The 57,671-nt window shown below is 66.7% G+C and carries 48 protein-coding genes and 1 tRNA gene (1 of these 49 running past the window's edge); 31 read left to right on the forward strand and 18 right to left on the reverse strand.

Translation table 11 applies throughout. The features are described 5' to 3' along the window. Window positions 1-198 precede the first annotated feature (198 nt). Entirely contained in the window at window positions 199-714 is a 516-nt protein-coding gene (locus K9B35_RS17195; protein ID WP_224923229.1) for an RcnB family protein, read from the forward strand. Between the two features lie 107 nt (window positions 715-821). Here K9B35_RS17195 and pbpC read toward each other — a convergent pair whose 3' ends face one another. Both pbpC and K9B35_RS17205 read right to left on the reverse strand, forming a co-directional pair. Further along, window positions 822-2,918, reverse strand: coding sequence for a penicillin-binding protein 1C (pbpC, locus tag K9B35_RS17200; RefSeq protein WP_224923373.1), 2,097 nt, complete (start codon window positions 2,916-2,918; stop codon window positions 822-824). 234 nt (window positions 2,919-3,152) lie between these two features. Then, window positions 3,153-8,909: an alpha-2-macroglobulin family protein gene (locus tag K9B35_RS17205; protein ID WP_224923230.1), complete on the reverse strand. Its 5,757-nt coding sequence runs from the start codon at window positions 8,907-8,909 to the stop codon at window positions 3,153-3,155. Between the two features lie 173 nt (window positions 8,910-9,082). On the opposite strand from K9B35_RS17205, the gene K9B35_RS17210 reads away from it, so the two are divergent. The 3 genes from K9B35_RS17210 (at window position 9,083) to K9B35_RS17220 (ending at window position 10,940) form a co-directional block, all read left to right on the forward strand. Beyond that, a complete protein-coding gene (locus K9B35_RS17210; protein WP_224923231.1) occupies window positions 9,083-9,619 on the forward strand; it encodes an outer membrane protein in 537 nt (178 codons plus the stop codon). Window positions 9,620-9,762: 143 nt separating this feature from the next. Then, window positions 9,763-10,416 carry a hypothetical protein gene (locus tag K9B35_RS17215; protein ID WP_224923232.1) on the forward strand — a complete coding sequence of 218 codons (654 nt, stop codon included), beginning with the start codon at window positions 9,763-9,765 and terminating at the stop codon, window positions 10,414-10,416. After that, window positions 10,413-10,940 carry a DUF2846 domain-containing protein gene (locus K9B35_RS17220; RefSeq protein ID WP_224923233.1) on the forward strand — a complete coding sequence of 176 codons (528 nt, stop codon included), beginning with the start codon at window positions 10,413-10,415 and terminating at the stop codon, window positions 10,938-10,940. Before K9B35_RS17215 ends, K9B35_RS17220 begins: the two co-directional genes overlap by 4 nt. Before the next feature lie 180 nt (window positions 10,941-11,120). Here the strand turns inward: K9B35_RS17220 and phbB are convergent, their stop codons facing one another. The 3 genes from phbB to K9B35_RS17235 are packed head-to-tail and all read right to left on the reverse strand — an operon-like array spanning window position 11,121 to window position 15,102. Next, window positions 11,121-11,843, reverse strand: coding sequence for an acetoacetyl-CoA reductase (phbB, locus tag K9B35_RS17225; protein ID WP_224923234.1), 723 nt, complete (start codon window positions 11,841-11,843; stop codon window positions 11,121-11,123). A gap of 29 nt (window positions 11,844-11,872) precedes the next feature. Continuing rightward, window positions 11,873-12,877: a ferrochelatase gene (gene hemH / locus K9B35_RS17230; protein WP_224923235.1), complete on the reverse strand. Its 1,005-nt coding sequence runs from the start codon at window positions 12,875-12,877 to the stop codon at window positions 11,873-11,875. Further along, a complete protein-coding gene (locus K9B35_RS17235; protein WP_224923236.1) occupies window positions 12,877-15,102 on the reverse strand; it encodes a xanthine dehydrogenase family protein molybdopterin-binding subunit in 2,226 nt (741 codons plus the stop codon). The genes hemH and K9B35_RS17235 overlap by 1 nt, the downstream gene beginning before the upstream one ends. A 108-nt stretch (window positions 15,103-15,210) precedes the next feature. On the opposite strand from K9B35_RS17235, the gene lgt reads away from it, so the two are divergent. From lgt to K9B35_RS17285, 10 genes are all read left to right on the forward strand, one after another. Continuing rightward, window positions 15,211-16,101, forward strand: a complete 891-nt coding sequence (gene lgt / locus K9B35_RS17240) for a prolipoprotein diacylglyceryl transferase (RefSeq protein ID WP_224923237.1) — start codon at window positions 15,211-15,213, stop codon at window positions 16,099-16,101. 89 nt (window positions 16,102-16,190) lie between these two features. Beyond that, on the forward strand, window positions 16,191-17,252 hold the full coding sequence (locus K9B35_RS17245; RefSeq protein WP_224923238.1) for a class I SAM-dependent methyltransferase: 1,062 nt from the start codon (window positions 16,191-16,193) through the stop codon (window positions 17,250-17,252). Further along, window positions 17,249-17,758, forward strand: a complete 510-nt coding sequence (locus K9B35_RS17250) for a GNAT family N-acetyltransferase (protein ID WP_224923239.1) — start codon at window positions 17,249-17,251, stop codon at window positions 17,756-17,758. The genes K9B35_RS17245 and K9B35_RS17250 overlap by 4 nt, the downstream gene beginning before the upstream one ends. Further along, window positions 17,755-18,525 carry a peptidoglycan editing factor PgeF gene (gene pgeF, locus K9B35_RS17255; RefSeq protein ID WP_224923240.1) on the forward strand — a complete coding sequence of 257 codons (771 nt, stop codon included), beginning with the start codon at window positions 17,755-17,757 and terminating at the stop codon, window positions 18,523-18,525. Before K9B35_RS17250 ends, pgeF begins: the two co-directional genes overlap by 4 nt. Before the next feature lie 58 nt (window positions 18,526-18,583). Continuing rightward, entirely contained in the window at window positions 18,584-19,906 is a 1,323-nt protein-coding gene (locus K9B35_RS17260; protein WP_224923241.1) for a cystathionine gamma-synthase family protein, read from the forward strand. A gap of 184 nt (window positions 19,907-20,090) precedes the next feature. Continuing rightward, the gene (locus K9B35_RS17265; protein WP_224923242.1) at window positions 20,091-20,933 is read left to right on the forward strand and encodes a cupin-like domain-containing protein; all 843 of its coding nucleotides are present in this window, start codon (window positions 20,091-20,093) and stop codon (window positions 20,931-20,933) included. A gap of 55 nt (window positions 20,934-20,988) precedes the next feature. Beyond that, window positions 20,989-22,143, forward strand: coding sequence for a tetratricopeptide repeat protein (locus K9B35_RS17270; protein WP_224923243.1), 1,155 nt, complete (start codon window positions 20,989-20,991; stop codon window positions 22,141-22,143). Window positions 22,144-22,223: 80 nt separating this feature from the next. After that, window positions 22,224-22,571 carry an energy transducer TonB gene (locus K9B35_RS20380; RefSeq protein WP_224923244.1) on the forward strand — a complete coding sequence of 116 codons (348 nt, stop codon included), beginning with the start codon at window positions 22,224-22,226 and terminating at the stop codon, window positions 22,569-22,571. Window positions 22,572-22,798: 227 nt separating this feature from the next. Beyond that, complete coding sequence (gene thiL / locus K9B35_RS17280; protein ID WP_224923245.1) at window positions 22,799-23,674, forward strand: thiamine-phosphate kinase; 876 nt, start codon at window positions 22,799-22,801, stop codon at window positions 23,672-23,674. Between the two features lie 605 nt (window positions 23,675-24,279). Further along, on the forward strand, window positions 24,280-26,376 hold the full coding sequence (locus K9B35_RS17285; RefSeq protein WP_224923246.1) for a sodium-translocating pyrophosphatase: 2,097 nt from the start codon (window positions 24,280-24,282) through the stop codon (window positions 26,374-26,376). Window positions 26,377-26,447: 71 nt separating this feature from the next. On the opposite strand, the gene K9B35_RS17290 is transcribed toward K9B35_RS17285, so the two are convergent. Continuing rightward, a complete protein-coding gene (locus K9B35_RS17290; RefSeq protein WP_224923247.1) occupies window positions 26,448-27,302 on the reverse strand; it encodes an endonuclease/exonuclease/phosphatase family protein in 855 nt (284 codons plus the stop codon). 68 nt (window positions 27,303-27,370) lie between these two features. Here K9B35_RS17290 and K9B35_RS17295 point away from each other — a divergent pair, with 68 nt between their 5' ends. Together K9B35_RS17295 and K9B35_RS17300 are read left to right on the forward strand one after the other, a co-directional pair. Next, complete coding sequence (locus K9B35_RS17295; RefSeq protein ID WP_224923248.1) at window positions 27,371-28,381, forward strand: LacI family DNA-binding transcriptional regulator; 1,011 nt, start codon at window positions 27,371-27,373, stop codon at window positions 28,379-28,381. 171 nt (window positions 28,382-28,552) lie between these two features. Next, the gene (locus K9B35_RS17300; protein ID WP_224923249.1) at window positions 28,553-31,159 is read left to right on the forward strand and encodes a TonB-dependent receptor; all 2,607 of its coding nucleotides are present in this window, start codon (window positions 28,553-28,555) and stop codon (window positions 31,157-31,159) included. A 40-nt stretch (window positions 31,160-31,199) separates the two neighbouring features. Here K9B35_RS17300 and K9B35_RS17305 read toward each other — a convergent pair whose 3' ends face one another. Then, complete coding sequence (locus K9B35_RS17305) at window positions 31,200-31,910, reverse strand: aspartyl/asparaginyl beta-hydroxylase domain-containing protein (RefSeq protein ID WP_224923250.1); 711 nt, start codon at window positions 31,908-31,910, stop codon at window positions 31,200-31,202. A 128-nt stretch (window positions 31,911-32,038) separates the two neighbouring features. Here K9B35_RS17305 and K9B35_RS17310 point away from each other — a divergent pair, with 128 nt between their 5' ends. Continuing rightward, window positions 32,039-34,942, forward strand: a complete 2,904-nt coding sequence (locus tag K9B35_RS17310) for a M16 family metallopeptidase (RefSeq protein WP_224923251.1) — start codon at window positions 32,039-32,041, stop codon at window positions 34,940-34,942. Between the two features lie 173 nt (window positions 34,943-35,115). On the opposite strand, the gene K9B35_RS17315 is transcribed toward K9B35_RS17310, so the two are convergent. Both K9B35_RS17315 and K9B35_RS17320 read right to left on the reverse strand, forming a co-directional pair. Further along, on the reverse strand, window positions 35,116-36,915 hold the full coding sequence (locus tag K9B35_RS17315; protein WP_224923252.1) for an AMP-dependent synthetase/ligase: 1,800 nt from the start codon (window positions 36,913-36,915) through the stop codon (window positions 35,116-35,118). 92 nt (window positions 36,916-37,007) lie between these two features. Then, window positions 37,008-37,979, reverse strand: a complete 972-nt coding sequence (locus K9B35_RS17320) for a quinone-dependent dihydroorotate dehydrogenase (protein ID WP_224923253.1) — start codon at window positions 37,977-37,979, stop codon at window positions 37,008-37,010. 106 nt (window positions 37,980-38,085) lie between these two features. On the opposite strand from K9B35_RS17320, the gene K9B35_RS17325 reads away from it, so the two are divergent. The 9 genes from K9B35_RS17325 to K9B35_RS17365 all read left to right on the forward strand — a co-directional run bounded on the left by K9B35_RS17325 (window position 38,086) and on the right by K9B35_RS17365 (window position 45,145). After that, complete coding sequence (locus tag K9B35_RS17325; protein WP_224923254.1) at window positions 38,086-38,505, forward strand: SUF system Fe-S cluster assembly regulator; 420 nt, start codon at window positions 38,086-38,088, stop codon at window positions 38,503-38,505. Beyond that, window positions 38,505-39,968: a Fe-S cluster assembly protein SufB gene (gene sufB, locus K9B35_RS17330; protein WP_224923255.1), complete on the forward strand. Its 1,464-nt coding sequence runs from the start codon at window positions 38,505-38,507 to the stop codon at window positions 39,966-39,968. Before K9B35_RS17325 ends, sufB begins: the two co-directional genes overlap by 1 nt. Further along, entirely contained in the window at window positions 39,965-40,453 is a 489-nt protein-coding gene (locus K9B35_RS17335) for an energy transducer TonB (protein ID WP_224923256.1), read from the forward strand. The genes sufB and K9B35_RS17335 overlap by 4 nt, the downstream gene beginning before the upstream one ends. A 141-nt stretch (window positions 40,454-40,594) precedes the next feature. After that, window positions 40,595-41,347 (forward strand): Fe-S cluster assembly ATPase SufC, encoded by a 753-nt coding sequence (gene sufC, locus K9B35_RS17340; RefSeq protein WP_224923257.1) that lies wholly within the window; start codon window positions 40,595-40,597, stop codon window positions 41,345-41,347. A 29-nt stretch (window positions 41,348-41,376) separates the two neighbouring features. After that, entirely contained in the window at window positions 41,377-41,961 is a 585-nt protein-coding gene (locus K9B35_RS17345; RefSeq protein WP_224923258.1) for a 2OG-Fe(II) oxygenase, read from the forward strand. 61 nt (window positions 41,962-42,022) lie between these two features. Then, complete coding sequence (locus K9B35_RS17350; RefSeq protein ID WP_224923259.1) at window positions 42,023-43,120, forward strand: SufD family Fe-S cluster assembly protein; 1,098 nt, start codon at window positions 42,023-42,025, stop codon at window positions 43,118-43,120. Between the two features lie 5 nt (window positions 43,121-43,125). Then, on the forward strand, window positions 43,126-44,328 hold the full coding sequence (locus K9B35_RS17355) for a cysteine desulfurase (protein WP_224923374.1): 1,203 nt from the start codon (window positions 43,126-43,128) through the stop codon (window positions 44,326-44,328). Beyond that, window positions 44,325-44,789 (forward strand): SUF system Fe-S cluster assembly protein, encoded by a 465-nt coding sequence (locus K9B35_RS17360; RefSeq protein ID WP_224923260.1) that lies wholly within the window; start codon window positions 44,325-44,327, stop codon window positions 44,787-44,789. The genes K9B35_RS17355 and K9B35_RS17360 overlap by 4 nt, the downstream gene beginning before the upstream one ends. After that, window positions 44,789-45,145 carry a HesB/IscA family protein gene (locus tag K9B35_RS17365; protein ID WP_224923261.1) on the forward strand — a complete coding sequence of 119 codons (357 nt, stop codon included), beginning with the start codon at window positions 44,789-44,791 and terminating at the stop codon, window positions 45,143-45,145. Before K9B35_RS17360 ends, K9B35_RS17365 begins: the two co-directional genes overlap by 1 nt. 144 nt (window positions 45,146-45,289) lie before the next feature. On the opposite strand, the gene K9B35_RS17370 is transcribed toward K9B35_RS17365, so the two are convergent. Both K9B35_RS17370 and K9B35_RS17375 read right to left on the reverse strand, forming a co-directional pair. Beyond that, on the reverse strand, window positions 45,290-45,709 hold the full coding sequence (locus tag K9B35_RS17370; RefSeq protein ID WP_224923262.1) for a VOC family protein: 420 nt from the start codon (window positions 45,707-45,709) through the stop codon (window positions 45,290-45,292). Between the two features lie 2 nt (window positions 45,710-45,711). Further along, entirely contained in the window at window positions 45,712-46,707 is a 996-nt protein-coding gene (locus tag K9B35_RS17375) for a 2-hydroxyacid dehydrogenase (RefSeq protein WP_224923263.1), read from the reverse strand. A 98-nt stretch (window positions 46,708-46,805) separates the two neighbouring features. On the opposite strand from K9B35_RS17375, the gene K9B35_RS17380 reads away from it, so the two are divergent. Further along, complete coding sequence (locus K9B35_RS17380) at window positions 46,806-47,294, forward strand: SH3 domain-containing protein (protein ID WP_224923264.1); 489 nt, start codon at window positions 46,806-46,808, stop codon at window positions 47,292-47,294. Here K9B35_RS17380 and K9B35_RS17385 read toward each other — a convergent pair. Together K9B35_RS17385 and K9B35_RS17390 are read right to left on the reverse strand one after the other, a co-directional pair. After that, a complete protein-coding gene (locus K9B35_RS17385) occupies window positions 47,291-47,977 on the reverse strand; it encodes an RlmE family RNA methyltransferase (protein ID WP_224923265.1) in 687 nt (228 codons plus the stop codon). The genes K9B35_RS17380 and K9B35_RS17385 overlap by 4 nt on opposite strands. Further along, the gene (locus K9B35_RS17390; protein ID WP_412103479.1) at window positions 47,974-49,032 is read right to left on the reverse strand and encodes a Ppx/GppA phosphatase family protein; all 1,059 of its coding nucleotides are present in this window, start codon (window positions 49,030-49,032) and stop codon (window positions 47,974-47,976) included. The genes K9B35_RS17385 and K9B35_RS17390 overlap by 4 nt, the downstream gene beginning before the upstream one ends. Before the next feature lie 168 nt (window positions 49,033-49,200). Between K9B35_RS17390 and K9B35_RS17395 the strand changes: the two genes are divergently transcribed. After that, a tRNA-Gln gene (locus K9B35_RS17395) sits at window positions 49,201-49,274 on the forward strand. A gap of 57 nt (window positions 49,275-49,331) precedes the next feature. On the opposite strand, the gene K9B35_RS17400 is transcribed toward K9B35_RS17395, so the two are convergent. Continuing rightward, the gene (locus tag K9B35_RS17400; RefSeq protein ID WP_224923267.1) at window positions 49,332-50,519 is read right to left on the reverse strand and encodes an acetyl-CoA C-acyltransferase; all 1,188 of its coding nucleotides are present in this window, start codon (window positions 50,517-50,519) and stop codon (window positions 49,332-49,334) included. Between the two features lie 54 nt (window positions 50,520-50,573). Here K9B35_RS17400 and K9B35_RS17405 point away from each other — a divergent pair, with 54 nt between their 5' ends. From K9B35_RS17405 to K9B35_RS17415, 3 genes are read left to right on the forward strand one after another with little or no spacing between them, the layout of a single operon-like run. Beyond that, complete coding sequence (locus tag K9B35_RS17405; protein ID WP_224923268.1) at window positions 50,574-50,846, forward strand: hypothetical protein; 273 nt, start codon at window positions 50,574-50,576, stop codon at window positions 50,844-50,846. After that, window positions 50,839-51,582, forward strand: a complete 744-nt coding sequence (locus tag K9B35_RS17410; RefSeq protein WP_224923269.1) for a prepilin peptidase — start codon at window positions 50,839-50,841, stop codon at window positions 51,580-51,582. Before K9B35_RS17405 ends, K9B35_RS17410 begins: the two co-directional genes overlap by 8 nt. Before the next feature lie 2 nt (window positions 51,583-51,584). Then, window positions 51,585-52,991 carry a coniferyl aldehyde dehydrogenase gene (locus K9B35_RS17415; protein ID WP_224923270.1) on the forward strand — a complete coding sequence of 469 codons (1,407 nt, stop codon included), beginning with the start codon at window positions 51,585-51,587 and terminating at the stop codon, window positions 52,989-52,991. Here the strand turns inward: K9B35_RS17415 and K9B35_RS17420 are convergent. The 4 genes from K9B35_RS17420 to K9B35_RS17435 all read right to left on the reverse strand — a co-directional run. Further along, window positions 52,988-53,680, reverse strand: coding sequence for a glutamine amidotransferase (locus K9B35_RS17420; protein WP_224923271.1), 693 nt, complete (start codon window positions 53,678-53,680; stop codon window positions 52,988-52,990). The genes K9B35_RS17415 and K9B35_RS17420 overlap by 4 nt on opposite strands. Before the next feature lie 3 nt (window positions 53,681-53,683). Continuing rightward, a complete protein-coding gene (locus K9B35_RS17425) occupies window positions 53,684-55,087 on the reverse strand; it encodes an NAD(P)H-dependent flavin oxidoreductase (protein ID WP_224923375.1) in 1,404 nt (467 codons plus the stop codon). Window positions 55,088-55,149: 62 nt separating this feature from the next. Then, on the reverse strand, window positions 55,150-56,280 hold the full coding sequence (locus K9B35_RS17430; RefSeq protein WP_224923272.1) for a glycosyltransferase: 1,131 nt from the start codon (window positions 56,278-56,280) through the stop codon (window positions 55,150-55,152). Between the two features lie 692 nt (window positions 56,281-56,972). Further along, on the reverse strand, window positions 56,973-57,671 hold the 3' portion of the coding sequence (locus K9B35_RS17435) for an alpha/beta fold hydrolase (RefSeq protein ID WP_412103480.1). The gene runs 177 nt beyond the window's last position; only the last 699 of its 876 coding nucleotides appear in the window; the start codon falls outside the window, past its right edge; it ends in the stop codon at window positions 56,973-56,975.

The following is a 57,671-nucleotide window of genomic DNA, read 5'->3' on the forward strand; positions in this document are numbered from 1 at the left end:
CCCGCTCCCCCACCCGGCCACCCAACGACCGTGTATTCTATGGGTGGCCGGGTGGGGGAGCGGGCCGGTGCCGTCTTCAGCGCAGCTGAAAACGACTCCCTTTCACGCGGCTGAACTGTTCATTCCCGCGCCGTTCAGTCGCCGCTGCCTAATGTCCTCCCATACCGGCCAACAAGGCCGAGTCGAAGGAGGACGCACATGAAGAGATTTTTCGCAGCCGCGCTGATCGCCGCTGTCGCCATGCCGGTCATGGTTCCCGCCGCCAGCGCCCAGTCGCAGCGCGAAGTGCGCCGCGAGCGCCAGGATCTGCGTGAGGAGCAGCGCGACCTGCGCGACGCGCGCCGCTATGGCGACCGCCGCGACGTGCGCCGCGAACAGCGCGACGTGCGTGAGGCGCGCCGCGACTATCGCGGTGCCGTTCAGGATCGCAACCGCCGCTGGGGCGACAATGACTGGCGCACCCATCGCGGTTCGAATCGCGGTGTCTATGCCCGTGGCAACTGGCGCGCGCCGTTCCGCTATCAGGGCTTCCGCGCCGGCGTGCGCATCGCGCCGACCTATTATGGCAGCCGCTATTTCATCAGCGATCCGTGGCGCTATCGCCTGCCCCCGGCTAGCCGTTACCAGCGCTGGGTCCGTCACTATGACGACGTGTTGCTGGTCGACACCCGTCGCGGCACCGTCGTTCGGGTGATCCGCAACTTCTACTGGTAATACAAAATGGCCGCGCCGACGGATACGCTGTCGGCGCGGCCTATACTATGTACCGGCCCAGAAAGGGTAACGGACCGGCTGCGTCAACGCACCGAATCCATTTTGGTTCAGCGGACCGTAAACAACACCTGATCGACCACCCGACCGCCCGGCGCCACCAGCCGCAACTGGTGCCGTCCCGGCCCGGCGAGCACCAGCGGCCGCGCATCGGCAGTGCCAAGATCACGTCCGTCGAGCAGCAGCCGGTGGCCGATCACTTCCCCCGACACGCTGATCGCCATGCGTTGCCGCTCGATCGGAATATCGGGGTCAAGCGCATAGACGCTGCCCGCCACCGGGCTGACGATGCGCGGCCGCCGCGCCACCGCCGGCGCCGCCGCGACTTGCGTCATCGCCGTCCCGGCCAGAAAATACTCCCGACGCGGCTGTTCGATATTGCCGCCAAAGCTGACCTGCCGCGCCTCGATCCCCTTGGGCTGCTCAGGCGCGCGGCCCGGCTGCTCGGCGTGCAGCGCCATCATCACGTCGCGCCACACCGGTGCCGCCCCGCTGGTCCCCGACACCGCGCGCATCGGATCGCCCTCGAGATTACCGACCCACACGCCGACCGTGTAGCGATCGGAAAAGCCGATACACCAATTGTCGCGCATCGCCTTCGACGTCCCCGTCTTTACCGCCGCCCAGAACGGCAGGCGCAGCGCCGAATCCATGCCAAAGGTCGATGCCCGCGCGGCCGGATCGGCCAGCATGTCCGCGACCAGCCACGCGGCCTGCGGCGTCGTCGTCGGGCGCGCCTCGGCGTCCTTCGCCTCCGCGTCCACATGCAGCGGCGACCACCGCCCCCCGCGCGCGAGGCTGCGATAGGCCGCAACCTGCTCGACCAGAGTCACCTCCGCCGACCCCAGGGCGAGGCTGAAGCCGTAATAATCGCCGCTTTCGGTCAGCCCGCGATAACCGCTGTCCCACAGCCGGTCGCGAAACGCCTCCACCCCGGTCAGGATCAGGGTCCGCACCGCCGGCACGTTGAGCGACCCCGCCAGCGCCGATCGCGCACTCACCGGCCCCTTGAACGCGCGGTCGTAATTCTGCGGCACATACAGCCCCGACGCGGTGTCGAGCTGCACCGGACTATCGTCGAGGATCGATGCCGGGGTCAGATACCCCTTCTCGATCGCCTGCGCGTAAAGGAACGGCTTGAGCGTCGATCCCGCCTGCCGATAGCTCGCCGCGCCATCGACCGAGGGCGCGGTCGACGCCCCCCCGATCCCGCCGACCCAGGCGAGGATTTCGCCGGTTTCATTGTCCGCAACGATCACCGCCCCATCGCGCGCGCGCGTGCCGCCAAGGCCAACCAGTTGCCGCCGAAGCGCCCGGATCGCGACGCGCTGCACGTCGAGGTCGATCGTGGTCTTCACCTTCAGCCCCGGCTGGGTCAGCATCCGGTTGGACAGGTGCATCGCCAGCCCCGGGTCGAGCGTCAGGCTGCGCGCCGGCCCGAGCATCGACGCAGCGGCGCCGGCAAAGCGACTGCAATCATCGTCCCGCGACAGCGCGCACGCCCGCCGCGCCACCGCATCCGCCCCCGCCGACGGATCGGGTAGCAGCGCGGCGAGCAGCAGCCCGTCGTCGCGGGTCAGCGCATCGGGCGTCTTGCCGAACAGCCCCAGCGCCGCCGCCCCGATCCCCTGCGCCTCACCCCGAAACCCGGCAAGGTTGAGATAGGCTTCAAGGATCTGATCCTTGCTCCACCCGCGTTCCAGCGCCGCCCCGGCGCGCATCTGGCGCAGCTTGTCCATGAACCCGCGCGATCCCGGCGCGGCGAGATCGGGCGAAAGATAGCCCGCAACCTGCATCGACAGCGTCGACGCCCCGCGTGCGCGCTTGCCCTCCAACCGGTCGCGGATCGACCCGGCAACGGCCCACCAATCGACCCCGTCATGGTCGCGGAACCGGCGATCCTCGGCGTTCGCAATCGCCTCGACGGCCTCGGGCGCAATCTTGTCGAGCGGCGTCCAGCCCAACCGCCGCGCCTGAAAATCGACCCGCGAGCTGTCGAGCAGCCGCCCCTCACGATCATACAACCACGCCTCGGACGGCTTCCACCCCGCCACCGTCGCGCGATGCGACGGCAGCGGCGGCGGCAGCGTCGCCCAGTCCACCGCGACATGCACGCCGGCCAGCGTGAGAATCGCCGCAACCGCAATGCGCGGCCCGGTCCACCACGCGCGGTGCGTCGCGGCTTCAAGGCGGGTCCACAGGCCGTGAAGCCGGTGCCAGAGCTTTCCCACCATCGTCACCCCGGCCTTGTGCCGGGGTCCACCGGGAGGCGAGCGCGAAGCATGAGGCAGGAGCACCGGGCGTGCGGCGAAGTGGACCCCGGCACAAGGCCGGGGTGACGACTGAATGTCGGCTTACGCATCACACCGGACCCACAGATCTCACCGCTGCGCCACCACCATCGGCTGGTTCGGCACCGCCGCGCGGATCTCGGGCGAATACATCGCCTCGACCCGGCTCGGCGGCAGCTGCAGCCGGCCCGCCGCGTTCAGCCGCATCGCATAGCTCACACTGTGCGTGCCCCGCGGCATCCACGCGAAGTAACCGCGCCACGCATCGCGCCCACGCTCGACATAGCTGGTCCCGCCGCTGCTGGTGCCTTCCGCAAGCATCTCCGACTGGCCGCCCAGCGACCCGATCACCGTCGCGCCCGCCGGCACCGGATCGCTGATCACCACCCAGTTGCGATCCGCGCTCGCCTCGACCGTCAGCGTCACCTTGAGCACGTCGCCGCGCGTCAGCACGCCTTTGGTCTTGGCCTGCACCACCTCAACCGCGCGGGTCAGCTTGTAGCCGGCATTCAACGGCTGGGTCAGCGGCACCGCCGCCTTGACCTGCACGCTCGCCCACGGCCCCGCCCCGCCCGACTGGCTCAGCACCAAAGGCGTCTGGGTGCGCGGCAGCGCGAACAACAGGCTGCGCTGCGGTTCCGCCAGCGGCCAGCCGCGCGTCACCACCTGCGTGCCCAGCGTCGCGGTCGTGATTCCGGCCACCTGCGCGGCGGGATAGACCCCCTCAAACTTGCGCGCGGCGATCACGCCCCATGCGTTCGCGGTGGTCGTGTCCCAATGCCCGCGTTGCTGGCGCAGCGACGCGCCGACCATCATCTTCGGCCCCTCACCCTGGAATGCCGGACGGCCCAGCGTCGCCACCAGCGCCTTGAGCACCGATTCATCGCCCGACGCCATCAGCCACCACGGCGTATTGGCCTTGTCGGACAGGTCGATCCGCGTGCCTTCATAGACCAGCCGCGTCTTGAGCACGCCCTCCGCCGCCGCGCGCAGTTGCGCACCATTGGCAAGGCCGGGCACCCGGCCGAGCGCCGCGATATAATCGGCGAGCGTCGATGTCGGCATGTCCGCTGGCGTAATGCCCAGCTGCCCCAGCATCGCCGCCGACGCCGCGCCCTGGCGCGCCAGCGCCGCGAACGCCGCGACCTTTTGCAGCCGGACATCGCCATAATCGTCACGCCGCAAGCGCCCGTCGAGCACCGCCTTCAGCGCCTCGATCATCCGCCCGCGCGATGCCTCGGGGATCGGCAGCCCGGCTTCCGCCGTGATCGACAGGATATAGCTGGTCAGCGCCTCCGACCCGCGCAGGCTCTCCGACGGGAAGTATCGCAGCAACCCGTCGCGATCGAGATACACCGGCAGCTCACCCGCCAGCCGGTTCCACGCACCCACATCGCCCAGCACCACCGCCTGCGACGTGCGCTGCTCGAAACAGCCATAGGGATAGGCCGCCATATAATCGCGCACGCCCTGCAACGGCGGCACCAGCGTCTCGGTCAACCGCACCGTCACGCTGCCGACACCCGGCAGCGCGCCCGCGGGCGGCGCAATCGAAATCGGGCCGCCCTCGCCCACCCGGGCGAGCGTCGCGGCCCAGGTTTCGATCGGCACCGCCGGCGCAATATCCTGCACCACCGTCACCGCATCGACCGCCTTGCCCCCCGCATCGCGCGCGGTAACCTTCCACTGCAACTTGTCGAAGCCCTTGGGTGCGGTCAGGTTCCACGCGATCGGCACTGCGCCCCCGGCAGGAATCTCGACCGTCAGGTCGCGGCCCTGCGCCACATTGGGCGACAGCTCGACCTTCGCCGTCACCTTCATCGGCTTGTCCGACCCGTTGCGCAGCGTGAAGCCCGCCGAGAAGAAATCGCCGTCGCGCACCAGCGGCGGAATCCCGGCAAAGATGCTCAGATCCTGCGCCGTCCGCACCGCCGTCTCGCCCGTGCCGAACGTCTGGCCATTGTCGCCGACCGCCACCGCGACCAGCTTGAACGCGGTCAGCGCATCGCTCAGCGGCACATCGACCACCGCCTGCCCCTGCGCATTCAGCGGCACCGTTCCGCGCCACAACAGCACCGGCTGGAAATTCTCACGGTTCAGCGCCGACAGATCGCCGCCACCACCGCCGCCGGCCTCGACCGCCTTGCGCCCATAATGGCGCTTGCCGACCACCTGCGTCTGCGCGGTGGAGGTCAGCACCGACAACGACCGCTCGCCCATCATCGCCTTGAGCACATCCAGGCTCTCGTTCGGGGCAAGCTGCAACAGCGCCTCATCGACCGCGACAAACGCGACATCGGCCTTGGGCGCGACGCTGCCATCGGGGTTCTTGACCTGCAGCGACACCTTCGCAGTGTCGCGCGCGGCATAGCGTTCCTTGTCCGCCTTGACGGTCACCGCCATGCGGTGCCCTTCCCAGCCGACCTTGATCTTCGCGATGCCCATGCGGAAGCTCGGCTTGGCCAGATCGACCATCGCCGTCGGCTTGGCCCCCTCGCGCGAGAAGAACGGCAGGTTCCAGCGGCGCGCCAGATCGGACCACCACAATTTCCACCCGCCGACGCGCCCGCGCACCGCCATCACCGACACGAACACATCGGGGGCATAGACGCCCTGCAACGGCACCTCGACCACCGGATTGTCGCCCGACAATGTGGTGACAAAGCTCGACAGCACGCCCTCACGCTCGACCGTCACCAGCGCGGTCGCCTCCCGGAACGGCATCCGCACCTGGAAGCGCGCAGTGTCGGTGGACTTATATTCCTGCGCCTCGGCGATCACGTCCATCCGGTCGCCATTGTCGCCCCCGAACCACCAGTCATCCTCGCCCGCCAACCACACCGACGTCGTCGCGCGCGCGACATTGCCCGCGCTGTCGGTGGTGGTCGCAACGACATGCACCTCGCCCGACACGCCCGGGTCGATCGAACATTGCGCGAGGCCGAGTTCGTCGGTCTTCGCCGAACAGGATGCGCCGATCTTGGTCGTACGCATGTTGTTTTCATAAGCGTAGAAGCCGCCGATCAGCCGCCGCCGCGCGGTCAGGATTTCGCGGCTGTACACCGCGACCTGAACCTTCTGGCCCTTCAGCGGCTTGCCCTGCGTATCCAGCGCGACAAAGCGCAGGCGCAAGTCGTCCTCCTTCATCAGCCAGCCATCGGTCTTGACGCCCAGCTGCACGCCCGAGCCGAACAGCGGGATGCCGCGCGATGCCGTCAGCACCTCACCATTGGCATCCTGATAATCCATCTCGACCCGCATCCGGCTGTTGCCGGTCAGCGTCTGCGGGATATCGACGCTGGTCCGCGCGGTGCCATCGGCGCCCAGCGTGACGGGCAGTGTCTGCATCGGCGGCAGGCTGTTTGCCTCGTCCTCCTCGCCATCGCCGTTGAGCGGCTTGGTCCCCTCCTCGATCGCGCGCCCGCCGAACGTGTAGCCGTCCCAGCCATCGGGCGTGTCGCTCTCGTCATAATAGCCGATGCGCAATTCGACCGGCAGGTTCGACGCCCCGCCCCCCGACAGATAGCCGACAAACAGGTCGAGCGGCAGCGTCTTGGGCCGCACCGCCGCTTCCTTCGGCCCGGCGACCGACGCCTTCATCGTCGGCAGCTTATACTCGTCGACCTTGATCGACTGGCTGGTCCAGACCGTCTCCTCGCCGCCCTTGCCGTCGGATTTCACGAACTGCAGGTTATAGTCGCCCATCGGCGCGCCCTGCGGCACGTTCCACTGGCTCTCGCCACTGCCCATCGCGCTGATCGCCACCGGCAGCTCGAACTGCGTGTCCGATCCGCTGTGCGACAGGCGCAATTTGCCGCTGAAGCCTTCGGGGAAGACGAAGCCATTCGCGACCGGGCGGCGCAAAATATGCTTCATGTTGACGCTCTCGCCCTGGCGAACCAGCGCGCGGTCGAACACGGTATGAACGATGTCGCTCGCGGCTTCGTAGCCATAGCGCAGGTCGAAGTCGTACGGCCGGATGCCCTCGCCCCACGCGGTCAGCGTAAAGCTCATGTCATCGCCCTTGCGCGCCGACACCATCAGCGGCGGCGAGGAACCCTCCTCGCATCCGCCCCAGCTTTGCGGCTCGGGAATCCCCTGCGCCACCGCAAGCCGGCCGAACTGATCCGTCTGACCCGTCGCGAGCCCCTTGCCCGAACAGCTGTCGGTCACCCGCACCTGCGCGCCCGCAACCGGCTTGCCGCTATCGAGCGACGTCACCCACACCAGCGAGCCCTCACGACCCCATTTGAAATGCACCGCCATGTTGGTGACCAGCGCACCCGCCGCCACATAACGCGGCGCATCGCGGCCGAGCAGCGCCTTGCCCAATTGCGGCGACGCCAGCTCGACGACATAGAATCCGGGCTTGCCCAGCGGAATGCCGACGACCTCGAACTCCTTGCCCTTGCCGGGCAGCGCGATCGCCGGGAGCGCAGTGCCGGTCGCCCCGGTCAGGATCGACGCGGCACCGGTCTGGTTGATCGTGACCGTCTCGGCGCCTTTCTTGACCTCTTCGCTCTTGTAATCATCGGCATCGTCGATCGTGCGCAGCCATTTGGCGATCTCGCCATCCGACGCATCGACGCGCAGCTGCTGCCCCGCGACGGTCAGCCCCTTGCCCTGCAGCGATGGTTCGACATTGCGCACCGTGACGGGCAGCACGCCGCCCTCCTGCGCCTCGATGATCCCGAACGGCGCGGCAAACTTCACCAGCGGCGGCGCCTCGTCGAACCGCACCTCCAGCGGGAAGCGCTGGCCGTTGGACAGCACCCGCCCGCTCTCGTCCTTCAGCCCCTCGGGCAGCACCAGTTTGGCGGTAACCGATGCCGGGAGCGGTCCTGCAAACTTGATATCGCTGACCGTATTGGCGCGCTTGTCCTCGTCGCTCAGCGCGGGTTTCAGCTCCTTGCCATCGGGCAGCGAAATGCGGATCGCCTCGGCCTGTTCGCGCGGGATGCGCGCGGTAAAGCGGACCCACGCCTCCTTGACCGGATTACACCCCGCCTGCGGATTGACCCGCGAACATTCAAACCGCGCCTCAAACGGCTTGCGCACGGTAAAGTCGAAGCGCTGGTCCGCGCCCGCGGTCTTGCCGCCAGCCCCAGCCACGCCCGCGCCCCACACCAACGCCACATCGCGTCCCGGCGGCAACGGTCGCCCGCACTTCAGCGCGACGACGTTGGACAGCACCCGCGCGCGATCCTCCGCCTTCTCTGGCAGCGCCTCGGCCATCCCGGCCTCGCTCAGGAAGTTGCGCACTTCCCAGCGCTTGGGATTCAGATCCTGCAGCAATTTGCCCGGCACTTCGGCTGCGAGCAGCTCGACCGGAATCTTCTCGCCAATCCCCTCGACCGCGCAATAGGCGTTGGCCGCGACCGACTGGCGCGTGGCGGGCATGTTGGTGCCGATCAGGAAGACCTGATCCTCCTCGATCTCGCCGCCCCAGCGCTGCGGCAGCATCGCCTTGACCGTGGGACCGCCCGAATCGACCGTAAACTCGCGCTTGCCCGACACGGCATAGCCGGCAACGCTCTTCAGCTTCTCGGCCAGCGCGATCTTGCACGTCGTTCCGCCGGGCAAGGGGCTCGCAAATTCCCAGACATAGGTCTGCTGATCGACCCAGCGCCCCTCGCCGCCAACCGCGCATTCGACCTTGATCGGGGAGGCCGCACGCGGATCGCCCAGCGCCACCATCGGCTGGCTGAAGCGCACGGTGTAGCGCTCGATCGCGCCGTCACCCATGCCGGGGGTGGCCAGCACCACCTGCGGGCTCGAATCGCCCCATGCCGCAATCGGCGTAAGGGCCAGGGCCAGAACCGCGGCGGCGCGTGCGAACTGCTTCATTGAACCCATTCCCCCCGACAGGTCCGCGGAACCTACGCCCCTCACAGCAGGTGTCCAGTGTCAGCACCCGCGCATTCTCAGTTTCTGTCAGTGGTTCGCACCCGGCCCGTCCAGCACATCGAAGCCACCGCGGCACGACGCCGCGTCGACATTCAGATTGCAAGGAACACGACATGAAGAAGCTCGCTCTGGCACTCGCCGCCGCCCTCGCCACCATCACCACCCCCGCGCTGGCGCAGGACACCGAAGATTTCAGCGGCGCCAAGGCGACCGTGATTACCGGCTATGACGTGGTCGATCTCAACACCCCCGGCGTCCGCAACCCCGATGGCGTCATCTACGGCTTTGGCCTTGGCTATGACGTGCAAAAGGGCAGCACCGTGTTCGGCGTCGAAGCCGAAGTCGCCGACTCGACCGCAAAGCTCAAGGCCGGTGCCGCCACCGTCGCCGAAACCAGCCGCGACCTGTATATCGGCGGCCGCGTCGGCATCGTCACCGGCAAGACGCTGGTCTACGCCAAGGCGGGCTATTCCAACTTCCGCCTGCTCAGCATCGCCGGCAACGGCAACGCCGACGGCTTCCGCGTCGGTGCCGGCGTCGAACAGAAGCTGAGCGACAAGGTCTTCGCCAAGGTCGAATATCGCTACACCGACTATGAAGCGGGCGTGAGCCGCCATCAGGGGGTTGCCGGGATCGGCCTGCGCTTCTGATCCACAGCGCACTCCTCGATCCGGGGCTGGTCACGAAAGTGGCCGGCCCCTTCCCCATTTCGGATCGTTACGGACGATAAATCAGATTGCGAATCCTACCCAAAATCGCGCATGAACAGCGCGGGGTTTCAGGGGGGATTTCAGTGCGCTGGCCATTGGTCGTCACGAACGCTGCACTGGTGTGCGGCGTCTTTTCCATGGGCGCGCAGGCGCAAGAGCTGACGCCGTCGGCGGACGCGCCGGCACTCGCCGCTGCCGCACCCACGCCGGGCGACGCCCCCGCCTGCGATGGCTGCCTCACCGTTCCGGCGCTGACACCCGTCCGGATCGAACTGCTCAAGACGCTGGGCAGCGCGACCAGTAACACCGGCGATCTGTTTCCGATCCGCCTCGCCGCCCCAATCATGATCGACGGCAAGGAAGCCGTGCCCGCTGGCGTCACCGGGCTGGGTGAGGTCGTCCACGCCAAGAAGAATGGCGGCGCTGGCGCAGGGGGCGAACTCGTTCTGGCCGCCCGCTATCTCGAGGTCGGCGGCAAGCGGCTGCGGCTGCGCAGCCTGCGCACCGAGCAGAGCGGCCAATCGCGGATCGACACCGCAAGCATCGCCAGCGCCACCGTGCTCGGCGTGTTCGGTTTCCTGATCAAGGGCGGCAAGCTGACCATCGCAGAGGGCAGCATCGTCCAGGCCAAGACCGCCGAAACGTTCACGATCGCGCCTTCATCCATTCAGACGGCGACCGAAGGGGGGGCGCCGATCGAAGCCACAGTCCCCGCAAAAGGAAACGAGCAACCATGAAGTTCCGCACTTTCGCCGTCGCTGCTGCGGCTGTCGCGATGATCGCAACCCCTGCCCTTGCGCAGGACAAGAAGGGCGACAAGGCCAAGGCCGCACCGATCGCGCTGCCCGCCCCGCCCGCTGGCAAGGGCCAGATCGTGTTCTTCCGCCCCGGCGGCACCGGCTTTGCAATCGGCTGCTCGGTCAATGAAAAGGGCCAGAAGGTCAGCTCGCTCGGCGCGGGCAAGTACTTCATCATGGTCACCGAGCCGGGTCGTCACGAATTCACCGTGAAGAGCGAAGCCAAGGACGTACTCGCGCTTGAGGTCGAGGCGGACGAGACCCAGTTCGCAACCTGCAAGATCAAGATGGGCATCATGGTCGGTCGCCCCGACATCCGCCCTTCGACCGAGGCGGAATTCCGCGCGGCCAAGAACCTCAAGATGGTCGATGCCGACGATATGGGCCCGGGCGAGGGTGCACTGCGTCCCGAGCAGGTCACTGCCGCGCTGGGTACTACGGCTGCTGCGGGCACGCCGGAGTAAGCTGCTTCAATAAAGGGGGCGGGAACAGCGTTGGCCGTTCCCGCCCCTTTTTTTTGTGGCTGGCACGGGCAAAGCCCGTGCTGGCGTCGGACGGGTTCCGCGTTGCGGCCCCGCCGGCCGTGCCGGGCGCTGCGCCGCTGGTGCGGCGCACCGGGGCGGTCGTGGCCGCCCCTTCGCCCGTCAGTACATATGCTGCCCGCCATTGATGCTCAGCGTCGACCCGGTCACAAACCCGCCCTCTTCCGAGCACAGGAACGCCACGCCGCGCGCAATCTCGTTCGCCTGGCCCAGCCGGCCAACCGGAATCTTCGCCACGATCTTCTCCAGCACTTCGGCCGGGACCGCCGCGACCATGTCGGTGTCGATATAGCCCGGTGCGATCGCGTTGACCGTCACCCCGGCGCGCGCGCCTTCCTGTGCCAGCGCCTTGGTAAAGCCGTGGATGCCGCTCTTTGCCGCAGCATAGTTGACCTGGCCGTACTGGCCCGCCTGACCGTTGATCGACCCGATATTGACGATGCGCCCCCATTTGCGGTCGCGCATGCCCGGGAACACACCCTTGGCCATGTTGAAGCAACCGCCAAGGTTGGTGTCCATGACCTCTTTCCACATCTGGTAGGTCATTTTCAGGATCGTGCCGTCGCGGGTGATGCCGGCATTGTTGACCAGCACATCGACCGGCCCCAGCGCCGCCTCGACTTCTGCAATGCCCGCCTGGCACGCGTCATAATCCGACACGTCCCATTTGAACGCTGCGATCCCCGTGCGCTCGGTAAACTCCGCCGCGCGCTGGTCGTTGCCGGCATAGTTGGCGGCGACGGTCATCCCCAGATCCTTGAGCGCGACGCTGATCGCCTCGCCGATTCCGCGCGTGCCGCCCGTAACGATCGCTACCCGTGCCATAGTCTCTCCTAAGCCGATTTCAGCAAAGGCTAGGGAAGGTCGACCCAACCCGCAAGTTCCGATGCGACAATGCTGCGCAACATCGCGATGCCCGGAGCACTGTCATTGAGGCATGACAGATAGGCAAAATGCGTCCCCCCCGCCTCTTCGAAGCTCTCGCGCCCGCGGATCGCCAGCTCTTCCAGCGTCTCCAAGCAGTCAGCGGAAAAGCCCGGCGCGACGATCGCGATCTTCTTCACGCCCTTGCCCGGCAGCGCTTCCAGCACCGTATCAGTCGCCGGCTCCAGCCACTTCGCGCGCCCGAACCGCGACTGGAACGTCACCGTCAGTTCACGCCCCAGCGCCTCGCCAAGCAACCGCGCGGTCTTGCGGCAATGGCAGTGATAGGGATCGCCCAGCTCCAGCGTCCGCTGCGGCATCCCGTGAAAGCTCGCCAGCACCGCATCGGGCTCGAACTCCAGCGCGGCCAACTGCGTCCGCACCGACTCCGCCAGCGCGGCGATGTAGCGCGGATCGTCAAAATAGGGCGGCAGCGTGCGCAGCGCCGGCTGCCAGCGCATCGCGGCCAGCGTCTCGAACGCCTTGTCCACCACCGTCGCGCTCGTCGCCGCGCAATATTGCGGATAGAGCGGCGCGATCAGGATGCGCTCGCACCCGGCATCCTTCATCGCCTTCAGCTTCGCCGGGATCGACGGATTGCCATAGCGCATCGCCCAATCGACCATCACTTCGGGCCATGCCGCCTGCAACGCCACCGCCTGCCGCTTGGTGATCGCGGCGAGCGGCGATCCGTCATCGGTCCACACCTGTTGATAGGCATGCGCCGACTTGGCCGGCCGCGTGCGCAGGATGATGCCGCGCAGGATCGGCTGCCAGATCAGCGCCGGAATCTCGACCACGCGGCGGTCCGACAGGAACTCGCCCAGATACCGCCGCACCGCACCCGCATCGGGCGCGTCGGGCGTGCCGAGATTGACCAGCAGCACGCCGATCCGCCGCGGCGCAACCGCGGGGTGGCCTTCGGGTAAGAACATCATTCGCCTCCGGGAATCAAAGGAAGTTGCCGCAACCGCACGCCGGTCGCGGCATGGATCGCGTTCGCAATGGCAGGCGCGACCGGCGGCACCGCCAGCTCGCTCACCCCGCCGGGATCGGCTTCGCTCGCGATCAGTTCGATCATGATCTCGGGCGTGTCGGCAAGGCGCGGCAGGTCGAGATCGGCGAACCCGCGCGCTTCGGCCATGTTGCCGGTAAAGCCCGTGGTCGCGCCCAGCGCCCCGGCCATGCCGAAAATCAGCCCGCCCTCGATCTGCTGCTGCACCACATCGGGGTTGACCACCCGCCCGCAATCGACCGCCGCGACGATGCGATCGACCTTGATCCGCTGGTCCCCGCCGACCGACGCCTCGACCATCACCGCGATATAGGATCCGCGAAAGGCGTGGCACGCCAGCCCCTGCCCGCTGCCCGCAAGCCCCCCTTGCCACCCGCCCAGCGTCGCCACGGTGGACAGGCACCGCGCCAGTCGCGGCTCGCCGCCCAGCATCGCGATCCGGAAACTATGCGCCTCGATCTGCGCAACATGCGCCAGCTCGTCGATGAAGCTCTCGGTAAAAAACGCCGTCGCCCCATGCGACCCCGAGCGCCAGTACCCAGTCGGCAGGCCGATATCGGCAGGATGGTGATCGACCGCCAGATTGGCAATGCGATAGGGCGGCCGCGCCCCCGCCACCGCCGCCGGATCGCCGCTGCCAGCCAGCGCCAGCCCCGCCGCAATCGCACCATCCCCGGCCATCAACCGCGCCGCCAGCTCATGCCCGCTCGCCGGAGCAGCAATCTTGGCGAGCCAACCCGCCACCGCGCCATTGCTCCCCAGCCGCGCGGTCATCCGCGCCGCTGCCGGCGCGCGATAGCGGTCGTGCAGGCACGTCTCGCCGCGCGACCAGGTCAGCTGCACCGGCTTGCCCACCTCGCGCGCGATCAGCGCAGCCTGCTGCGCAACATCATGCTCCAGATTCTGCCCGAACGATCCCCCGGCGAACACCGGATGGATGACGACATTGCCTTCGCTCATGCCCAGCACATCCGCCACCGCCGCGCGCGCAAGCCCCGGCGCCTGCGTCGCCATCCAGATGCGACAGCGCCCATCGGCAAAGCTCGCCGTCGCCGCCATCGGCTCGATCGCCGCGTGCAGCGCCACGCCGACGCGATACTCCGCAGTGACCACGCGCGCGCCCCTGAACGTCGCGGACAGGTCACCCTCCGATTCCATCCGCGTGCCATCGCCATCCAGCGCGGCATCGAGCGCGGCCTGAATCGACGCGCTGTCGACCTTGGTCGCCACCTCGAACCGCGGCTTCATCGCGTCGAGTGCGCGCTGCGCCGCCCAGCTGTTATTGGCGACCGCCGCGACCCAGCGCTCGTCCTTGACGATTTGCAGCACACCCGGAACCTTGCGCGCCGCCCCCTCGTCCACCGAATAGAGCTTCACCGTGCCGACCGGCCCCTGCCGGATCGCGGCGAACACCATGTCGGGCAGGCGGATGTCGGCGGCGAAATTTGCGCTGCCATTGACCTTGCCCGGCGCGTCCAGCCGGGGCGCAGGCTCGCCCATCAACCGCGCGCCATCGCCCTCGCGCAGCGGCAGGTCGGCCGGCACCTCTTCGCCCGCCGCCTCCGCCGCCAACTCGCCAAAGCCGATCTTCTGCTTGTCATGCACGACAAAGCCGTTCGCCGTGTCGCACGCGGTCCATTCGACGCCCCAACGCCGCGCCGCCACCTGACACAGCATCGCCCGCGCCGCCGCCCCTGCTTCACGCAACGGCCCCTCAAACTGGCGCATCGATGTCGACGCTCCGGTCAGCACCAGCGCATTGCGCCGCGCATGGGTGGCGCGCAGCCGCTCGGGCAGCACGCCGGGGAAGATCTCCCCCGCAGCCAGCGCATTGGCGTAGAGCGGGCTGAGCGGTGCCTGCTCGACCCCGACCCGCCGCCAATCCGCGCCCAGTTCATCGGCGACAATCTGCGGCAGCGTCGTGAACACGCCCTGCCCATATTCGCATTGCGGCACGGCGACCGTGACCTGCCCGTCGGGCGCGATCTTCAGCCACGCGCCAAACCCCGCCTCGCCCTCGCGCACCGGCAGATTGGGCAGATAGGTCCGCGGCCACGCCGCCCATGCGACGATCAGCCCGATCCCCGCCCCGCCACCAATCAGCAGCGTGCGCCGGTCGATCCCCTTGATGCCCTTGCGCTCCATCCCCGCCGCTCTAGCGGGGCGCAAAGCGGGGCGCCACACCCATTCCTCCCCTTGGCCCCGCCGTCATATCCCGATAGGACAGCGCCGAACCCCCGGGGAGCCCGAACCTTGATCCTGACCGCCGCCGCGCAAGCGACCTCCCATATCCAGTTCAGCGACCTCGGCCTGCATTCGGTCGCGCTGAACCTCGGCTTCTTTCAGCTCAAATGGTATTCGCTCGCCTATATCGCGGGCATCCTGGTCGGCTGGTGGTATCTGCTCAAGCTGCTGGCTCAGCCGGGTGCGCCGATGGCCCGCCGCCATGCCGACGACATGGTGTTCTATGCCACCATCGGCATCATCCTCGGCGGTCGCCTCGGCTATGCGATCTTCTATCAGCCCACCCTGTTCCTCGAACCGCTCAAGCTGCTGCAACTGTGGGAAGGCGGCATGTCCTTCCATGGCGGCGTGCTCGGTGTGACGCTCGCGATCCTGTGGCTGTGCCGCAAGGAAAAGCTCAACTGGCTGCGCGTCCATGATTATGTCGCCTGCACCGTCCCGTTCGGCCTGTTCTTCGGCCGCATCGCCAATTTCGTGAATGGCGAGCTGTGGGGCCATCCGACCAATGTCGCATGGGGCATCGTCCATGACATGAACGACCGGAAGCAGCTGACCGGCGAAACCTTCGCGCGCCACCCGAGCCAGCTCTACGAGGCCGGCCTCGAAGGGCTGTTGGTCGGCCTGATCCTGTGGTTCCTGTTCTGGAAGACCGACGCGCGTTATCAGCCGGGCAAGCTCGTCGGCACCTTCATCCTCGGCTATGGCCTGTCGCGCTGGTTCGTCGAATTCTTCCGCGAACATGACGCGCAGTTCGACGGCACCATCTTCGCCACGCCCGGCCTGCACATGGGCCAGCTGCTGACGCTCCCGATGATCTTCGGCGGCCTCTACCTCATCGCCACTGCCAAGAAGCGCCGCGAGCGCGTCGAGCCGTTTGCAGGCGACCAGACGATTGCATAACAGCCGTTCGCACTGAGCCTGTCGAAGTGCCTTCTGCGCACCCCGTGCGCGGACCTTTGACAGACTCAGGCCATACGGATGGGGGGACGATGACCGACGCGCCGAATACCGAAGGCCCACTCCCCGAGCGGATCGCCCGCGCGATCACGCTCGCCGGGCCGATCCCGCTCTCGCAGTTCATGGGCGCGGCCAACACCCATTATTACGCGACGCGCGACCCGCTCGGCACGCGCGGCGACTTCACCACCGCGCCGGAAATCAGCCAGATGTTCGGCGAGCTGGTCGGCCTCGCGCTCGCCGATTTGTGGGACCGCGCCGATCGCCCCGACTGCCATTATGTCGAGCTTGGCCCGGGACGCGGCACGCTCGCCGCGGATGCCCTGCGCGCGATGCGCAGCGCCGGCCTCACCCCGCCGGTGCATTTCGTCGAAAACAGCCCGATTCTGCGCGCCGAACAGGCCAAGCAGGTTCCCGACGCGGAATGGTCGCTCGATCTTGTCGGCATCCCCGATGACAAGCCGCTGCTGGTCGTCGCCAACGAATTCTTCGACGCGCTCCCGATCCGCCAGCTGGTCAAGACGCCCCAGGGCTGGCGCGAGCGGCTGATCGCGTGCCAGGACACGCTGTTCATCCCGGTGATCGGCAACACCATCTTCGATCCGATCATCCCGCAGCAGTTCCGTGACGCAGCGGACGGATCGATCCTCGAAACCTCGCCCCCCAGCGTCGCGATCCTGCGCGCCCTCGCCGCGCGATTGCTGCAACAGGGCGGCGCGGCGATCGTGATCGATTACGGCTATGCCGGCCCCGCGATCGGCGACACGCTTCAGGCGGTGCGCGGTCACGCTTATGTCAATCCGTTCGAGGATCCGGGCGAGGCCGACCTGACCGCGCATGTCGATTTCGGCACGCTGATCGAAGCCGCGCGGGTCGAGGGGTTGGAGGCATACGGCCCAATCTCGCAGGGCGCATGGCTGCGCGACCTCGGCATCGAACCGCGCGCCGACGCCCTCACCCGCGCCGCCCCCGACCGCGCCGCCGATGTCGCCATCGCCCGCGACCGGCTGATCGGCGACGACGCGATGGGTGAGCTGTTCAAGGTCGTCGCGCTGACCGCGCCCGGCTGGCCCGTCCCGGCGGGCTTCGCATGATTCAGCTCGACACCCCCACGCCCGCCGACGCCGCCGCGCTCGACGCGATGGCCGAGGCAAGCTGGCGCGACACCTTCGCCCATTTCTACAAGCCCGAAGACCTCAACACATTCCTCGAGGAGAATTTCGGCGAAGACGGCCGCCTGACCCGCGACCTCGCCAACCCGGCGATGACCTGGGCCGTCGCCCGCGTCGATGGCGCCATCGCCGGCTATGCCAAGATGGTGCCCCCCAATCTCGAACAGGCGCACGCGACCGACGCCCAGCTGGCGCAGCTCTATGTCGCGACCGACTGGCACGGGCGCGGCGTCGCACAGGCGCTGATGGACTGGGCGATGACCACCGCCCGCGCCCGCCGCGCGCCCGCATTGCTGTTGACGGTGTTCGAGGAAAACCACCGCGCGATCGCCTTTTACGGCAAATATGGCTTCGTCCATGTCGGCGACTATGCCTTCCCGGTCGGCCGCCAGATCGACCGCGACCTCGTGATGCGGCTGGCGCTGTGAACAACGCCCTCACCATCCTTCGCGCCGCAGCACTCGACGGCGTCGCGCACGGCTTCCTCGGCCGCACCGGCGGCGTCACCACCGGCCCCACCGCCAGCCTCGACATGGGCCGCCGCGGCCTGCCCCCCACGCCCGAATTGCAGGAAAACCAGCGCCGCGTCATCGCCGCGATTGCGCCCGGCAGCCACTTCGCCACCGTCCACCAAGTCCACTCCCCGGACGCCGTGATCGTCGGCAGCGACTGGGACGAGGACGCCCGCCCGCACGCCGACGCCCTCGTCACCGACCGCCCCGGTATCCTGCTCGGCATCCTCACCGCCGACTGCGCCCCCGTGCTGTTCGCCGACCGCACCGCCGGGGTAGTCGCCGCCGCCCATGCCGGGTGGAAGGGCGCACTCCACGGCGTCACCGACGCCACCATCGCCCGCATGGAGGAACTCGGCGCCGACCGCAGCCGCATCGCCGCCGCTATCGGCCCTTGCATCGCCCGCGCCAGCTACGAAGTCGACGACGCTTTCCTCACCCGCTTCGCCGCCACCGACCCGGCGAACGAACGCTTCTTCACCCCCGGCAAGCCCGGCCACTACCAGTTCGACCTTGAGGCCTATGTCGTCCACCGCCTTGCCGCCGCAGGGCTGCGCCGGATCGAGGCACTCGGCGCGGACACCTATGCCGATCCTGCGCGTTTCTTCAGCTATCGCCGCGCGACGCACGAAGGCGCGCCCGACTATGGCCGCCAGATCAGCGTGATCGCATTGACGGACTAAACGATCGGTGCGACGGCTGCGGTAATTAGTTTCATCTGATACCAGGAGCGGACGCACCATGACCGACACGCCCGAACAGCAGGACGAAGCCGCCCTCACCGGCACCACCCCGCGCCGCCGCCCCAAGCCCCCGGTCGACACCGTCGGCGGCCGCAAGCTCAGCCCCAGCACGCTGATGATGGGCCATGGCTATGACCCGGTGCTGTCGGAAGGCTCATTGAAGCCCCCGATCTTCGCCACTTCCACCTTCGTCTTCCCCAACGCCGCCGCGGGCAAGCGCCATTTCGAAGGCGTCACCGGCAAGCGTCCCGGCGGTGCCGAAGGCCTCGTCTATTCGCGCTTCAACGGCCCCAATCAGGAAATCCTCGAGGATCGCCTGGGCGTGTGGGAAGAGGCCGAAGACGCACTCGCCTTCTCCTCCGGCATGTCCGCCATCGCCACCCTGTTCCTCGCCATGGTCAAGCCCGGCGACACGATCGTGCACAGCGGCCCGCTCTACGCCGCCACCGAAACGCTGATCGCCCGCATCCTCGGCAAGTTCGGCGTCCATTGGGTCGACTTCCCCGCCGGCGCCACGCGTGAAGAGATCGACGCGGTGCTGCAAAAGGCATCGTCGGGCAATGTCGCCCTCATCTATCTCGAAAGCCCCGCCAACCCGACCAACGTGCTGGTCGATGTCGAAGCCGTCGCCGCCAGCCGCGACGCGATCTTCACCGGCGACACCAAGCCGCCGATCGCGATCGACAACACCTTCCTCGGCCCGCTCTGGGCGCAACCGCTCAAGCAGGGCGCCGATCTCGTCGTCTATTCGCTCACCAAATATGCCGGCGGCCATAGCGATCTCGTCGCGGGCGGCGTGCTGGGCAGCAAGGCACACATCAACACCATCCGCATGATGCGCAACACGATCGGCACGATCTGCGACCCCAACACCGCGTGGATGCTGCTGCGCTCGCTGGAGACGCTCGAACTGCGCATGTCCCGCGCGGGCGAGAACGCGGTGAAGGTCTGCGAATATCTCCGCACCCACCCCAAGGTCGAAAGCGTCGGCTATCTCGGATTTCTCCCCGAAGGCAGCCGCCAGCGCGACATCTACGATCGCCACTGCACCGGCGCCGGCTCGACCTTCTCGCTGTACCTCAAGGGCGGCGAGAAAGAGGCATTCGCGTTCCTCGACTCCTTGAAGATCGCCAAGCTCGCGGTCAGCCTCGGCGGCACCGAAACCCTCGCCAGCGCCCCCGCCGCCATGACCCACCTCTCGGTCCCGGACGCGCGCAAGGCGGCGCTCGGCATCACCGACAATCTCGTCCGCATCTCGATCGGTGTCGAAAATGCCGACGACCTGATCGCGGACTTCACCGAAGCGCTGAAGGCGGTGTGAAACGCAGCCCCTCCCCTGCGGGGGAGGGGCCGGCACCGCGCCCCATGCCATGACCGATCGCGTAATTGCGCTGCACCGATTCCGAACAGTCATGGTAAAAATGAGTAAAGAGGGGGCTTTCCCGAACTCCTGAAGTACGGCTACCAGAATATTGGTTTGGTTCAGTATTCGTGCGGTAGTCAGTATGCGTGATGTGATCGAGTTCGGCCAGCTCCGGACACAGGGGCTCGCCGGTCTCACCCGCCCGACCAAAATCGTCGGGTTCCCGCAGCCGGCGCTGCAAGACCCCAAGTTTCAGGCCGACCTGCGCGCCATGCGCTTCCCCGTCGTGAACAACTATCTGAACGACCTGCTCGGGGGCCGCGATCTTGGATCCGCCCCACGCAGCATCGCCCTAGGCGCCTATCTCGACACGCCCGCGCCGCCTGCGGACAGCGTCAACGCGCTCGAAATGGTGCTTGAGGCGGGCGTGCCCCAGGCGGTACTCGACCGGATCGACCTGCCGCAATCGCTCGGCCCCACCCGCCATCCACGCTTCTTCGCCGGACGACAGGGCTCCTGCGCCGACATGCATTTCGACTGGCTCAGCCACTGGCTGTTTCAGGTGCCGTTGATCGGCCGCAAGCATTTCGCCTTTCTGCCGATCACCGCCGCCAGCGCGCTCGACGTGAAGGCCAATTTCGCCCGCCGCAATCTGCGCGGCCTGTCGCTCGACGACTGGTCCGCGCTGGTCGCCGAACATGACGGATGCCACTTCATCCTCGGCCCGGGCGAGGCGCTGGTCCAGCCGCCCTTCTGGTGGCATTGCGTGACCTATCTCGAGCCTGCCGCGACCGTCTCGATCGGCGTCGGCGAAGTCGATCCGGTCATCGACGCGATCGTCGCCGAGCCGGGGCCGCGCGACTGGAAGCTCGCAGCGCTGTTCAACGCCCGCCTCCACGGCGGCGCACAGGCGCAGGGTCCAAGCCGGATGGTCGACGCGATGCACGCCGCGCTCAAGGCCAAGGCCGCACAGCGCGTCGGCTGACCCCGACCGTATTCGTCGCTTGCTAAGCCGTGCGGCGGCGGCGCACATTTCGGTCATGCGCTACCTCGCCCTGCTGCTCGCCCTGATCGCCACCCCGGCCGCAGCCGACGAATTCAAATTCGGCCTCCAACTCGACGAAAGCGCAACCGCGATCCCGCGCGAAACCGTGCTCGCGGCGACAGCAGAAGCGCGCACCAACTGCACCCCCGCCACCCCGCCCAGCGAGGACTGCGCACTCGGCCTCGTCGCCGCCGCCGAGATGCTCGCCACCGCCGGCCTGTTCGACGAAGCCGAACGCGCTGCCCGCACCGCCCTCACCATGATGGAGACCCTGCGCGGCCCCGCGCATGAAGACACCAGCGTCGTGCGCGGCATGCTCGGCGCGGTGCTGCTGCGCGGCGGACGCTATGATCAGGCCGAACCGGTCCTGCGCGTCGCGGCGCAGACGCTTCAGGCGGGCGAAGGCGGCGACCCCGAACTGCTCGCCGATCATCTGATGAACCTCGGCATCGTGCTCGCCGAACAGCGCCGCTATGCCGACGCCGAACCGGCGCTGCGCCGCGCCATCGCGGTGCGGCAGGAACGGCTCCCCGAAAACCTCCTCGCCATCGCCACCGCGCGCGCCAATTTGGGCGTGCTGCTCGCCCGCATGGGCCGCGACCGCGATGCCCTCGCCGAACAACAGGCCGCACTGACGATCCGGCGCGAGCGGCTGAAGGGCAGCCATTACGACCTCGGCACCTCGATGCTCAACCTCGCCGAACTCCTCGCGCGCCAGCCCGATGCCGCGCGGCTGATCGCCGAACCCTATCTGCGCGCCGGGCTGATGACGCGTGAGGCCGTGCTGATCCCCGGCGACCCGCGCACCACGCTCGCCCAGACGATGCTCGCCGAAAATCTCGACGCCCAGGGCAAACGCACCGGCGCGCTCGAACTCTACATGCTCGCTTATGCCGGCGCGCGCGAAACCCTGTCCCCCGACGCCCCCTTGCGTATCCGCGCCGCCCACAATCTCGCCCGCTTCCTCGCCGCCAACGACACCGCCCTCCCCGTCGCCCGCACCCTGATCCGCGAAGCCGCCACCGGCGCCCTCACCCGCGCCGCCCGCGCGCAAGACTTCGACGAACGCAGCCGCGCGGACCTGTCGCAATGGCGCGGGGTGTTTGCGGGGAGTGTGGCGGTGGCCTGGCGGTTGGGGGCGTCGCGCTGACGCCGCGCCCCTGCGTCCGATGAGCAGGCGCCGAGCGGAAGCAACTTGCTGCGACGGGATCGCGCGCTACCACTCTGCGAATGATCCTGTCGTCGCTTCTCGCAGCCGCCACGTTAACTGCGCCCACAAAATTGCATTGCGGTCGCCCTCCCGCACCCCCGACGGGCGCAACCTGGTTCACCTACAAAGATTACCCGAAAGCTGCTCGCAAAGCGAAGATGCATGGACGCATTGGGTACGCACTGCACCTTTCCGAAGAAGGGTGCCCTATAAGGTGCGAAATCGTTAGTACGTCAGGTTACCCGTTGCTCGACATTGAGACTTGCAAGCTGCTGATGCGACGGGCGCGCTACAGCCCTGCGCTCGATGCTGAAGGCAAGCCTATCGCCAGTGTCGTTTCCTTGGCGATCACTTGGGTTCTCCAGTAGCACGCTCAGCGTTCTTCCCCTCGCCCCTCCGCAGGAGGGGAGAGGGATGCGCAGACTTGGGTCTTGCGAAGCAAGGCCCTAGTCGGAGCTGGGTGAGGGGTGGGCGGCTACGCAGTAGCCGCGCGGAGCGAAGCTCCGCTCCGCCCCTAACCCAACCTCCGCTATCAAGAGGGGAGCGGAAGAAGGCCGTGCTGGCACCGCCTCTATACTATGGCTACATCCGCCGAGTGTCCGACGAGTTCACCTTCCTCACCGCCCTGCGCGCCATCGCGACGCACCCCGCAGCGGCGGGCCTCGCGGATGATACAGCGCAGCTCGACGTCACCACCGGCACCCTGATCCTCACCAGCGACACGATGGTCGAGTCGGTCCACTACCGCCCGCACGACCCGCCACAATCGGTCGGCTGGCGGCTCGCGGCGGTGAACCTGTCGGACCTCGCGGCCAAAGGCGCGACGCCGCTTGCCTGCCTGCTCAACTACAGCCTGTCGGGCGACGCCGAATGGGACCGCGCGTTCCTCGATGGCCTCAACCAGGCGCTCACCAGCTACGCGATGCCCCTGATCGGCGGCGATACGGTAGCGATGCCCGCCGGCGCGCCGCGCAGCCTGACGCTCACCGCCATCGGCACCGCGCAACCCAAAGCCCCCCTGCGCACCGGCGCGCGGCCCGGCGACACGCTCTGGGTCACCGGCACCATCGGCGGCGCGGCGTTCGGTGCGGATGGCGAACCACGTGACCTCGCCCGCTACCTCCACCCCGTCCCGCGCGTCGCGGAGGGGCAAGCACTCGCCCCCCTCGCCACCGCGATGATGGACGTCTCCGACGGCCTGCTGATCGACGCCGACCGGCTGGCAACGGCCAGCAACATTGCCCTCGCCATCGACCTCGACGCGGTCCCGCTGGCGCTCCCCGGCCCCGTCCTCGACGCGGCGTGCGCAGGCGACGATTACGAACTCCTGTTCACCCTGCCCGATGGCATAGAGCCGCCAGTCCCCGCCTCCCGCATCGGCACCGCCAGCCCCGGCAGCGGCCTCACCCTCACGGCGAACGGCGCCCCCATCCCCCTCCCCGCGAAGCTCGGCTACCGCCACGGCGGCTGAGTCCTGCCATGCATAGCTCCCCTCCCTGAAAGGGAGGGGTTGGGGGTGGGTTTAGCGGCAAGCGAGGCTCGATGCCTCGATTGCTGCTTTTTGCCGTGCGGTCTGTTTGAGTCTTTTCGGCGCGCAGACGCGCGCACCCACCCCCCGCCCCCTCCCTTTCAGGGAGGGGAGACACAACTGGCCCCCACCCCAACAACCCCCTTCAAATGTTGGATTTCTTCTGATCTACCCTGATCGATGAAGCCGACTCCATCCGACTCAGCCACCCCCGCGTCGCCGACCCGACGCGCGCCAGTCGCGTGCCGGTTGTCAGCACGTCGCGTCTCCGTCGCGTCGCGGGTGTCAGCCCGTCGCGCCCGCGTCGCGCCCCTGTCGCGTCACCGTCGCGCACCTGTCGAAAACCCGGCGCATTCCGGTCGCAAACCTGGTGCGTTCACCTCCGCCGCGCGTGAAACACCCCATTTTCGTCAGCTTCGTCGGACACCCGGCCGATCCACCACGCCGCTTGACAGCCCCCCGCCCCTCTCTACGCTCCACCCCGACGCGGTTTGTACCGGGCATCAAGATCTGGACGACCCGCGGGATTCACAGGGGAAGGATACCAGATGACGGTTGTCACGATCGCCATCGGGTGCGGCTTACTCGCCGTGCTCTATGGAATTTTCACGAGCTATCAGGTGCTCGCTTATTCGGCCGGCAATGCCCGGATGCAGGAAATCGCTGCGGCTATTCAGGAAGGCGCTCAGGCCTATCTGGCCAAGCAATATACCGCGATTGCCGTCGTCGGCGCGATCGTCGCGATATTGGTCGGCTATTTCTTGGGGCTCACTTCGGCGGCGGGCTTCCTGCTCGGCGCGGTGTTGTCAGGCATCACCGGCTTTATCGGGATGAACATCTCGGTCCGCGCGAATGTCCGCACGGCTGAGGCGGCACGCACTTCGCTGCAGTCGGGCCTCACCGTCGCATTCCGCGCCGGGGCGATCACCGGCATGCTGGTGGCGGGGCTGGCGCTGCTCGCGATCTCGGTCTTCTTCTGGTATCTCACCGGCCCGGCCGGGTACGCCCCACAGGATCGCCATGTCGTCGACGCACTCGTCGCATTGGCATTCGGCGCATCTTTGATCTCGATCTTCGCCCGCCTCGGCGGCGGCATCTTCACCAAGGCTGCGGACGTCGGCGCCGACATGGTCGGCAAGAACGAGCTTGGCTTTGACGAGGATGACGATCGCAACCCCGGCGTCATCGCCGATAACGTGGGCGACAATGTCGGCGATTGCGCCGGCATGGCCGCCGATCTGTTCGAAACCTACGTCGTCACGGTCGGCGCGACGATGGTGCTGACTGCACTGCTCGTCACCGGCATCGACAATGCATCGCTGCTCGCACTGATGAGCCTGCCGCTTGCAGTCGGTGGCATCTGCATCATCACCTCGATCATCGGCACCTATTTCGTCCGGCTCGGTTCGGGCACCAACATCATGGGCGCGCTGTACAAGGGCTTCATCGCCACCGCGCTGCTGTCGATCCCGGCAATCTATTACGTCACCGCACAAACGCTGGGCGGCATGGACACCCAGGTTGGCGGTGGTCTCAACTTCACCGGCATGGACCTGTTCTGGTCGATGATGGTCGGGCTTGGCGTCACCGGGCTGCTGGTGTGGATCACCGAATATTACACCGGCACCAACTATCGCCCGGTGAAGTCGATCGCCAAGGCGTCTGACTCCGGCCATGGCACCAACGTCATTCAGGGTCTGGCGATCTCGATGGAATCGACCGCGCTGCCGACATTGGTGATCGTGGTCGGCATCATCGCCAGCTTCCAGATTGCCGGACTGATGGGCATCGCCTTTGCCGCAACCTCGATGCTGGCGCTGGCCGGCATGGTCGTCGCGCTCGACGCTTATGGTCCCGTGACCGACAATGCCGGCGGCATTGCGGAGATGGCCGGGCTCGACAAGGAAGTGCGCGAGCGCACCGACGCGCTCGATGCCGTGGGCAACACGACCAAGGCGGTGACCAAGGGCTATGCGATCGGCTCGGCCGGCCTCGCCGCGCTGGTGCTGTTCGCGACCTACACCGTCGATCTGGGCGAGTTCTTCGGCGATGTCGCGGTGAACTTCTCGCTGTCCAACCCCTATGTCATCGTCGGGCTGCTGCTCGGGGCGCTGCTGCCGTACATGTTCGGCGGCATGGCGATGACCGCCGTCGGCCGCACGGCGCAGGCGGTGGCGCAGGACATCCGTGCGCAGTTCAAGGAAAACCCCGGCATCGCCGATCGCAGCGTCCGTCCCAACTATGCCCGCACCGTGGGTCTGGTGACGTCGGGCGCGATCCGCGAGATGATCGTCCCCTCGCTGCTCCCGGTGCTCGCGCCGATCGCGGTGTATTTCGCGATCACCGCAGTGGCGGGTCAGGCCAATGGCTTTGCCGCGCTCGGCGCATTGCTGATCGGCGTGATCGTCTCGGGCCTGTTCGTCGCGATCTCGATGACCAGCGGCGGCGGCGCGTGGGACAATGCCAAGAAGGTGATCGAACTCGGCGCCTATGGCGGCAAGGGCAGCCCGGCGCATCAGGCCGCGGTGACCGGCGACACCGTCGGCGACCCCTATAAGGACACGGCTGGCCCCGCGGTCAATCCGATGATCAAGATCACCAACATCGTCGCCCTGCTGCTGCTCGCGGCACTGGCTGCAGGATAAACCCGATGGCCTTCTTCAGCCCCTCCCGCCTTCGCGGGAGGGGTTGGGGAGGGTCTTCTTTCTTCTTTTCTTCAAGGCCAGCCATAGCCCGCGGTGACGGGAAAGTGATCGGACGGATACCGCCCGTCCCGCCCGAATACATCAGTGGCCACAAGCATCGGCTCCAACCCCCGCGACAGAATCCAGTCGATCCGCTTGCCAGGCGTCCCCGAAAATCCGTGAAACGTACCCTGCGGCCCGGCCTCAAGCGGCGCGGTCATCCGGGCATCGACCAGCGTGGCGGTGAGGATGCGATGCGCCGCGCTGTCCGGGCCGGTGTTGAAGTCCCCGGTCAGGACGACCGGTTCCCGTGCCGGCCGCGCTGCGACCCACGCGGCAATCTGCGCCGCGCATTTCGACCGGGCCTCTTCGTCCTCGGCCCGATAGGGGAAGTGGGTGTTGATGAACCACAGCCGCCGCCGGTCGGCGATCTGTTCGAAATAGCCCCAGGTCGCCATCCGCGGATACGGATGCCCCCAGCTGATGCTTCCGGGCACCTCGGGGGTCTCCGACAGCCAGAAATCGCCCTGCTCGATCAACCGGAACCGGTCGCGGCGATAGAACACCCCCATATGCTCATCGTCATGCCCGCCGCGCCTGTCGCGACCGAACCAGGCGAACTGCGGCAGCCGTTCGGCAATGAAGTCGCCCTGAATCTTCCACAATTCCTGCGTCCCGATCAGATCGGGCACCGACCGCGCGATCGTTTCGATGAACAGCTCGCGGCGCGCCTCCCAGCGGTTCGGCCCGTCCGACTCAAGCGGCAGGCGGACGTTGAAGCTCATGACCTGCAACAGCTTGTGGGCGGGAAGCTTGCCGGCCCGTGCCGCCCCGGCGGGAATCGTCAGCGTCGCCGCCAGTCCCGCCATCACTCCGCGCCGATCCATGCACTGAACTCCACTCTTGCCTGTTGCCAACGCTGTCACCTATGCCTTGAACCTGTCAGGGGAGGCAAATGGCGCGACGGCCGACGATCAAGGAAGTCTCAAAGCTCGCGGGCGTGTCGTTCAAGACCGTCTCCCGCGTGCTCAACAACGAGAAAAACGTCAGCGACGAGACCCGCCGCCGCGTGGAGCAGGTCGTCGCCGACCTCAATTTCCGCCCCAGCCTCGCCGCGCGCACGCTGGCCGGGCGCAAGTCGTTTCAGGTCGCGCTGCTCTACGACAACCCCAGCCCCTATTATGTCTACCACCTGCTCGCCGGAGCGCAGGAGGGGTGCGCCGAACATGGCTATCGCCTGCTGACCCAGCCGGTCGACAGCGCCGCACCCGGCCTGGTCGCCGATGTCGCCGCGCTGGTGGATGAGACGCATCTCGACGGACTGATCCTCTCGCCGCCTGTGACCGAGAACGAAGCGTTGCTCGACGAACTCGACCGGCGCGGACTGCCCTACGTGCGGATCGAGCCGGGGGTGCGTCGCGATGTCGGGCGATCGGTGACGATCGACGACGCCAGTGCCGCGCAGGAGGCGACCGCGCATCTGCTGGCGCACGGCCATCGCGCGATCGCCTTCATCAAGGGGCCGGATACGCATATCTCGTCGGTCGAGCGCCTAAAGGGCTATCGCGCCGCGCTCGAAGGTCAGGGCATCGCCTTTGACGACACGCTGGTGGTCGCGGGCGACTATAGTATCGAATCGGGCCGCCGTGCCGCGCACGCACTACTCGACCGCGCCAACCCGCCGACCGCGCTGTTTGCCGGCAATGACGATATGGCTGCGGGCGCGCTCGCAGTCGCGCATGAGCGCGGGATCACCGTGCCCGACCAGCTGTCGATCGTCGGGTTCGACGACTCCGACCTTGCTGCGGCGGTGTGGCCACCGCTCACCACCGTGCGGCAACCGGTGCATGAGCTCGCGCGCAGCGCCGCCGATCTGCTGCTCGACGCAAAGAGCCCACGCGACCGGCTGACTTTCGACACGCGCCTGATCGCACGCGCCAGCACCGGTCCCGTACCACTACGCTAGCATCAAGTTGTCCGACATCTTGGTTGACTCCTGAATCAGTTTGTCACACAACATGCCTGACACCGGTGTCTAAAGCCGGGTCGGTTTGGCGTACGGCGCGAGAGAGGGTGACACTGGGTGAGAGGCGCACCCTGCCCTGTCCGTTCCGTGCGGAATGGGGAGGAAAACACCATGAGCATCAACACATCCGTCAAGTCGGGGATCGCCGCCAGTGCGCTCGCCACCGCACTCGCATTCAGCACGCCCGCGCTGGCGCAAGACGCCGCGCCGGAAACCGAAGCCGAGGCAAAGGACGAAATCGTCGTGACCGGCATCCGCGCGTCGCTGGAACGCGCGGCCGATATCAAGCGTGAGGCCGATCAGGTCCTTGACGTCATCACCGCCGAGGATGTCGGCAAACTGCCCGACGCCAATGTCGCCGAGGCGCTGCAACGCGTCACCGGCGTCCAGATCACCCGCGTGTTCGGCGAGGGTCAGTCGGTGTCGGTGCGTGGCCTTCAGCAAGTCCGGGTCGAGGTCGATGGCCGCACCCTGCTCGGCTGGTCGGCGCGCCTGTCGCCGCCGGAGAATGACCAGCTCGGCCGTTCGTCGGGCCTCGACTCGGTGCCCTCCAGCCTGTTCGGTCGGCTTGAAGTGCGCAAATCGCCGCTCGCCAACCAGGCTGAAGGCGGGCTGGGCGGTACCGTCAATCTCGTCACGCCCAAGCCGCTCGACTTCCGCGACACCACCGTCTCGCTGCGCGCGACCGGGGTTTATTCGGAGAATAGCGAGACCTTCGAACCGGTGCTGACCGGCTTTGCGACCACCAAGTTCGCCGATGGCAAGGTCGGCGTGATGCTGGCGGCGGAGTATCAGAAGCGTACCTCGACCACCCAGGCGTTCGAGCGCAACAATTTCCTCAACCGCACCTATACCGGCACCGGCGCTGCGGTGACGCCGACCCCGGTGCTGCTGCAATATGAGAATTTCGTGGTCGACCGCTCGCGGCTCGGCCTCAACGGCGCGGTGCAGGTTGAGGTAACGCCCGAGTTCGTGGTGACCGCCGACGCGCTGTTCTCGCGTCTCACCACCGGCCGCCATCAGGATTTCTTCGCCTTCCGCCTGCCCACCGGCAGCAACCCGGTCAGCAACCGCGTCGTCGAAAACGGCGTGGTCGTCGCAGGTAACGCCAACGGCACCGTCACCACCGCGGGCCAGATCCGCAACGAGCCGACCGAAAGCTATCTCTATGGCCTCAACGGCAAATATGAGAGCGGCGGGCTGAGCATCGAAGCCGATGGCTATTACAGCAAGGGCACGATCGACCAGACGATCCAGATCATCACGCTTCAGGGCACCGCATTGGTCCCCGGCGCGTTCGATTTCCGCACCGGCACGATCCCGACCCTCACCCTCGGCAGCTGGGACCCGACAGCGTACGCGTCGTACAATCCGGCCAGCAACGGGGTGCGCAGCAACCGCCTGCTCGGCCTGCTCGAGGAATGGACCGGCAAGCTCGACCTGTCCTATGAATTCGACAGCGGTTTCACCCTGTCGGCGGGCGTGCGCTACACCGACCTCCATGCGCTATCGAACGCCTATCGCAGCCAGGTAACCCCGACCCGCGCCGAGCTTCAGCCCTATCTCAATCAGGTCATGCCAGGGTCGTTCCTGCCCGACCTTCCAGGCACCTTCCCGCGTGGCTTTGTCAGCACCGCACCGACCTTCGACTATGTCTTCGCCCGCGCGCAGGCGGCACAGCCCAACCCTAACCCCAATGACCGCTCGACCCTGCTGCCCAATTCGCAGCGCGACTATGACTTCAGTGAGCGGACGCTGGCGGGCTATCTGATGGTCGCGACCAAGGGCGAGATTGGCGGCGTCCCCTTCTCCGCCAATGCCGGCGTGCGCATCGCGCGGACCCAGCTGTCGGTCGACACCTTCCTCAATGTCGGGACCACCAGCACGCTGGTCACCGACGAGAATGACTATACCAACTTCCTGCCGAGCGCGAACATCGTGTTCAACGTCAGCGACAGCTTCCTCGTCCGCCTGTCGGGGTCACAGACGATGCAGCGCGCATCGATCGCCGACCTCGCCCCATCGACCTTCTTCAACGCGACCAATTTGTCGGTGACCGGCGGCAACGCCGCGCTCGAACCGCCCATCTCGACCCAGGCGGACATCAGCTTCGAATATTATACCGGCAAAAGCTCGCTGATCTCGGGCGCGTTCTTCTACAAGGACGTCAAGAACTTCATCGCCAGCTTCGTCACCACTGGGACCGACACCAACCTCGACCCGGCCGGGCGCGAGCTGACCTTCTCCCGCCCCGAAAACCTCGCCAGCGCGAAGATCAAGGGGTTCGAAATCGGCGTCCAGCAGTTCTTCGACTTCCTCCCCGCGCCGCTCGACGGGCTCGGTATCATCGCCAACTACACCTTCTCGGATTCCGAGGATAATGCCGGCTTCCCGCTCGTTGCGGTTTCGAAGAACAGCTACAATCTGGTCGGCTTGTACGAGAAGGGGCCATTCTCGGCGCGCATCGCGTACAACTACCGCGACGAGGCCGTATTCGAATTCTCCGAAGGCCGCCCAAGCTTCGTCGGCGCGCGCTCCCAGCTCGACGCCCAGATCGGCATCGATCTCGCCAAGGGCATCGCGCTCTCGCTCCAGGCGCAAAACTTGATCCCGGAGGATTCGGCGACGACCGAATATAGCGCCGCCGGGCCGATCGCGCTCAACAGCTACGCGCTGTCCGAACGCCGCTTCTCGATCGGCGTGCGGGCCAAGTTCTGAGAGCAACGGGCCGTCGGCGTCATGCCGGCGGCCCGCTACTTCAACGGCTCCGCGCCGACCGCACCCGCAACAGCGTATCGGCAAACCACCGCCCCGGCTGGCGCAACGGGCGCCGCACACGAACGCGCAGCACTACCCGCGTGCCGCCGGTGTCGTTCCACGCCTCATGGTCATAGGTGTCATCGAACACCAGTGTCTCACCCTCGGCCCAGCGGACCATCCGGTCGCCGACCCGCATCCGCACATCGCCATCGCGCGGGACGATCAGGCCAAGGTGACAGGTCAGCAGCCCGCGCGTCGCGCCTCGCCGTCGCGGCACATGCGCCCCCGGCGGGAGGATCGCGAAGCTCGCACTCTCAAGCCCGGGAATCCGTCCCACCGCAGCGGCGGTCGCCGGGCAGCGCGCGATATTCGCGTCCACCCGCGCACCCCGGCGCCACAGCACGAACGGTGCGTCGCCCTGATCGCGCAGCGATGCGGTGGCCAGCGCCTCCTCACGAATCGTCCGCCACGCGTCGCGCAATCCACGCGTCCAGCAAAATACCCGTACGTCGAGGACGGGCGCGACCGGAACCAATGAGAAGGCAGCGATCACCCGATCCGCCAGCAGGCGCAAGCCGCCGCGTTCACGAGTCGGCAGCGGGCGCGGCACGACGCATGCGTCCGCCACCGCCTCCCCCTCGCCCCGATCGATCGACCGCTGGTACACGTCACGCCCCGTTACGCTGGCCGCGCTCTCCCTGTCGGGCACGGCTTCAACTCTGCGGCTAGGCCGACACTGGGTCCAAAACATGGCCAAACCCGCGCCAAAGCCGCGCGCGACGGACCGTTGCGGCACCGGCTGGCACGGGGACCGCATCCAAGCTAAGCTGCCCCCCAATGGCATTGTTTCCGCGCTTCCGGCCGCTCGCCCTTCCCTTCCTCCTGGTCGCTGTGGCGCTGCCCGCGCTCGGCCAGTCCACCGCTCCCGCACCCCAGACCGCCCCCGCGCCGGTCGCGGTCGACAAGACGGCCTGGCTCTACAAGGGCAGCGACATTGCGCACGATCCCGAATGGCGCTTCGGCACGCTGCCGAACGGCCTTCGCTATGCGGTGCGCAAAAATGGTGTGCCCCCAGGGCAGGTCGCGGTGCGGCTGCATATCGCGGTCGGATCGCTGATGGAGGATGAGAGCGAAAAGGGCTTCGCGCACCTGCTCGAACATCTGTCATTCCGTGGATCGTCAAAGGTCCCCGATGGCGAATCGAAGCGCGTGTGGCAGCGGCTGGGCGTCACCTTCGGGTCCGACAGCAACGCCAGCACCACGCCGATCTCGACCACCTACAAGCTCGACCTGCCCAATGCGAACGAGACGAGCCTCGACCAGTCGATGATGATCCTCGCCGACATGATGGCGGCGCCCAACATCACCACCCAGTCGCTGACGCTCGAGCGCCCGGTGGTGCTGGCCGAACAGCGTGAGGCGCTGGGGCCGGAGGAGCGGTTCGACGAACTGCGCCGCCGCCTGTTCTTCGCCGGACAGCGCTTCGCCGACCGTCCCGTGATCGGCACCGTCCAGACGCTGACCGGCGCAACCGCCGACTCGGTCCGCGCCTTTCACCAGCGCTGGTATCGTCCGGAGCGCACCACTTTGGTGATCGTCGGCGATCTCGATCCCGACCTGTTCGAGGCGCAGATCGCCAAGCATTTCGCGGCGTGGAAGGGCACCGGCCCCAATCCCGTCACCCCTGAATTCGGCAAACCGAGCGACACCCATCCCAAAAGCGCCGCTTTGGTCGAACCGACCCTGCCCCCCGTCGTCCTGCTCGCGACGCTCCGTCCATGGACGGTGTTCGAGGACACGGTGAAGTTCAATCAGGAGCGCTGGGTCGATTTCGTCGCCGTGCGCATCATCAACCGCCGCCTCGAACGCCGCGCGCGCGCGGGGTCGAGCTATCTCACGGCGAGCGCCGACCTGTCCGATGCGGTACGCTCGGCCAATATCACGACGATTCAGGTGATCCCGATCGGCGAGGATTGGGAAACTGCGCTCAAGGAAGTGCGCGGCGTCGTCGCCGATGCGCTCGCCACCGCGCCGACTCAGGCTGAGATCGATCGCGAAGTGAACGAGATCGCGTCGGAAATGCGCAACGCGATCGACACCGCCCGCGTCGCCGCCGGGTCGCAGCGCGCCGACACGCTGATCGCCGCCGTCGATATCAACGAGGTCACGACCAGCGAACAGGCAAGCCTCGGCATCTTCCAGGGCGCGATCGACCAGAAGATGTTCACGCCCGATCGCGTGCTGGCATCGACCCAGCGGGTGCTACAGGGCGTTTCAACCCGCGCGATCATCAACACGCGCACCGCCGACGCCACGATCCAGACCAAGCTCGCCGCCGCGCTGGAGGCCGATGTTTCGGGGCTGGCCGGTGCCCGCGCGACGCTCCGCAACGTCAGCTTCGCCTCGCTCCCTCCGCTTGGGTCACCTGGCAAGGTGATGGCGCGATCGGTCGCGGTGCCCGACCCCAGGATCGATCAGGTGCGCTATTCGAATGGCGTCACCGGCCTGTTCTTCCAGAATCCGGGCGAAGTCGGGCGCATCTATGTCTCGGTCCGGTTCGGCCGCGGGATGCAGGCGCTGCCATCTAAGCGCCAGACGCCGGCCTGGGCCGCGAACCTTGCGCTGCTTGAGGGCGGCATCGGCAAGCTGGGTCAGGAGGAAATCGACCAGATCACCGGCGACCGGCGTATCACGATGCAGTTCGGCGTCAGCGACGACGCGTTCGTCATCGCTGGCCAGACCTCGCCCGCCGACCTCGCCGATCAGCTCCGCCTGATCGCGACCAAGCTGGAGGTGCCCGGCTGGGATCCCAAGCCGATTGCTCGCGCCCGCGCACTTGCGGTCGCGAGCTATGCGGCGCGCAACGCCTCGCCCGATGCGGTGCTCGGCAACAGTCTCGAAAAGCTGCTCCATGCCGGCGATCCGCGCTGGGGCATGCCTGACCTCGCCGACATCCAAAAACTGAATGCCAAGGACTTCCGTGCATTCTGGGAACCGTTGCTCGCCAGCGGACCGATCGAGGTACAGGTGTTCGGCGACATCGACGTCGACAAGGCGATCGAAGCGGTGCGCACCAGCTTTGGCGCGATGAAGCCGCGCCGCGCGGCGCGGATCGTGTCCGCGGCGGTGCAATTCCCGGCGCATGTCGACAGCCCCGTGGTGCTGCGCCACACCGGCGAGCCCGATCAGGCGGCGGCGGTGATCGCATGGCAGGCGGGCGGCGGCGCGGTGAACATCACCGAGGGGCGCAAGCTCGAGATTCTCGCCGCCGTGATGCGCGACCGCATCCTCGACCGCATCCGCTCGACCGAGGGGGTCAGCTATTCGCCGACCGCCATCAGCCAGTGGCCGGTCGGCCAGCCCGGCGGCGGGCGGGTGATCGCCCTCACGCTGCTCCCACCCGACAAGACCGACCTGTTCCTCACCGTCGCGCGTGAGATTGCCGCCGACCTGATCGCCAAGCCGATCGAGCTGGACGAATTGCGCCGCGCGCTGGTGCCGACCATCCAGCTCATCTCGCGTCGATCGAGCGGCAACCCGTTCTGGATGCAACAGACCGAAGGCGGCACCAACGACCCGCGCCGGCTTGCCGCGGTGAACACGCTCGGCCCCGACTATGGCCGCACCGGGCCGGAAGAGCTTCAGGCGCTCGCGATCAAGTATCTGTCGCCTGAAAAGGACTGGTCGATGGTGGTGCTGCCCGAGGCGAAGGCGGCAACCCCGGCGGCGGGAGCGCGATAGCCAAACATGCAATCCCCCTCCCTGAAAGGGAGGGGCTAGGGGTGGGTTTAGCGGCAAGCGAGGCTCGATGCCTCGCTTGCCGCTGTTTTGTCGCGCGGTCTGTTTGAGTTTTTCGGCGCGCAGACGCGCGCACCCACCCCCAACCCCTCCCTTTCAGGGAGGGGAGCAAGCACCTACTGCTTGTACAACCCGTCCAACCGCGCCCCATAAACCTCCTTCAGGATATGGCGGCGGATCTTCAAGCTCGGCGTCAGCTGCTGGTTCTCGATCGAGAAGGGCTCATCCGCCAGGATGAACCGGCGCACGCGCTCGATCACCGACAGATCCTTGTTCACCCGCTCGACCGCGGCGCCGACGGCGGCGCGATACTCCGGATTGTCGCGCAGCCCCTTGAGGTCGCACTTCGCGCCCGTCTTCGCGCACCATTCCTGCGTCCATTCGGGGTCGGGCACGAGCACTGCGGTCATGTAGGGCTTGCGGTCGCCCGCGATCATCGCCTGCATGATCTCGGGCTGCAGCGTCAGCATGCCTTCGACCTTTTGCGGCGCGACATTGTCGCCCTTGTCGTTGACGATGATGTCCTTCTTGCGGTCGGTGATCTTGATCCGCCCGCGCTCGTCGATCAGCCCGATGTCGCCGGTGTGCAGCCACCCGTCCTTGAGCACCCGCGCGGTCTCGGCCTCGTTGCGCCAATAACCGTGCATCACCAGCTCGCCGCGCACCAGAATCTCGCCATCCTCGGCAATCTTGACCTCGACGCCGTGCAGCGGCGGGCCGACCGTATCGTGCTTCAGTCCGGCGCTCGGTCGGTTACAGCTGATCACCGGCGCCGCCTCAGTCTGGCCATAGCCTTGCAGGAAGGTGATGCCGAGGCTTTCGAAGAAGATGCCGACTTCGGGGTTGAGCGGCGCACCGCCCGAAACCATCGCCTTGATCCGACCGCCGAACTTGGCCGACAATTTGGGCTTGAGCGTGCGGCTGAGAAACAGGCTCATCGGCAGGTCGAGCAGCGAACCCTTGCCCGCCGCCTTCTTGCCGCCGATCGCAACCGCGCGGTCGAGCAGGTAATTGGCGAACTTGCCCTGTTTCTCGACCTGCTTGGAAATGCGGGTGCGGAGCACTTCAAACAGGCGCGGGACGACGACCATCAGCGTCGGGCGCACCTCCTCGATATTGGAGGCGAGCTTGTCCAACCCTTCGGAATAATAGATCTGCGCGCCCAGCCCGATCGGGAAATGCTGTCCGCCCGTATGCTCATAGGCGTGGCTGAGCGGGAGGAAGGACAGGAACACCTCGTCCTCCCACCCGAAATCCTCGCTGATGACGACGCAACAGCCTTCGACATTGGTCAGGATCGCGCCATGATGCTGCATCACGCCGCGCGGGCTACCGCCGGTGCCGCTGGTGTAGATGATGCACGCCAGATCCGCGCGCTTCATCCGCGCCGCCGCCTGCTCGGCTTCGCCGACATCGGCGGGGTTGGCGGCGATCAGCGCGTTCCAGTCGTGGAAATCGATCGCGCCGGGCTGGCTGAGCTTCATCTCCTCCATCCCGATCACGACATGCCCGGCACTGCCGGCGGTGTGCAGGATCGCGGGAAGCAGCGTCTTTGCCAGCTTGCCATCGGACACGATCGTCATCGTCGCGCCGGAGTTATCGATAATATGCTGGTGATCGCGCTCGGTATTGGTGGTGTAGGTCGGCACGGTGACCCCGCCCGCCGCCATGATCGCCAGATCGCTCAGGCACCATTCGGGGCGGTTTTCGCTGACTAGCATCACGCGGTCGCCGGGCTTCAGCCCCAGCTTCCTCAGTGCCGCCGCCAGGCTCGCAACCTTGCGCGCGGACTCGGCCCAGCTCGTCGAGTGCCATTTGCCGCCCGACTTCGCCCACAAGAACGGCGCGTCGCCCAATTCCCGTGCGCGGGTGAAGAACATCGAAACCAGATTGTCGAATTTTTCGAGCTTGCGCATCCTGTTCCCAACTCCTGCGGCGCGAGTTCGTGCCCGCGCTCGATCTGAGCCCGAACCCTAACGCGGCTGCCGCCAAGCGCAATGCCGCTACGTCACAGAGCATTGAGGATGCGCCGCACCAGCCCCGGCCCCTCGAACACCAACGCCGAGTAGATCTGCACCATCACCGCCCCTGCATCGAGCCGCGCCCGCGCCTCCTCCGGCGAATCGATTCCGCCGACCGCGATCACCGGCATCGCGCCGTCGGCAATCTCCAGCGCCTGCGCCAGCTTGGCCCGCGCCAGCACCGCCAGCGGCCGCCCCGACAACCCGCCCGCCTCGCGCGCCAGCGGCGAACGCAGGCTATCCGGGCGCGAGATGGTGGTGTTACCGACGATCAGCGCGTCGATGCTCGCATTCGCCGCCGCCGCGACCACCCCCGCCATGCCATCGCGATCCAGATCAGGCGCAACCTTCAAAAACAACGGCACCCGCCGCCCCTCCAGCACGCGCGCCGCGCTCGCCGCGTTCAACAGCTCGTCCAGCGCCGGCCGCGACTGCAGGTCGCGCAGCCCCGGCGTGTTGGGTGAGCTGACGTTGATCGTCACATAGTCCGCATGCGGCGCAACCTTCTCCACGCCGAGTGCATAGTCCGCGACCCGATCATCGCTGTCCTTGTTCGCCCCGACATTGATGCCGAGCACACCCGGCCGCTTCGCCCGCTTGACCCGCTCCAGCGCCGCATCGATCCCGCCATTGTTGAACCCCATCCGGTTCACCACCGCGCGATCCTCGACCAGCCGGAACAGTCGCGGCTTGGGATTGCCCGCCTGCGGTCGCGGGGTCAGCGACCCGATCTCGACGCTGCCAAAGCCCATCCCCATCAGGCCATCAATTGCCTCGCCATCCTTGTCGAGCCCCGCAGCGAGGCCCACCGGATTGGGAAATTCCACGCCACCGATCATCACCGGCCGCACCCGCGGGATCGCGCCACCGGACGACAGCGCCGCCGCCCGGATCGCGAGCCGGTGCGCGCGTTCGGCGTCGAGGGTATAGATCAGCGGCTTGAGCAGGTCGTAGAGCATGCCCCCCCATAAAAGCATGGGTTGACGAAGGCGACCCCCAAGCCCATTTGCCCAATCGGAACGAATCATTCCGATTTGAGAATTGTTCGCAACTGCGAAGGACCCCATGCGGCTTTCCGCTCAAACCGATTATGCAGTGGTGATGCTCTCCGCCGCCGCGCGCCATTGCGGCGTCAGCGGGCGGCTGAACGCGACGCTGCTGGCGGACGAGACCGGGCTGCCGCTCCCCACGGTGCAGAAACTGGTCAGCCGCCTGTCCTCGGCCGGCCTCATCGAAAGCACGCGCGGCACCGGCGGCGGCTTCCGCCTCGCCCGCCCGCCCGCCGCGATCAGCCTCGCCGATATCGTCGAGGCGATCGAGGGCCCGATCGCGCTCACCGGCTGCATCGATGCCACCAAGCAGGATTGCGTGATCGTCGCCACCTGTCGCGTGAAGCCGCACTGGACCAGCGTCAACGCCTCGGTCCGCGACGCACTCGCGGGCATCACCCTCGCCTCACTCTCCTCCCAGTCGGTACCCGGATAATGGCCACGAAGAACGCAGAGGCGATCGCCGCCGCCAACAAGAAGTACGAGTGGGGTTTCTCCTCCGACATCGAACAGGACTTCGCGCCCAAGGGGCTGAGCGAAGACACCGTCCGCTTCATCTCGGCCAAGAAGAACGAGCCGGAATGGATGCTCGACTGGCGCCTGAAAGCCTATCGCCACTGGCTGACGATGACCGCGCCCGACTGGGCGAAGCTCGACATCGACCCAATCGACTATCAGGACGCGTACTATTACGCCGAGCCCAAGGCGAAGCCCAAGCTCGGCAGCCTCGACGAGGTCGATCCCGAAATCCTGCGCGTCTATGAAAAGCTCGGCATCCCGATCGAGGAGCAAAAGGTGCTCGCGGGGGTCGAGGGCGCGCGCAAGGTCGCGGTCGACGCGGTGTTCGACAGCGTCAGCGTCGCCACCACCTTCCGCAAGGAACTCGAAGCTGCCGGCGTCATCTTCCGTTCGATCAGCGAGGCGATCAAGGAATATCCCGACCTGGTGCGCAAGTGGCTGGGGAAGGTCGTGCCGATGCACGACAACTACTTCGCCGCGCTCAACTGCGCGGTCTTCAGCGACGGCACCTTCGTCTACATCCCGGAGGGCGTGCGCTGCCCGATGGAGCTGTCGACCTATTTCCGCATCAATGCCGAGAATACCGGCCAGTTCGAACGCACGCTGATCGTCGCCGACAAGGGTAGCTATGTCAGCTATCTCGAAGGCTGCACCGCACCGATGCGCGACGAAAACCAGCTCCACGCCGCCGTGGTCGAACTGATCGCGCTCGACGATGCCGAGATCAAATACTCGACCGTCCAGAACTGGTATCCGGGCGATGAGAACGGCAAGGGCGGCATCTACAATTTCGTGACCAAGCGCGCGCTGTGTCAGGGCCGCAATAGCAAGGTCAGCTGGACGCAGGTCGAAACCGGCAGCGCGATCACCTGGAAATACCCCAGTTGCGTGCTCAACGGCGAAAACAGCGTCGGCGAATTCTACTCGGTCGCGGTCACCAACAACCGCCAGCAGGCCGATACCGGCACCAAGATGATCCACAATGGCAAGGGATCGCGCTCGACGATCATCTCCAAGGGGATCAGCGCCGGCCGCTCGAACAACACCTATCGCGGTCTCGTCCGCGTCGCACCGGGCGCAGAGGGCGTGCGCAACTTCACCCAGTGCGACAGCCTCTTGCTCGGCTCCGAATGCGGCGCGCACACCGTCCCCTATATCGAGGTGCGCAACCCCAGCGCGCAGATCGAGCATGAGGCGACGACCAGCAAGATTTCCGAGGATCAGCTGTTCTACGCGATGCAGCGCGGGCTGGATCAGGAAGCCGCCGTCGCGCTGATCGTCAACGGCTTCGCCAAGGAGGTGCTCCAGCAGCTCCCGATGGAGTTCGCGGTCGAGGCACAGAAGCTGCTCGGCATCAGCCTTGAGGGGTCGGTGGGGTGATCGCCGCGCTCGCTCTTCTGGCCGTGGTTCCGCAGGATGCGATCGCCGCGCCAGAGCCCGAATATGAAGAGGTGGTCATCACCGCCCGCATCGGCCGCGTCGCGTTGGTGTTCGATCGCGCGGCCGATGGTCGGCTGATCAACTGCCGCGTGTTCAAATCGTCGGGCACGAAGCGGATCGATGATGCCGCGTGCACCGCGCTGCCCGATTGCGTGACTTCGACCGTGGGTCAGGAATATTGCGGCGGCACCGGCACCGGCCTGACGGCGGTCACGCCCAAGCTCCTGCCCACCCCCGAACCCAAGCTCGGCCTTGGCGTTTCGCTCAAGCCTGAACCGCCCAAGACCCCCGCCGTCGGCCCGGTCGTCGCGGGCAAACCAGACGAAGACCCCAACCGCCTCGGCAAACTCCCGCCCCCGCCCAAGGACGAAAGCGGCACCCCCGCGATCACGCTGGGCACGATGAAGCAGGAGGAGCCACGGTGAGCGCCACGCAGTTCCCGTTCTTCCGTCATGCTGAACTTGTTTCAGCATCCACCGCGCCGCAAGCGACGACGTCGCCCGTGGACGCGTGGACCCTGAACCAAGCCCAGGGCGACGCTATCCAGAATTTGCACGCAGGATAACATGCTCCAAATCACCAATCTCCACGCCGAAATCGACGGCAAGCCGATCCTCAAGGGCCTGACCCTCAGCCTCAATGCGGGCGAGGTTCATGCGATCATGGGCCCCAACGGCGCGGGCAAGTCGACACTCGGCTATGTCCTCGGCGGCCGCCCCGGCTACGAGGTGACCGAAGGGAGCGTGACCTTCAACGGCACCGACCTGCTCGAACTCGAACCGCACGAGCGCGCCGCCGCCGGCCTGTTCCTCGGCTTCCAGTACCCGGTCGAAATCCCCGGCGTGTCGAACGTCCAGTTCCTGCGCGAAAGCCTCAACAGCCAGCGCCGCGCCCGCGACGAAGCCCCGCTGTCGGGCGCCGAGTTCCTCAAACTCGCCCGCGCCCAGGCCGCCGCGCTGGAAATGGATGCCGAGATGCTCAAGCGCCCGGTCAATGTCGGCTTTTCCGGTGGCGAGAAGAAGCGCAACGAGATGGTCCAGATGGGCATCCTCGCGCCGCGCCTCGCGATCCTCGACGAAACCGACAGCGGCCTCGACATCGACGCGCTGCGCATCGTCGGCGACGGCATCAACCGCATCATGCGCGCGCCTGACAAGGCGGTGCTGCTGATCACCCATTATCAGCGGCTGCTCGACTATGTGAAGCCGGACTTCGTCCATATCCTCGCCGATGGTCGCATCACCCGCACCGGTGGCGCGGAGCTGGCGCTGGAGCTGGAGCGCGAAGGCTATGTCAACGCCGCAGCCCTGCCAGCATGATGCAGGCGTCCCGCCTATTCTCGGTCGGTATGTCCAGGGTCAACCTGTTCGCATCGGCCGACGATCTGCGGCAGGATTTTCTGCGCACCCGCGCCTTGCCCAGCCGCGATATACTCGAACCTGACCTCCTGGCGCGGATCGACGGAATCCTGGAGCAGGGCGGCTGGAGCCAGGATGGCGTCGACAATCTGCTGTTCCGCAAGGCGGAGGATCCGCCGCGTGCCGGTGGCGTAATCTCGCTGATGTTGTGTCGGCCCGAACTGCTCCGCTGGGTCGAGGCGGTCACCGGGTGCGATCGGCTGGAGCGCGCCAGCGGGCGGGTGATCCAGATCGAACCCAACGCCTCGGCAGGCCTCGACTGGCATAGCGACATGCGCGAACCCGCGCGCCGGATCGGGATCACCATCAATCTTGGCAAGGCCGCCTATGAAGGCGGCAAGTTCGAACTGCGCGTCCGCGACGGGGAGGTGCTTGCCGAACACCGCCATGTCGAACAAGGCTCCGCGCTGCTCTTCGCGGTGGGGCGCGACCTGCAACATCGACTGCTGCCAATCACCGCCGGTGGGCCCCGACAGGTTTATACCGGCTGGTTTTACGGAAAGGATCCGCGATGAGCGCGACGCAACCCGCCGATCACATGCCAACCGGACTGCCGCGATCGAATGGAGATGGTCGATGACGCACGGCCTCATCCTCGACGCCCCGATCGCGGAGGATTGGCGCTGGTTCGACGCCGCGCCGCTGGACGCGCTGGCGGCGACGCCGCGCGCAGCCGCGCCCGATGTCGCGCATCTGTGGATCGACCTGCCCGGCCCGCGCCTGTTGTTCGTCGACGGCGCATTCGTTGCCGACGCGAGCACGCCCGGCCCGGTAGCGGTATCCGCCGCGGCGGCCATGACCCGCGCCAACCCCTATTCGCAGGCTGCGTCCGCCAGCGCCGAGACGGGCTTTGCTCTGCATCTGGATGCGCAGGCCGCACTTGATGGGCCAATTCAGGTGATCCACGCCACCACCGGCGGCGTCGCGCATCTGTCGAACACGATCGTGCTTCAGGCCGACGCCGTCGCCTCGCTGGTCGAAACCCATGTCGGTTCCGGCTGGAGCAACGCCAATCTGTGGGTCGAGCTTGGCGAAGGGGCGCGGCTGATGCGCGCGGTTCGCGTGCTCAAGGACGACGGCGCGCATACCGACTATGCCGATGCGACCATCGGCAAGGCCGGCAGCTTCGTCAGCACCGCTTTGGTCACCGGCTGCCGCACCGCGCGGGTCGAGGCACGGCTGACGCTGACCGGCGAAGGCGCTTTTGGCGAAGCGGGCGGCGCGCTGCTCACCCGTGGCGGCGAGAAGGCAGATTCAGCGACCGTCGCCGATCACGCGGCGCCCGAAGGGACCAGCCGCCAGATCTGGCGCGCGGTCGCCGCCGACACCTCGACCGCCAGCATCGCGTCGCGCGCCGCAGTGCGCCGCGATGCGCAAAAGACCGATGGCGAGCAATCGCTGCGCGGCTTGCTGCTCAAGCGCACCGCGACGGTGAATTTGAAGCCCGAACTCGAAATCTTCGCCGACGACGTGAAGTGCGCGCACGGCGCGACGGTCGGCGAACTCGACGCCAAGGCATTGTTCTACATGCAGTCGCGCGGCATCCCGGAAGCACAGGCCAAGGCGCTGCTCACCCGCGCCTTCGTCGCCGACGCGATCGACCGGATCGGTGACGAAGCGGTGCGCGAGGCGTTCGCAGCGGACGCCGATGCGTGGCTGGAGGCGGCGCTGTGAGCACGCTGACGGCCACCGCCCCGCTCGACGTCCTCGCCGATTTCCCGGCGATCCCCGCGGGCTGGGCCTATCTCGACACCGCCGCGACCTCGCAAAAGCCGCAGGCGGTGATCGACGCGATCACACGCGGCTATGCGCAGGACTATGCCACGGTTCATCGCGGCGTGTACCAGCGTTCGGCCGACATGACGCTCGCCTATGAGGCCGCGCGCCGCCGCGTCGCGACCTTCATCGGTGGGCGCGAAGACGAAGTGGTGTTCATGCGCGGCGCGACCGAGGGGATCAACCTCGTCGCGCAGAGCTGGGCGATCCCCAACCTCAAGCCCGGCGACCGCATCCTGCTCAGCCAGCTCGAGCATCACAGCAATATCGTGCCCTGGCAGATGGCAGCCGAGCGTACCGGCGCGGTCATCGACGTGGTGCCGCTGACCGACGATCACCGCATCGATCTCGACGCAATGGCGGCGATGCTGACCGACCGCCACAAGCTGGTCGCGCTGACCCATGTCTCCAACGTCATGGGCTCGATCCTCGACGTGAAGCGCGCCACCGAACTCGCCCATGGCGTCGGTGCGAAGATCCTGATCGACGGCTGTCAGGCCGTGCCGCGCTTGGCCGTTAACGTCGCCGAACTCGGCTGCGACTTCTACGTTTTCTCCGGCCACAAGCTCTACGGCCCGACCGGGATCGGCGTGCTGTGGGGCCGCCACGACCTGCTCGACGCGATGCCGCCGTGGCAGGGTGGCGGGGCGATGATCGACCGGGTGACGTTCGAGAAGACAACCTACGCCCCCGCACCGGGCCGGTTCGAGGCGGGAACTCCGCACATCATCGGCGTCACCGGCCTCCACGCCGCGATCGATTATGTCGATGCGATCGGCCTCGACCGCATCCACGCGCATGAAAGCGCGCTGGTCCGCCAAGCCCGCGACGCGCTGTCCGGCCTCAACAGCGTCCGACTGCTCGGCCCTGACGACAGTGCCGGAATTGTCAGTTTCGTCGTGGAGGGGGTGCATCCGCACGACGTCGCCACCATCTTGGACGAAGGCAATGTCGCGATCCGCGCCGGGCATCATTGCGCGCAGCCGCTGATGGACAGCCTCGGCCTGCCCGCCACCGCACGGGCCAGCTTCGGCGTCTATAATAGTGCGAGCGACATCGCCGCGCTGGTCAAGGGAATCGAACGAGTGACGAGGATCTTCGGATGAACGAAGAACGCAGGATTGAAGTCGAGGAAGTGGACGCCGTCGCCGCGCCGCCCCGCGCACGCGTGGAAGATGCGCGCGAGACGTTTGAACGCAAGCGCGACTATCTCGACGGCTTCCTTTCACAAAAGCCCACAGATGTCCCCAATGGCGAACCGGGCGGCGCGACCTATGACGCGATCATCGACGCCTTGAAGGACATTTACGACCCCGAAATCCCCGTCAACATCTACGACCTCGGCCTGATCTACAATGTCGAGGTGACCGATGCGGGCCATGCGGTGGTGACGATGACGCTCACCACCCCGCACTGCCCGGTCGCCGAATCGATGCCCGCCGAAGTCGAACTTCGCGTCGGCGCGGTGCCCGGTGTCGGCCATGCCGAGGTCAATCTCGTCTGGGACCCGCCCTGGGACCCGGCCAAGATGAGCGACGAAGCACGGCTTGAGCTGGGGATGTTGTGATGACCGAAGTCAAAACCCGCGCCCGCCCCGCCGCGATCCTGCTGACCCCGGCGTCGGAGGCCCGCATCGCCGACCTGATGTCGCGCGCACCGGAAGAGGCGATCGGCGTCAAGCTGTCGACCCCGCGCCGCGGCTGCTCGGGCCTCGCCTATTCGGTCGACTATGTCACCGCCGCCAACCCGATGGACGAGCGGATCGACACACCCGGCGGCACGCTGTTCGTCGATGGCGGGTCAATCCTCTACCTGATCGGGTCGACGATGGACTGGGTCGAGGACGATTTCACCGCAGGCTTCGTGTTCAACAACCCGAACGCCAAGGGCGCCTGCGGCTGCGGCGAGAGCTTCACTGTCTGACGCCCCCGAAAAGTCGAACACCGCCCGCAACGCAGCACTCGCAGCGACGGTGCTGCTCGCGCCGGGCGGGTTCATCCTCGGCGGCATCCTGATCGCCCGCGCGATGAAGAAGCGGCGGGCGGCAAAGGACGCCAAAGCAGCGGATTAAACCGCGAACAGCTGCCCGATATCCTTGAATGCCTTGAACTCCAGCGCATTGCCAGCCGGGTCGAAGAAGAACATCGTCGCCTGCTCGCCCGGCTGACCGGCAAAGCGGATATGCGGCTCGATCACGAACTCGGTTCCCGCCGCCTTCACCCGATCGGCCAGCACGTGCCATTCATCCCAATCGAGCACGAGCCCGAAATGCGGCACCGGCACCGCATCGCCATCGACCGCATTGCGCAGCCGCACCCCGGCCCCTTCGCCCTTGTGCAGAACCAACTGATGCCCGCGCAAGTCGAAATCGATCCAGTGATCGGGATCCTCGCGCCCCTGCGGACAGCCGAGCAGCTCGCCGTAAAAGGCGCGCCCCGCCTCCAGATCATCGACCGGAATCGCGAGGTGAAAGCGCGGCATCGTCATGGTCACATCCATCCTTCCAGCACCTGATCGGGCGGGCGATGGCCGTCGGCCCAGAAGCGGATATTGGCGATCACCTTCTCACCCGTCGCCTGCCGCCCCTCGAACGTCGCGGAGCCCATATGCGGGGTCATCACGACATTGGGCAAGGCGAGCAGGCGCGGGTCGATCTGCGGCTCGAACCGCCATACGTCGAGCCCGGCGCCGGCCAGCCGACCGCCCTCCAGCGCGTCGATCATCGCCTCTTCATCCACGATCCCGCCGCGCGAGGCGTTGATGAGATAGACATGGCGCCCGAGCAGCCCGATCCGCCGCGCATCGATCAGGTCGCGGCTGGTGTCGTTGAGCGGCGTGTGGATCGTCAGAATGTCGATCTCGCCCAGCATGGTATCAAGGTCGGCGTGGAAGGTCGCACGCAGCTCCGCCTCAACCTGCTCGGGCAGGCGGTGGCGGTTGTGATAGTGGATCGACAAGCCGAACGCCCGCGCCCGACGCGCCACCGCCTGCCCGATCCGGCCCATCCCGACGATGCCGAGCGCCTTGCCGCCGATGCGGTGGCCAAGCATCCCGCCCGGCGACCAGCCCTTCCACTGGCCCGAGCGGACCAGCTTCTCACCCTCCGCCAACCGCCGCGGCACCGCCAGAATCAGCGCCATCGTCATGTCGGCGGTGTCCTCGGTCAGCACGCCGGGCGTGTTGGTCACAACAATGCCCCGCGCCCGCGCCGCGCGCAGGTCGATATGGTTCACGCCCGCGCCGAAATTGGCGATCAGCTTCAGCCGTTCGCCCGCCGCCGCGATCAGTTCGGCGTCGATCGTGTCGGTGACGCTCGGCACCAGCACGTCGCATTCCTGCACCGCCGCGACCAGCGCCGCACGGTCCATGCCCTCTTCGACGGGATTGAGGCCGGTGTCGAACAGCTCGACCATCCGCTGCTCGACCGCATCGGGGAGCTTGCGGGTGACGATCACGCGGGGCCGGGATACGCGCGGCTGTGCCATGCCGGATCGCTTGGCCCCGCCGCGTGCGCCAGTCAACGGTTGATGCGGACGCCCCACCGCCCCTAAGGTGATCGCGACACGTGCTTTCGGGGGAAATAATGCAATTGCGGGTGGTTCTTGCCGCGCTGGTGACGATCGCGCTGGGTATCTGCGCGATCGGTGACGCCTGGGCGCAGCAGCGCAAGCCGCCCTATTTCGCGTCGATCGCTGCGAGCAAGGCGCGGATGCGTACCGGGCCGGGCCGCAATTATCCCTCCAGCTGGCTCTATGTCCGCGCCGACCTGCCGATCAAGGTAATCGAGGTCTATAATGACTGGCGCAAGGTCGAGGACCCGGACGGAACACAGGGCTGGATGCTGGTCTCGCTGCTGTCGAGCACCCGCACCGCGATCGTCGTCGGATCGGTGCTCGAGATGCGCGACGAGCCGCGCTTTGGCGCCCGGGTCAACTGGCGCGCCGCGCCGGGCGTGGTGGGCAAGATCAGCCGCTGCCGTCGCGGCTGGTGCTGGCTCGATGTCCGCGGACGCGGCGGCTATGTCGAACAGAACCGCATCTGGGGCACCGACCCCGGGGAGGAAGTGCCTTAAGCGTCCTCTACCGGGTCCTCCACCCGCCCCTTGAACCCCTGCGCCACCACGAACCATTCGACCGATCCCTTGCGGCTCGACGGCGGCTTGGCGTGCTTCACGCTCGTGAAATTGCGCTTCATTTCGGCGACCAGATTGCTGTCGGCTCCACCCGCGAACACCTTGGAAACGAACACCCCGCCGGGCGCGAGATTGCGGATCGCGAAGTCGAGCGCGGTTTCGACCAGTCCCATCGTGCGCAGCGCATCGGTCTGCGCGTGGCCGACAGTGTTCGCGGCCATGTCCGACATCACCAGGTCCGGTGCGCCGCCCAGAGCCTCGATCAGCCGATCGGGGGCGGCATCGTCGGTGAAATCCATCTGAAAGATCGTGACGCCCTCGATTGGATCGACCGGCAACAGGTCGATGCCCACCACCGCCGCCTTGGGCAGCTTGCGGCGAATCACCTGGGCCCACCCGCCGGGCGCGATGCCGAGATCGACGACGCGCTTGGCGCCTTTGAGCATATCGAACTTCTCATCGAGCTCGATCAGCTTGTAGGCGGCACGGCTGCGATAGCCCTCGGCCTTGGCGCGCTTCACATAGGGGTCGTTGAGCTGGCGTTCGAGCCAGCGCACCGACTGAGTCGTCCGTCCGCGCGCGGTGCGCACGCGCGTATGACCGCGGCTGCCGCCCCGACTCACAGCCTGCGTCCGTCGATCAGACGGCGAAGAATGCCCTCGCGAATGCCGCGGTCGGCAATGCCGAGCCGTTCGGCGGGCCAGATATCCATGATCGTCTCCAATATCGCACAGCCCGCCACGACCAGATCGGCGCGCTCTGACCCGATACACGGGATTGCCGATCGCCCGGCAAGGTCCAGTTCCGCAACCCGCTGGCTTACCGCGCGCATCGATGCGGCCGGCACGATCAGCCCGTCGACCGCATTGCGATCATAGGATGGCAGACCAAGATGCACGCTGGCGAGCGTCGTTACGGTGCCGCTGGTGCCCAGCAGTCGCGGTGTGCCGTTGATCTTCGAAAGCCGCGCGACGAACGGCGCGAACGCCTCCTCCACTGCGCCGCGCATCCGCGCATAGGCCGCAGCGCGCGTCGCGGCGTCGTTATCGCCCACGATACCACGCGCCTCGGTCAGCGATACCACGCCCCATGGCGCGCTGTGCCAGTCGAGGATGCGCGGCGTCTCACCGGTCGAATCGACCACCACCAGCTCGGTCGATCCCCCGCCGATGTCGAACACCAGCGCCGGGCCATCGCCGGGCTCAAGCAATGCGTGGCAGCCGAGCACGGCGAGCCGCGCCTCTTCCTCGGCGGTGATGATGTCGAGCACGATGCCAGTCTCGCGGTAGACGCGCTGGATGAACTCCGGCCCGTTCGCCGCCTGCCGGCACGCCTCAGTCGCGACCGAGCGCGACAGGGCAACGTTGCGGCGGCGCAGCTTGTCGGCACAGATGCGCAGCGCCGCGATCGTCCGCTCAATCGCCGCATCGGACAGCCGCCCGCTCGATGCCAGCCCCTCGCCAAGACGCACGATCCGCGAAAAGGCATCGACCACGGTGAATCCGCCGCCCGTCGGACGGGCGATCAGCAAACGGCAATTATTGGTGCCCAGATCCAGCGCGGCATAATGGCGCGCCTCGGGCCAGCGCGCACGCCCCGTTACCGGGGCCGAATTAGGGGCCGGGCGGGCCGGTTTCTTCGCCGGCGGGCGCGGCATCCTGGCGGAGCCATCCCCCATGCAACTACTCACTTATGTTCTTCCGTCACGGCCGAAATGGGCCGCCGGTGCTTGGTAGCCAAGCTAGCGCAAGGACTTGGGGCAGGCAAGCGGCGCCCTAGCGCTTCTGTGTCGTTACCCTATTGACCCGGAAGCAAAGCCCGCATAGATGCGCGCCTCCGAGCGCGATGCCCTGTCGTCTAATGGTAAGACCACGGACTCTGACTCCGTTAATTGTGGTTCGAATCCACACGGGGCATCCAATTCTCTGATCGTCGCAGACCACGACCGGCGCAGTGCACCGGTCGCGTCGCGTGACCTCAATCGATCAGTTCCAGCGCCACCGCCGTCGCCTCACCCCCGCCGATGCACAGCGATGCGACGCCACGCTTCTGGCCGTTATTCTGCAGCGCGGCGATCAGCGTCGCCATGATCCGTGCGCCACTCGCACCGATCGGGTGGCCCATCGCGCACGCACCGCCATTGATGTTGAGCACGTCGTGCGAAATCGACAGATCGCGCATGGCGATCATCGCGACCACCGCGAACGCCTCATTGACCTCGAACAGGTCGACATCGCCGATCCCCCAACCAGCCTTGGCCAGCGCCTTCTGCATCGCGAAGACGGGCGCGGTGGTGAAGCGTGCGGGCGCATGGGCGTGGCCGGCATGCGCCACCAGCCGCGCGACCGGGGTGAGGCCCAGCCGCTCCGCCACCGACGCGCGAGTCATCACCAATGCCGCCGCGCCGTCTGAGATCGATGATGCGTTCGCCGCGGTCACCGTGCCGTCCTTGGCGAAGGCGGGCTTGAGCGTCGGGATCTTGGCGGGATCGCCCTTGGACGGCTGTTCGTCGATCGCGACGGTGACCACGCCCTTGCGGGTCTTGACCTCGACGGGCACGATCTCGCGATCAAAGCCGCCATTCGCTTGCGCCTTTTGCGCGCGGGTCAGGCTGGCGATGGCGTAATCGTCCTGCGCCTCACGCGTGAACTGATATTCGGTCGCGATCTCCTCGGCATAGGTGCCCATCGCGCGGCCGGGTTCATAGGCGTCCTCGAGCCCGTCGAGGAACATGTGGTCGAACAGCCGGTCATGGCCAATCCGCGCGCCATTGCGGTGCTTGAGCGACAGATACGGCGCATTGGTCATGCTCTCCAGCCCGCCAGCGATGATCAGGTCGGCCGATCCCGCCACCAGCGCGTCCGATGCCATGATCGCGGCCTGCATCCCCGATCCGCACATCTTGTTGACCGTCGTCGCCTCGATATGCTGCGGAAGTCCCGCGCGGATCGCGGCCTGGCGCGCAGGGGCCTGGCCAAGCCCGGCAGGCAGGACGCAGCCCATATAGATACGCTCGATCGCCTCGCCCTTCAGCCCGGCACGCTCGACCGCCGCTCCGACTGCGGTCGCGCCCAGCTCGGTCGCGGTCACATCGGCCAGCGCGCCCTGCATGCTGCCCATCGGCGTGCGGGCATAAGAAACGATGACGACGGGATCGGTGGACATGAAAGCCTCTCCGGGAGTTTGCGTTGCGGGCGGTCTAGGCGGGCGCCCCTCCAAATGCAAAAGGGACCCACGATGGAACTGCTCGACATCCTCAAATGGTTCGCTTCGATCAGCGGCATCATCGCGGCCTTCATGGTCAGCCTCGACAATGGGCGACGGATCACAGGATGGGGCTTTGCGCTGTTTGTCGCGTCCAGCATCGCGTGGATCACCGGCGCGATGATCGACGGCGAAGAGGCGCTGCTGTCGCAGAATGCGGTGCTGTTCGGGATCAATATCTTCGGCGTGTACCGCTATCTGATCCGCAAGAAGGCGGTCGATGCCTGACCTCTATTGGCCAATCCTGCTCGGCATCCTCGGCGCGGTATTCGGCAGCTTCATCGCGACGGTCGCGATCCGCTGGCCGCAGGGGCGCAGCGCGATGCAGGGACGCTCGGCCTGCGACGGGTGCGGCAAGCCGCTGGCAGGGCACGAACTGGTCCCCCTGCTCAGCTTCCTCCTCCAGCGGGGACGGTGCCGTGGTTGCGGCAAGGCCATCCACCTCGCCCACCCCGCCACCGAAGTCGCAGGGCTAGCGATCGGCGTTTCCGCAGGGCTGGTTGCGCCGGGTTGGGAAGGCGTTGCGGGAGCGGTGTTTGGCTGGCTTCTACTGGCACTGGCCGCGCTCGACCTCGCCGCGTTCTGGCTACCCAATGTTCTGACCGCCGCGCTTGCGCTGGCCGGGGTCGTTGATGGCATCTTCTTCGCCCCCGGCTGGATCGACCGCATCCTCGGCGGCGTGATCGGCTTTGGACTGCTCTATCTGGTCGCGTTCACCTATCGCCATGTTCGCAAGCGCGAGGGATTGGGCGGGGGCGATCCCAAGCTGTTCGGGGCGATCGGCCTTTGGCTCGGCGCATCGATGCTCGCGCCCGTGCTGCTGGGTGCGAGCGTCACCGGCCTTGCCGTCGCATTGGCGATGAAGCTGTCGGGGCGCGAAATCGGGATGACGAGTCGGCTTCCACTCGGCACATTGCTCGCCATCGCCGCATTCCCGGCGTGGCTCTATTCGGTTGGAGTGTGACGATGCGCGAGATTCTTGATGCCCAGCGGGCGGCGTTCATGGCGGAGCTGCCGGTCGGGCTGGACGTGCGCAAGGATCGGCTCAAGCGCGCCGCAGCGATGGTGCGCGATAATGCATCGCGCTTCTGCGACGCGCTGAGCGAGGATTTCGGCCATCGCAGCCGCCAGCAATCGATGATCACCGACATCGCATCATCGGTCTCCCCGCTCGACCATGCGCGCAAATCGCTCGACCGCTGGGCGCGGCGCGAGAAGAAGCCGGTGATGTTCCCGCTCGGCCTGCTCGGCGCAAAAGCGTGGGTCGAATATCAGCCCAAGGGCGTGGCCGGGATCATCTCGCCCTGGAATTTCCCGGTGAACCTGGTGATGAGCCCGCTCGCCGGCGTCTTCGCGGCGGGCAATCGCGCGATGGTGAAGACCAGCGAATTCACCCCGGTCACCGCCGCGCTGTTCGAGGAGCTGGCACCGCGTTACTTCGATCCGACCGAGCTGGCGTTCGTCAGCGGCGGGCCGGACGTCGGCAAGGCGTTCGCGTCCCTGCCCTTCGACCATCTGATCTTCACCGGCGCGACTGCGGTCGGTCGCCACATCCTCCATGCCGCAGCGGATAATCTGACCCCGGTGACGCTCGAGCTGGGCGGCAAGTCGCCCGCGATCCTCGGCCGCTCGGCCAATCTTGCTCAGGCAACCGAGCGGGTTGCGATGGGCAAGATGCTGAACGCCGGTCAGATCTGCATCGCACCCGACTATCTGATGGTCGCGGCGGAGCAGGAGGCGGCGGCGGTCGACGGCATCATCGCGGCGGCAACGGCAATGTATCCGACGTTGCTGTCCAACCCCGATTATACCGCGATCGTCAACGACCGGCATTTCGAGCGCCTGACTGCGGCGCTCGACGACGCGCGCGCCAAGGGGGCCGAGGTGATCGCGGTCAATCCGGGCAATGAGGATTTCGGCGCGTCCAACGCGCGCAAGCTGCCGCTGCACATCGTCCGCAATCCGACCGACGACATGGTGGTGATGCAGGAAGAGATTTTCGGGCCGATCCTGCCGGTCCGCAAGTATGACAGCATCGACGGCGCGATTGCGGAGGTAAACCGCCGCGACCGGCCGCTTGCGCTCTATTATTTCGGGACCGACGAAAGCGAGCGGCGGCGGGTGCTCGACCGCACGATTTCAGGCGGGGTCAGCCTCGATGACACGATCTTCCATGTCTCGATGGAGGAGCTGCCCTTTGGCGGCATCGGGCCGTCAGGCATGGGTGCCTATCATGGCGAACCGGGCTTTCGCACCTTCAGCCATGCCAAGAGCGTGTTCAAACAGTCCAAGCTCAATGTCGCCAAGCTCGGCGGGCTTAAGCCGCCTTATGGCAAGAACACCGACACGGCGATCAAGCGGCAGATCGGCTAGAGCCCGGCCAACCATTCGCCAAGCATCGCCCGCCCCGCCGCAGCTGCTGCGGGGCCGAGCCGTTCGTGCTGGTCGCGCAGCTCGGGGATCGTCAGGCCACCCTGCGCTACATAATCGTCCGGCCCGTCGAGCCAGTCTTCGAACTGCGTGTCCTCCCCGATCTCGGGATGGAATTGCAGCGCCAGAAGGTGCGCCCCGCGGCGGAATGCCTGGTTGCGATAGGCCGGGGTCGATGCGAGGAGTTCGGCCCCCTCGGGCAAGTCGAACGTGTCGCCATGCCAATGCAGGATCGGCACGTCGCGGAGGTGGCGGAGCGGCGAGGTGGCACCGGCGTCGTTCAGCGCGACCGGGGCGAAGCCAACTTCCTTGACCGGCCCGGCAAACACTTCCGCCCCCAGCGCCGCTGCGATCAGCTGTGCGCCGAGGCAGACGCCGAGCGTCGGCTTTCCTGCAGCGAGGCGGTCCGCCAGTCGGGCGACCTCGTTCGCGATCCAGGGATGGGCGTCGCGCTCGTACACGCCCATCGGGCCGCCCATCAGCACCAGCAGGTCCGGCGCCGCAAAATCCAGCGCCGCAAAGGCCGGGTCGTCGACATCGACCGTGTCAATCGCATAACCCGCAGCGGTGATCGGCGCCCAAAATCCAGCCAGCCCTTCATAAGGCTTGTGCCGGATCACGAGCGCCCGCACGTCTCAGTCCCCGGTCAGGATGCGGTCGACCAGTTGCTTCACCGTCGGCACGAACCCGTTGGAGTAGAAGGGGTCGCGCTTGAAGTTGTAAGCGGCGTGGCCGGCGAACATCAGATTCTGGTCGGTCGGTCCGCCATGCGCGATGTCCTGCAGCGTCTTCTGAATGCAGAAGCTGCGCGGGTCGGCGAGGCGGCCGGTGGAGCTGGTTTCCGAATCGGCCCAGCTCGAGAAGCTGCACTGGCTGAGGCAGCCCATGCAATCGGCCTGATCCTTGCGGATCACCTGCTTTTCGACCGGATCGACGAAGATCAGCGTATTGTCCGGCGTCTTGAGCGCGTCGGTAAAGCCCAAGCCAACCCATTCGCGGGCGCGCAGCAGATCGTTGCGGGTGACCCAGAAATTCTTGCCCTTCACCCCGGCGTCGAGCTGGAAGGTATGGTCGCCCGCCGCTTCGGTCGAATAAGCGATCTGGCGTTCCGAGCGCGCTTCGAGGCTGCGCAGGAACGGGTTGCGGACGGCGGAGGAATAGAAGCCGGTCGGCGAAAAGCGGTGAAGGAGCACATCACCCTCCTCGATCTCCATCAGCTTCGACTTCCACTCCGGCGGAATGGGCGATTCCTGAGTCAGCAGCGGACGCGTGCCGAACTGGAAGGCGATCGTGCCAAGCTCGGGATTGTCGATCCAGTCCGACCAGTCGCGCAGGTACCAGACGCCACCAGCCATCACGATCGGCACATCGTCCGAAATCCCGCCTTCACGCATCACCGCGCGCAGTTCCTTGACGCGGGGATAGGGGTCCTGCGGCGCGCGCGGGTCTTCGGCGTTCGACAGGCCGTTATGGCCACCGGCGAGCCAGGGATCCTCATACACCACCGCGGCGAGCCATTCCGACGCCTTGGAATAAGCGCGCTTCCACAGGGCGCGGAAGGCACGGCCCGAGGAGACGATCGGCAGATAGCTGACGCCGTAGGACGAGGTAATCTCGGACAGCTTGTAGGGCATGCCCGCGCCGCAGGTGACGCCGGCGACCATGCCGCGGGTCCGCTCCAGCACGCCATGCAGGATGCGCTGGGCGCCGCCCATTTCCCACAGCACGTTGATGTTGATCGCGCCCTTGCCGCCCGAAATCTCGAATGCGCGCTTGACCTGTTCGACCGCGCCCTCGATCGCATAGGCGATCAGCTCTTCATGGCGTTCGCGGCGGGTCAGCGCCTTGTAGATCTGGGGGATGATCTTGCCTTCGGCATCATAGCTGTCGGCGTTGACCGCGCTGACCGTTCCGATGCCGCCCGCTGCGGCCCAGGCACCTGCCGAAGCATGATTGGTCGCCGCGACACCCTTGCCGCCTTCCACCAACGGCCAGACTTCCTGGCCGTTATAGACGATCGGCTTCAAACCCTTGAACAACGACATCCTCCGAGAAATTTCGTTTTTGCCTTAGCTTCGACAGGTCGGTTTAGCGAGCGCTATTAGCCTAGCGCACCGGGGCGCCCGGCGGCCTCAGAATAGAGCGTTGCATAGGATGCGATCATCGCCTGTTCGTCGAATAACGCACGGGCGCGCATCTGGTTCGCCTTGCCGACGGTGCGGCGGGCGTCGGGATGGGCGGCGAGTACTTCGATCCGGTCGCGCAGATGGACTGGGTTCCAATCCTTGCTCACCGTCGACACGTTTTCGGGATCGACCATCTTGGCGACGTCGCCGACCGGGGTCGATGCGATCGGAAGGCCTGCGGCCATCGCCTCCATCACCGCGATCGGCTGTTGCTCGCTCTTCGATGACAGCGCGAAGATGTCGAACAGGCCCATATATTTGTGCGGATCGGGCAGGAAGCCGGCGAGCAGCACCTGTTTTTCCATGCACATGTTCGCAATCGTATCCTCGATCGCCTCCCGGTCCGGGCCTTCGCCGACGATCACCAGCTGCGCCTTGGTCTTCATGCCGCCGACCGCGCGGACCAGCATCTGGATATCCTTGACCGGCCGCAGCCCGGCCAGCGTGCCGACAACGACATGGCCGGGCAGGCGCTTGAACCCCGGAATCGCATTGGGATCGGGCTTGCGGCCATAAGCGGCGACGTCGATGCCGTTGGAGATGCGGTGCAGGCGCGCCTTGGGCTGTTTCCAGATATGGTAGGCGATGCTCTCCAGCGTGTGCGACGGCACGACCAGGCCATGCGCCGCGGTCAGCGCGATGCGGCGGTACATGTTGCGGACGCGGTTGAGGCGGAACGCCTCGTCGGAGTTGAAGCCATCTTCGTGGTGGATCACCGGGGGCATGTTCTTGCCGAACACCCGCCGCGCCATCACCCCGTCGATCGCGCCCCAATTGTAAGTGAGGACGAGGTCGAACCGCGCCATGAACTTCGCAATCGCCTCATAGCGGGCGACCGAGGGCTTGCCGGTCAGCGGCGGCGGGTTCTGCGCGATTTCGTAGCGGATGCCCTTAGCAATCGCGTCGCGGGCACCCAGCGCGCCGTCGACCCCGGAAACGATGACATGCTTCGCCCGGTCGCCAAAGGCGTTCATCAGGCGGACGGCGCGGGCTTCCTTGCCGCCCAGATCGAAGCTGGAGTGGAGGTGCAGGATGTTCAGCATCATCGGTCCCTTGCACTCGTCATTTCCGGGGCGGAGTCAACCGGGCTGTCCGACGAAGCTGAGGTAAATGCGGGGGTTTCGGGCGGAAGCGACTGCGACGCGACCGGGACGCGACGGGTTTTGGACTGGGACGCGACAGGTGGGCGACTGTTGCGCGACGGGCGCGCGACAGTGTCAGGCGGGGTATTCGGGGGGTGAGGGAGTCGGATGGTTTCCACGCCAAGGGTAGATCAGAATAAATCCAACATTGGAAGGGGTTGGGGTGCTCGCCGGGGCCAAGTTCAAGTTGCCGTGAACCGTAGCGTGCGAGCTCAACGGCTGTTAAACCTGCGCTATGTGTAGCGACACGCGTGCAACTCCCTTACTGACGGTCCGATTTGAGGGACACGCCGTCGTCAGTGAGCCCTTCTTGCGCAATATGCACATGACATGCTGGGAGCAGATCGGCCCGATCGACACGGACTCACCGCCTGTCGCGACCTTTATCGCCCCCTATGATGACGAATCATCGGACGTGCTGCGCGATGCGATTCAAAAGATAGAGGGAGCATACGGAGTGAAATGCCTCAGCTGGCTTTCATCGGCGAATATTTCCTCTCCGCGCGAATAGTTTCCAACCGTTCCCGACATCGCACTCTTAGCCCTCTCCCGCAGGCGGGAGAGGGCTAAGAAGAAGAAGTGGGCGCCGGTTGGTTTTAGGCCACCCGCGCTAGCAATCGGTCGATTGCCGCCGCCGCTTCGGGTTCGGTCAAGGTCGGGGTGTGGCCGGTATCGGCAATCGTCACCAGTTCGCTGCCCGCGACCTGCGCGTGCATGCGATCCGCCACCGCTGCGGGGAGGATGTCGGAGGTGCCGCCGCGGACGATCAGCAGGGGTTTGTCCTTCAACCCCTCAAACGCGCGCCACATGTCGGGGCCGGCTTCGTTGCCGGGGACGCGGAAGGGTTCGGCGATCTTCATGTCATAGTCGAGCACGATCCGGCCCGCGCTGGTCAGGCGGTGCGTGCGCTTGGCCATGTCGAGCCATTCGGTGATGCCCCAATTGGGGTACACATGCGCATTCGCCTCCGCCACCGCGCGGGCGGCGTGCATCCAGGTGGGGTGCCAGGTCGATTTGCCGACATAGCCGCGGATGCGCCCGAGGCCTGCCGGGTCGATCTCTGGCCCGACATCGTTGAGCACCGCGCCCGCGATGCGTTCGGGATGGGTCGAGGCCATCAGCATCGTGAGGATGCCGCCCAGCGACGTGCCGACCGCGACGAAACGGTCGAGCTTGAGCTCGCCGACCAAGGCCTCCAGATCCTGGAGATAGGTCAGCGGGGCATAGGTCATCGGATCCTTGGCATAGCCGCTTTCGCCACGCCCGCGCAGGTCGACCGCGATCACGCGCCAGTC

Origin of the sequence: Sphingomonas sp. R647 (genome assembly GCF_020177055.1) — a bacterium.
In the GTDB taxonomy this organism is placed as follows: Bacteria; Pseudomonadota; Alphaproteobacteria; order Sphingomonadales; family Sphingomonadaceae; genus Sphingomonas.

Coding starts and splice junctions, on each gene's coding strand:
- K9B35_RS17195 (WP_224923229.1), top strand. CDS start 199: ATGAAGAGATTTTTCGCAGCCGCGCTGATCGCCGCTGTCGCCATGCCG.
- K9B35_RS17205 (WP_224923230.1), bottom strand. CDS start 8,909: ATGAAGCAGTTCGCACGCGCCGCCGCGGTTCTGGCCCTGGCCCTTACG.
- K9B35_RS17210 (WP_224923231.1), top strand. CDS start 9,083: ATGAAGAAGCTCGCTCTGGCACTCGCCGCCGCCCTCGCCACCATCACC.
- K9B35_RS17220 (WP_224923233.1), top strand. CDS start 10,413: ATGAAGTTCCGCACTTTCGCCGTCGCTGCTGCGGCTGTCGCGATGATC.
- phbB (WP_224923234.1), bottom strand. CDS start 11,843: ATGGCACGGGTAGCGATCGTTACGGGCGGCACGCGCGGAATCGGCGAG.
- hemH (WP_224923235.1), bottom strand. CDS start 12,877: ATGTTCTTACCCGAAGGCCACCCCGCGGTTGCGCCGCGGCGGATCGGC.
- K9B35_RS17235 (WP_224923236.1), bottom strand. CDS start 15,102: ATGGAGCGCAAGGGCATCAAGGGGATCGACCGGCGCACGCTGCTGATT.
- K9B35_RS17245 (WP_224923238.1), top strand. CDS start 16,191: ATGACCGACGCGCCGAATACCGAAGGCCCACTCCCCGAGCGGATCGCC.
- K9B35_RS17250 (WP_224923239.1), top strand. CDS start 17,249: ATGATTCAGCTCGACACCCCCACGCCCGCCGACGCCGCCGCGCTCGAC.
- K9B35_RS17260 (WP_224923241.1), top strand. CDS start 18,584: ATGACCGACACGCCCGAACAGCAGGACGAAGCCGCCCTCACCGGCACC.
- K9B35_RS17265 (WP_224923242.1), top strand. CDS start 20,091: ATGCGTGATGTGATCGAGTTCGGCCAGCTCCGGACACAGGGGCTCGCC.
- K9B35_RS17270 (WP_224923243.1), top strand. CDS start 20,989: ATGCGCTACCTCGCCCTGCTGCTCGCCCTGATCGCCACCCCGGCCGCA.
- K9B35_RS20380 (WP_224923244.1), top strand. CDS start 22,224: ATGATCCTGTCGTCGCTTCTCGCAGCCGCCACGTTAACTGCGCCCACA.
- K9B35_RS17285 (WP_224923246.1), top strand. CDS start 24,280: ATGACGGTTGTCACGATCGCCATCGGGTGCGGCTTACTCGCCGTGCTC.
- K9B35_RS17290 (WP_224923247.1), bottom strand. CDS start 27,302: ATGGATCGGCGCGGAGTGATGGCGGGACTGGCGGCGACGCTGACGATT.
- K9B35_RS17295 (WP_224923248.1), top strand. CDS start 27,371: ATGGCGCGACGGCCGACGATCAAGGAAGTCTCAAAGCTCGCGGGCGTG.
- K9B35_RS17300 (WP_224923249.1), top strand. CDS start 28,553: ATGAGCATCAACACATCCGTCAAGTCGGGGATCGCCGCCAGTGCGCTC.
- K9B35_RS17310 (WP_224923251.1), top strand. CDS start 32,039: ATGGCATTGTTTCCGCGCTTCCGGCCGCTCGCCCTTCCCTTCCTCCTG.
- K9B35_RS17315 (WP_224923252.1), bottom strand. CDS start 36,915: ATGCGCAAGCTCGAAAAATTCGACAATCTGGTTTCGATGTTCTTCACC.
- K9B35_RS17320 (WP_224923253.1), bottom strand. CDS start 37,979: ATGCTCTACGACCTGCTCAAGCCGCTGATCTATACCCTCGACGCCGAA.
- K9B35_RS17325 (WP_224923254.1), top strand. CDS start 38,086: ATGCGGCTTTCCGCTCAAACCGATTATGCAGTGGTGATGCTCTCCGCC.
- sufB (WP_224923255.1), top strand. CDS start 38,505: ATGGCCACGAAGAACGCAGAGGCGATCGCCGCCGCCAACAAGAAGTAC.
- sufC (WP_224923257.1), top strand. CDS start 40,595: ATGCTCCAAATCACCAATCTCCACGCCGAAATCGACGGCAAGCCGATC.
- K9B35_RS17345 (WP_224923258.1), top strand. CDS start 41,377: ATGTCCAGGGTCAACCTGTTCGCATCGGCCGACGATCTGCGGCAGGAT.
- K9B35_RS17350 (WP_224923259.1), top strand. CDS start 42,023: ATGACGCACGGCCTCATCCTCGACGCCCCGATCGCGGAGGATTGGCGC.
- K9B35_RS17360 (WP_224923260.1), top strand. CDS start 44,325: ATGAACGAAGAACGCAGGATTGAAGTCGAGGAAGTGGACGCCGTCGCC.
- K9B35_RS17365 (WP_224923261.1), top strand. CDS start 44,789: ATGACCGAAGTCAAAACCCGCGCCCGCCCCGCCGCGATCCTGCTGACC.
- K9B35_RS17370 (WP_224923262.1), bottom strand. CDS start 45,709: ATGACGATGCCGCGCTTTCACCTCGCGATTCCGGTCGATGATCTGGAG.
- K9B35_RS17375 (WP_224923263.1), bottom strand. CDS start 46,707: ATGGCACAGCCGCGCGTATCCCGGCCCCGCGTGATCGTCACCCGCAAG.
- K9B35_RS17380 (WP_224923264.1), top strand. CDS start 46,806: ATGCAATTGCGGGTGGTTCTTGCCGCGCTGGTGACGATCGCGCTGGGT.
- K9B35_RS17390 (WP_412103479.1), bottom strand. CDS start 49,032: ATGGGGGATGGCTCCGCCAGGATGCCGCGCCCGCCGGCGAAGAAACCG.
- K9B35_RS17400 (WP_224923267.1), bottom strand. CDS start 50,519: ATGTCCACCGATCCCGTCGTCATCGTTTCTTATGCCCGCACGCCGATG.
- K9B35_RS17405 (WP_224923268.1), top strand. CDS start 50,574: ATGCAAAAGGGACCCACGATGGAACTGCTCGACATCCTCAAATGGTTC.
- K9B35_RS17410 (WP_224923269.1), top strand. CDS start 50,839: ATGCCTGACCTCTATTGGCCAATCCTGCTCGGCATCCTCGGCGCGGTA.
- K9B35_RS17415 (WP_224923270.1), top strand. CDS start 51,585: ATGCGCGAGATTCTTGATGCCCAGCGGGCGGCGTTCATGGCGGAGCTG.
- K9B35_RS17430 (WP_224923272.1), bottom strand. CDS start 56,280: ATGATGCTGAACATCCTGCACCTCCACTCCAGCTTCGATCTGGGCGGC.